Origin of the sequence: Novosphingobium naphthalenivorans NBRC 102051 (assembly GCF_001590985.1) — a bacterium.
Lineage (GTDB): Bacteria > Pseudomonadota > Alphaproteobacteria > Sphingomonadales > Sphingomonadaceae > Novosphingobium > Novosphingobium naphthalenivorans.
This window is the reverse complement of record NZ_BCTX01000045.1, coordinates 1-40,560: the sequence shown is the minus strand read 5'-3', so window position 1 is coordinate 40,560 and position 40,560 is coordinate 1. Positions and strand designations below refer to the sequence as shown.

General features: G+C 65.5%; 49 protein-coding genes and 1 tRNA gene. 37 read left to right on the top strand and 13 right to left on the bottom strand.

Annotated elements, in window-relative coordinates; translation table 11 throughout:
• On the bottom strand, window positions 1-748 hold a 748-nt coding region (locus NN5_RS15260), incomplete at its 3' end, for an FUSC family protein (protein ID WP_169800997.1).
• Window positions 749-949: 201 nt separating this feature from the next.
• Between NN5_RS15260 and NN5_RS15255 the strand changes: the two genes are divergently transcribed.
• Window positions 950-1,837 carry a LysR family transcriptional regulator gene (locus NN5_RS15255; protein WP_067734969.1) on the top strand — a complete coding sequence of 296 codons (888 nt, stop codon included), beginning with the start codon at window positions 950-952 and terminating at the stop codon, window positions 1,835-1,837.
• Window positions 1,838-2,071: 234 nt separating this feature from the next.
• A tRNA-Thr gene (locus NN5_RS15250) sits at window positions 2,072-2,147 on the top strand.
• 166 nt (window positions 2,148-2,313) lie between these two features.
• On the opposite strand, the gene NN5_RS15245 is transcribed toward NN5_RS15250, so the two are convergent.
• Complete coding sequence (locus NN5_RS15245; protein ID WP_067734978.1) at window positions 2,314-2,904, bottom strand: TlpA family protein disulfide reductase; 591 nt, start codon at window positions 2,902-2,904, stop codon at window positions 2,314-2,316.
• Between the two features lie 19 nt (window positions 2,905-2,923).
• Here NN5_RS15245 and argH point away from each other — a divergent pair, with 19 nt between their 5' ends.
• From argH to NN5_RS15210, 7 genes are all read left to right on the top strand, one after another.
• Window positions 2,924-4,297: an argininosuccinate lyase gene (gene argH, locus NN5_RS15240; protein WP_067734963.1), complete on the top strand. Its 1,374-nt coding sequence runs from the start codon at window positions 2,924-2,926 to the stop codon at window positions 4,295-4,297.
• A 5-nt stretch (window positions 4,298-4,302) separates the two neighbouring features.
• Window positions 4,303-4,575 carry a hypothetical protein gene (locus NN5_RS15235; RefSeq protein ID WP_067734961.1) on the top strand — a complete coding sequence of 91 codons (273 nt, stop codon included), beginning with the start codon at window positions 4,303-4,305 and terminating at the stop codon, window positions 4,573-4,575.
• Window positions 4,576-4,649: 74 nt separating this feature from the next.
• On the top strand, window positions 4,650-5,909 hold the full coding sequence (lysA, locus tag NN5_RS15230; RefSeq protein WP_067734958.1) for a diaminopimelate decarboxylase: 1,260 nt from the start codon (window positions 4,650-4,652) through the stop codon (window positions 5,907-5,909).
• Window positions 5,910-5,932: 23 nt separating this feature from the next.
• Window positions 5,933-6,745 carry a precorrin-2 dehydrogenase/sirohydrochlorin ferrochelatase family protein gene (locus NN5_RS15225; RefSeq protein WP_067734956.1) on the top strand — a complete coding sequence of 271 codons (813 nt, stop codon included), beginning with the start codon at window positions 5,933-5,935 and terminating at the stop codon, window positions 6,743-6,745.
• Window positions 6,746-6,851: 106 nt separating this feature from the next.
• Complete coding sequence (locus NN5_RS15220; protein ID WP_157081159.1) at window positions 6,852-7,031, top strand: hypothetical protein; 180 nt, start codon at window positions 6,852-6,854, stop codon at window positions 7,029-7,031.
• A gap of 10 nt (window positions 7,032-7,041) precedes the next feature.
• Window positions 7,042-8,025, top strand: a complete 984-nt coding sequence (locus NN5_RS15215) for a hypothetical protein (RefSeq protein ID WP_067734952.1) — start codon at window positions 7,042-7,044, stop codon at window positions 8,023-8,025.
• Window positions 8,025-8,939, top strand: a complete 915-nt coding sequence (locus NN5_RS15210) for a transposase (RefSeq protein WP_067734950.1) — start codon at window positions 8,025-8,027, stop codon at window positions 8,937-8,939. Before NN5_RS15215 ends, NN5_RS15210 begins: the two co-directional genes overlap by 1 nt.
• A gap of 238 nt (window positions 8,940-9,177) precedes the next feature.
• Here the strand turns inward: NN5_RS15210 and ruvX are convergent, their stop codons facing one another.
• The 6 genes from ruvX to pyrE all read right to left on the bottom strand — a co-directional run bounded on the left by ruvX (window position 9,178) and on the right by pyrE (window position 13,809).
• Complete coding sequence (ruvX, locus tag NN5_RS15205) at window positions 9,178-9,654, bottom strand: Holliday junction resolvase RuvX (RefSeq protein ID WP_067734947.1); 477 nt, start codon at window positions 9,652-9,654, stop codon at window positions 9,178-9,180.
• Window positions 9,654-10,820 (bottom strand): DUF3089 domain-containing protein, encoded by a 1,167-nt coding sequence (locus NN5_RS15200; protein WP_067734945.1) that lies wholly within the window; start codon window positions 10,818-10,820, stop codon window positions 9,654-9,656. The genes ruvX and NN5_RS15200 overlap by 1 nt, the downstream gene beginning before the upstream one ends.
• Before the next feature lie 60 nt (window positions 10,821-10,880).
• Entirely contained in the window at window positions 10,881-11,807 is a 927-nt protein-coding gene (gene lepB / locus NN5_RS15195) for a signal peptidase I (protein WP_067734944.1), read from the bottom strand.
• Between the two features lie 14 nt (window positions 11,808-11,821).
• Window positions 11,822-12,238 (bottom strand): holo-ACP synthase, encoded by a 417-nt coding sequence (acpS, locus tag NN5_RS15190; RefSeq protein ID WP_067734942.1) that lies wholly within the window; start codon window positions 12,236-12,238, stop codon window positions 11,822-11,824.
• A gap of 151 nt (window positions 12,239-12,389) precedes the next feature.
• Entirely contained in the window at window positions 12,390-13,148 is a 759-nt protein-coding gene (locus tag NN5_RS15185; protein ID WP_245656519.1) for a pyridoxine 5'-phosphate synthase, read from the bottom strand.
• A gap of 76 nt (window positions 13,149-13,224) precedes the next feature.
• Window positions 13,225-13,809: an orotate phosphoribosyltransferase gene (gene pyrE, locus NN5_RS15180; RefSeq protein ID WP_067734939.1), complete on the bottom strand. Its 585-nt coding sequence runs from the start codon at window positions 13,807-13,809 to the stop codon at window positions 13,225-13,227.
• Between the two features lie 211 nt (window positions 13,810-14,020).
• Here pyrE and coxB point away from each other — a divergent pair, with 211 nt between their 5' ends.
• From coxB to NN5_RS15130, 11 genes are all read left to right on the top strand, one after another.
• On the top strand, window positions 14,021-15,037 hold the full coding sequence (gene coxB / locus NN5_RS15175; protein ID WP_067734938.1) for a cytochrome c oxidase subunit II: 1,017 nt from the start codon (window positions 14,021-14,023) through the stop codon (window positions 15,035-15,037).
• A 30-nt stretch (window positions 15,038-15,067) separates the two neighbouring features.
• Entirely contained in the window at window positions 15,068-16,744 is a 1,677-nt protein-coding gene (ctaD, locus tag NN5_RS15170; protein ID WP_067734937.1) for a cytochrome c oxidase subunit I, read from the top strand.
• 164 nt (window positions 16,745-16,908) lie between these two features.
• Window positions 16,909-17,835: a heme o synthase gene (locus tag NN5_RS15165; protein ID WP_067734936.1), complete on the top strand. Its 927-nt coding sequence runs from the start codon at window positions 16,909-16,911 to the stop codon at window positions 17,833-17,835.
• Window positions 17,832-17,975 carry a cytochrome c oxidase system small membrane protein gene (locus NN5_RS25885; protein WP_157081158.1) on the top strand — a complete coding sequence of 48 codons (144 nt, stop codon included), beginning with the start codon at window positions 17,832-17,834 and terminating at the stop codon, window positions 17,973-17,975. The genes NN5_RS15165 and NN5_RS25885 overlap by 4 nt, the downstream gene beginning before the upstream one ends.
• 5 nt (window positions 17,976-17,980) lie before the next feature.
• Window positions 17,981-18,583 carry a cytochrome c oxidase assembly protein gene (locus tag NN5_RS15160; RefSeq protein WP_174523904.1) on the top strand — a complete coding sequence of 201 codons (603 nt, stop codon included), beginning with the start codon at window positions 17,981-17,983 and terminating at the stop codon, window positions 18,581-18,583.
• A gap of 79 nt (window positions 18,584-18,662) precedes the next feature.
• On the top strand, window positions 18,663-19,484 hold the full coding sequence (locus NN5_RS15155; protein ID WP_067734935.1) for a cytochrome c oxidase subunit 3: 822 nt from the start codon (window positions 18,663-18,665) through the stop codon (window positions 19,482-19,484).
• A gap of 33 nt (window positions 19,485-19,517) precedes the next feature.
• Entirely contained in the window at window positions 19,518-20,024 is a 507-nt protein-coding gene (locus NN5_RS15150) for a DUF3291 domain-containing protein (RefSeq protein ID WP_067734934.1), read from the top strand.
• Entirely contained in the window at window positions 20,017-20,394 is a 378-nt protein-coding gene (locus NN5_RS15145; protein ID WP_067734933.1) for a DUF983 domain-containing protein, read from the top strand. The genes NN5_RS15150 and NN5_RS15145 overlap by 8 nt, the downstream gene beginning before the upstream one ends.
• Before the next feature lie 2 nt (window positions 20,395-20,396).
• On the top strand, window positions 20,397-20,963 hold the full coding sequence (locus tag NN5_RS15140; RefSeq protein WP_067734932.1) for an SURF1 family protein: 567 nt from the start codon (window positions 20,397-20,399) through the stop codon (window positions 20,961-20,963).
• Window positions 20,964-21,044: 81 nt separating this feature from the next.
• The gene (gene thrC / locus NN5_RS15135) at window positions 21,045-22,445 is read left to right on the top strand and encodes a threonine synthase (RefSeq protein ID WP_067734931.1); all 1,401 of its coding nucleotides are present in this window, start codon (window positions 21,045-21,047) and stop codon (window positions 22,443-22,445) included.
• Complete coding sequence (locus tag NN5_RS15130; protein ID WP_067734930.1) at window positions 22,445-23,353, top strand: class I SAM-dependent methyltransferase; 909 nt, start codon at window positions 22,445-22,447, stop codon at window positions 23,351-23,353. The genes thrC and NN5_RS15130 overlap by 1 nt, the downstream gene beginning before the upstream one ends.
• 152 nt (window positions 23,354-23,505) lie before the next feature.
• Here NN5_RS15130 and NN5_RS15125 read toward each other — a convergent pair whose 3' ends face one another.
• Window positions 23,506-24,240, bottom strand: coding sequence for a class I SAM-dependent methyltransferase (locus NN5_RS15125; protein ID WP_084384962.1), 735 nt, complete (start codon window positions 24,238-24,240; stop codon window positions 23,506-23,508).
• Between the two features lie 112 nt (window positions 24,241-24,352).
• Between NN5_RS15125 and NN5_RS15120 the strand changes: the two genes are divergently transcribed.
• From NN5_RS15120 to NN5_RS15095, 6 genes are all read left to right on the top strand, one after another.
• On the top strand, window positions 24,353-24,724 hold the full coding sequence (locus NN5_RS15120; protein WP_067734929.1) for a dihydroneopterin aldolase: 372 nt from the start codon (window positions 24,353-24,355) through the stop codon (window positions 24,722-24,724).
• Window positions 24,724-25,068, top strand: coding sequence for a Rossmann fold domain-containing protein (locus NN5_RS15115; RefSeq protein ID WP_245656517.1), 345 nt, complete (start codon window positions 24,724-24,726; stop codon window positions 25,066-25,068). The genes NN5_RS15120 and NN5_RS15115 overlap by 1 nt, the downstream gene beginning before the upstream one ends.
• Entirely contained in the window at window positions 25,065-26,069 is a 1,005-nt protein-coding gene (gene moaA, locus NN5_RS15110) for a GTP 3',8-cyclase MoaA (protein ID WP_067734927.1), read from the top strand. Before NN5_RS15115 ends, moaA begins: the two co-directional genes overlap by 4 nt.
• A gap of 6 nt (window positions 26,070-26,075) precedes the next feature.
• Entirely contained in the window at window positions 26,076-26,318 is a 243-nt protein-coding gene (locus NN5_RS15105) for a MoaD/ThiS family protein (protein WP_067734926.1), read from the top strand.
• Window position 26,319: 1 nt separating this feature from the next.
• A complete protein-coding gene (locus NN5_RS15100) occupies window positions 26,320-26,763 on the top strand; it encodes a molybdenum cofactor biosynthesis protein MoaE (RefSeq protein ID WP_067734925.1) in 444 nt (147 codons plus the stop codon).
• Window positions 26,764-26,880: 117 nt separating this feature from the next.
• Complete coding sequence (locus NN5_RS15095; RefSeq protein WP_245656515.1) at window positions 26,881-27,195, top strand: hypothetical protein; 315 nt, start codon at window positions 26,881-26,883, stop codon at window positions 27,193-27,195.
• 193 nt (window positions 27,196-27,388) lie between these two features.
• Here NN5_RS15095 and NN5_RS15090 read toward each other — a convergent pair whose 3' ends face one another.
• Window positions 27,389-27,952 (bottom strand): hypothetical protein, encoded by a 564-nt coding sequence (locus tag NN5_RS15090; protein WP_067734924.1) that lies wholly within the window; start codon window positions 27,950-27,952, stop codon window positions 27,389-27,391.
• 258 nt (window positions 27,953-28,210) lie between these two features.
• Between NN5_RS15090 and rplU the strand changes: the two genes are divergently transcribed.
• The 4 genes from rplU (at window position 28,211) to NN5_RS15070 (ending at window position 30,368) form a co-directional block, all read left to right on the top strand.
• Window positions 28,211-28,507, top strand: coding sequence for a 50S ribosomal protein L21 (gene rplU / locus NN5_RS15085; RefSeq protein WP_067734923.1), 297 nt, complete (start codon window positions 28,211-28,213; stop codon window positions 28,505-28,507).
• A gap of 25 nt (window positions 28,508-28,532) precedes the next feature.
• Window positions 28,533-28,802, top strand: coding sequence for a 50S ribosomal protein L27 (gene rpmA, locus NN5_RS15080; RefSeq protein ID WP_067734922.1), 270 nt, complete (start codon window positions 28,533-28,535; stop codon window positions 28,800-28,802).
• A gap of 264 nt (window positions 28,803-29,066) precedes the next feature.
• On the top strand, window positions 29,067-29,654 hold the full coding sequence (locus NN5_RS15075; RefSeq protein WP_067734921.1) for a GNAT family N-acetyltransferase: 588 nt from the start codon (window positions 29,067-29,069) through the stop codon (window positions 29,652-29,654).
• A gap of 153 nt (window positions 29,655-29,807) precedes the next feature.
• Window positions 29,808-30,368, top strand: a complete 561-nt coding sequence (locus tag NN5_RS15070; protein WP_067734920.1) for a GNAT family N-acetyltransferase — start codon at window positions 29,808-29,810, stop codon at window positions 30,366-30,368.
• Between the two features lie 25 nt (window positions 30,369-30,393).
• Here the strand turns inward: NN5_RS15070 and ygfZ are convergent, their stop codons facing one another.
• Both ygfZ and NN5_RS15060 read right to left on the bottom strand, forming a co-directional pair.
• Window positions 30,394-31,143, bottom strand: a complete 750-nt coding sequence (ygfZ, locus tag NN5_RS15065; RefSeq protein WP_067734919.1) for a CAF17-like 4Fe-4S cluster assembly/insertion protein YgfZ — start codon at window positions 31,141-31,143, stop codon at window positions 30,394-30,396.
• A gap of 38 nt (window positions 31,144-31,181) precedes the next feature.
• Complete coding sequence (locus NN5_RS15060) at window positions 31,182-32,087, bottom strand: LysR family transcriptional regulator (protein WP_067734918.1); 906 nt, start codon at window positions 32,085-32,087, stop codon at window positions 31,182-31,184.
• Window positions 32,088-32,207: 120 nt separating this feature from the next.
• On the opposite strand from NN5_RS15060, the gene NN5_RS15055 reads away from it, so the two are divergent.
• The 6 genes from NN5_RS15055 to NN5_RS15030 all read left to right on the top strand — a co-directional run bounded on the left by NN5_RS15055 (window position 32,208) and on the right by NN5_RS15030 (window position 38,346).
• The gene (locus NN5_RS15055) at window positions 32,208-32,906 is read left to right on the top strand and encodes a pirin family protein (protein WP_067734917.1); all 699 of its coding nucleotides are present in this window, start codon (window positions 32,208-32,210) and stop codon (window positions 32,904-32,906) included.
• A gap of 39 nt (window positions 32,907-32,945) precedes the next feature.
• Window positions 32,946-33,527, top strand: coding sequence for a nitroreductase family protein (locus tag NN5_RS15050; protein WP_067734916.1), 582 nt, complete (start codon window positions 32,946-32,948; stop codon window positions 33,525-33,527).
• A 237-nt stretch (window positions 33,528-33,764) separates the two neighbouring features.
• On the top strand, window positions 33,765-35,624 hold the full coding sequence (locus NN5_RS15045) for a methyl-accepting chemotaxis protein (protein WP_217998661.1): 1,860 nt from the start codon (window positions 33,765-33,767) through the stop codon (window positions 35,622-35,624).
• 87 nt (window positions 35,625-35,711) lie between these two features.
• Window positions 35,712-36,053 carry a hypothetical protein gene (locus tag NN5_RS15040; protein ID WP_084384965.1) on the top strand — a complete coding sequence of 114 codons (342 nt, stop codon included), beginning with the start codon at window positions 35,712-35,714 and terminating at the stop codon, window positions 36,051-36,053.
• Between the two features lie 104 nt (window positions 36,054-36,157).
• Window positions 36,158-36,838 carry an HPP family protein gene (locus NN5_RS15035; protein ID WP_306305108.1) on the top strand — a complete coding sequence of 227 codons (681 nt, stop codon included), beginning with the start codon at window positions 36,158-36,160 and terminating at the stop codon, window positions 36,836-36,838.
• Window positions 36,839-37,020: 182 nt separating this feature from the next.
• Window positions 37,021-38,346 carry a dihydroorotase gene (locus tag NN5_RS15030; protein WP_067734913.1) on the top strand — a complete coding sequence of 442 codons (1,326 nt, stop codon included), beginning with the start codon at window positions 37,021-37,023 and terminating at the stop codon, window positions 38,344-38,346.
• Here NN5_RS15030 and rarD read toward each other — a convergent pair.
• Window positions 38,323-39,231: an EamA family transporter RarD gene (gene rarD / locus NN5_RS15025; RefSeq protein ID WP_067734912.1), complete on the bottom strand. Its 909-nt coding sequence runs from the start codon at window positions 39,229-39,231 to the stop codon at window positions 38,323-38,325. The two genes, NN5_RS15030 and rarD, sit on opposite strands and share 24 nt — an antisense overlap.
• Window positions 39,232-39,736: 505 nt before the next feature.
• Here rarD and NN5_RS15020 point away from each other — a divergent pair.
• The gene (locus NN5_RS15020; protein WP_067734911.1) at window positions 39,737-40,462 is read left to right on the top strand and encodes a hypothetical protein; all 726 of its coding nucleotides are present in this window, start codon (window positions 39,737-39,739) and stop codon (window positions 40,460-40,462) included.
• Window positions 40,463-40,560 lie beyond the last annotated feature (98 nt).

Below are 40,560 nucleotides of genomic sequence, written 5' to 3'. Positions count from 1 at the left end.
GCCGGTCCGCCAGGCCCGAAAGCGAAGGCAGCAGCAGCAACATGCGCCGCAACAGAGCCTGCACCGACGTGCTCGCATCGCGCCAATGGGACGTGTCAAAAGGCACATGGGTAGCCAGTACCACGCAGTCCATGGCATCCTGCGCCAGTCTGCTCCGCCCCTCGTCCGCGCCGGTCCTTTGCGCGCCGTCGCCCTCAAGGATCTCGTCGCGCCATGCCCGCGCATCGCGCCGCCATGTATCCAGGCGCGCGCCGAGCGTCGTTGCCACCGATTGCGGCCACAGCAAGCTGTGGGTGAGGGTGGCGCAGGTAATGCCCAGCACAATCTCGGTGACTCGCGCGACGGCAATGTCGAACACGGCCTCGGGCCGGTCCACCGCAGGAAAGCCTATCAGCAGCGCGGTATAGCCTGCCAGCATCATCGTGTAGGATCGCGGCGACCGGTCCAGCAGCGATATGGCCAGCGTCCCGCCTACCCACAGCGCGAGCGAGAGGCACAGCAGCAAGGGCCAGTCCACCAGCGCGGGTACCAGCGCCACGGCCATGGCGGCTCCCGCCAAAGTGCCGATCACCCGGTAGATCGCCTTGGACCGGGTGGCGCCCGAGAGGGGATTGGCGACGATGTAAGTCGTCGTCATGGCCCAGAATGGCATCGGCAGCCCGACCCACAGCGTGATCCACAGGGCCATCAGCGCCGCCAGGGCCGTCTTGGCCGAGAACGCCGCCGCCTGCCAGCGCGGAGATGTCATGCGCGAAGCTCCCGCCGGGCGCCCGTGAGACGGGGCTGCCCGGCAGTTGCACCGCCGCATCGGGGAGTGCCTTGGCCGATCGGCGGGAAAGGATGTGGCGGTGTCATGGCAACAGAGAACCGCCGCGCAAATATGCGTGTTCGCGCCCGCTATCTTATAATGAAACTTTGCTGCTGTAATAATTTACATTATGGATCCGTCATGTCGCTCGTCCATCTGCGCAGCTTTGTGGAGGTCTATCGCCAACGCTCGCTGAGCAGCGCCGCGCGGCGCCTGGGCATGACCCAACCGGCGATTTCGCAGCACATTGCCGCGCTGGAAACGGCGATCGGCCATCCTCTGTTCGACCGCCACGCCAAAGGAGTGGTGCCGACCCCCACTGCGGATGAGCTCGCCGCAGGCCTTGGCGACCGGCTGGAAATGGCCGAGGCGACTCTGGCGCAAGTACGTGCCCGTTCCAGTGACCTTACCGGCATGGTGCGCATCATGGGGCACGGCGATTTCATGGCCGAGCTTGTGATGCCGCGCCTCCTGCCGCTTCTCCGGCAAGGCATGCGTCTGCGCCTGTCGACCGGGGATCACGAAGACATTCGCGAGGCCCTGCTTGAAGGGGATTGCGATCTGGGCGTGTCCGCGTACCCCGTCGCCGACCAGAAGCTGCGCAGCGAAAAGGTGCATGAAGAAAAGGTGCACGCCGTTGCTGCGCCCGAAGTCGCCGAGCGGTTGATGGCAGCGCCCGATCTTGCGGCGGCACTGGCTGTGGAGCCGGTCCTGGCCTTCAATCTGGAGCAGCAGCTGGTCGATGACTGGCTGAATGCCAATGCGCTGGCCCGCCAGCCGATTCGAGCCGCCATGATCGGGCAGGACCTTCGGTGCCTGCGGGGCGTTCTCGTCCAGGGCTTCGGATGGTCCGCGCTGCCCGACTATCTGTGCCGGGCGCAGATCGACAGCGGAGAACTGGCCGAAATCCCGGCGCCGCTGGTGACGCCGGTCAATCGCTATTTCCTGGTCTGGTCGCCCGCGGCCCTCCGCGAGCCCCGCGTCGCTGTCGCACGTGCGGCGATACGCAGCGTGCTGCAGGTGCCGTAATCCCAAGGCGAGGCCGTGCGCATCAAGCTGACAGCGCGCCCTGTTCCGCGTTCGGGTTCTATGCTGAAAACAGCGGAATAGCCGCGGTGTGCGAGCCTAACCACCCGGCTCCGCGCGCCAGGGACGGCACTGCTCCTGCACTCGTGTGCAGCAAACCTCTTGCGCGAGACCCCATGGCCCGGTAAAGGCGCGCCCTGCCCACGGTCCCAACCTCACCGGAAGGACGCCAGGCACGCCGCTTTAGCTCAGTTGGTAGAGCACATCATTCGTAATGATGGGGCCACAGGTTCGAGTCCTGTAAGCGGCACCATTTCCCTAAATTTCAATGTGTTGCAGATGACCTCGAAATCGAGGGCGTCCGTCAGCCTGCCCCTGTTGCGCGATTTTCCTGCATCGCCAGCGCCTGCCGGACTCCAGCCGGCTCTCTTTCCTCGCCGGTTCGAGCGCGCGTCAGGGCTTGCCGCGCGCTGCCGGGTTCACTTCGCCTCGGCAATCAGTTTCAGTGCTTCTGGCGAGGTCCAGTCGTTGCCGCCGGTGTAGCGCCACACTTCCTTGCCCTGGCTGTCAAACAGCACCGTTACCGGCAGGTTGCCGCCGTATTGGAAGCCGAGGTCGCCCTTCTCGTCGATCCACGGTTCGATCTGGTCGAGTTTGCGGCGGTGCAGGATCTCGACGACCTTGTCGTCCTGACCCATGTCCTGCGAGATCGGCAGGACGCGCACGCCCAGTTCGTCCTCGCGGCCGGTCAGCGCGTCGAGCGTGGGCATTTCGGCGATGCACGGCGCGCACCACGTGGCCCAGAGATTGATCAGCAGCGGCTTGCCCTTGAGCGAGCTGAGGTCGAGGCTTTCGCCGGTGGGGTCGACCAGCGTGATGTCGGGCAGCGGCATACCCTTGTGCGAACGGTCGAGCTTATCGACGGCGGCCGGGCTGCTCTCCGGCGCGGCTTGCGAAGCCTGCGGTTGCGTGTCTCCCCCGCTTTGCTTATCGCAGCCGCCGGCCAGCAGGGTTGCTGCCCCGGCAAGCGAACACAGGACAAGCGACTTGAGCGATTTGGAAGACAGCAAGGCGGGAAGCTCCAACCAGATGTGGGGCGGACGGTTTGCGGAAGGACCGTCGGCGATCATGCGCGAGATAAACGCCTCGATTCCCTTCGACAAGGCGCTGTGGCGGCAGGATATCGCGGCCAGCAAGGCGCACGTCGCGATGCTGGGCGCGCAAGGCATCGTTTCGCAGGCCGATGCCGTGACGATCCGCGATGGTCTCGATGCGGTCGCGGCCGAGTACGAGGCGCACGGGGTCCCCGAGAACTGGGACCTTGAAGACATCCACATGACCACCGAATCGCGCCTGGCCGAACTGATCGGCCCGGCTGCCGGACGTCTTCACACCGCGCGTTCGCGCAACGATCAGGTGGCCACCGATTTCCGCCTCTGGGTGCGCGATGCCATGGATCAGGCCGATGCGGGCCTGCTGGCGCTGCAGGTCGCGCTGGTGACGCGGGCAGGCGAACATGCGGACAGCATCATGCCCGGCTTCACGCATCTGCAAACCGCGCAGCCGGTGACGTTGGGCCATCACCTGATGGCCTATTACGAGATGATCGCGCGCGACCGCTCGCGCTTTGCCGATGCCCGGAAGCGCATGAACAAGTCGCCGCTCGGCTCGGCGGCATTGGCGGGCACTGGCTTCCCGATCGACCGCGCGATGACCGCGCAGGCGCTCGGCTTCGACGGGCCGACTGCCAATAGTCTCGATTCGGTGTCGGACCGCGATTTCGCGCTCGACTACCTGATGGCCGCTTCGCAGTGCAGCCTGCACCTCTCGCGCCTGGCCGAGGAATTCATCATCTGGGCGAGCCAGCCCTTCGGCTTCGTCGCGCTGCCCGATGCGCTTTCCACCGGCAGCTCGATCATGCCGCAGAAGAAGAACCCGGACGCGGCCGAGCTGGTGCGCGGCCATTCGGGCCGGATCTCGGGCTGTCTGATGAGCCTGATGATGACGATGAAGGGCCTGCCGCTCGCCTATTCGAAGGACATGCAGGACGACAAGCCGCCGGTCTTCGAAGCCGCCGGCCTGCTGGCGCTGTCGATCGCGGCGATGACGGGCATGGTCGCGGACACCCGGTTCCGCACCGACCGGATGCGCGGCGCGGCCGAACTGGGCTTTGCCACCGCCACCGATCTGGCCGACTGGCTGGTGCGCGAGGGCGACATTCCCTTCCGCGAGGCGCACCACATCACCGGCGCTGCGGTGAAGCTTGCCGAGAGCCGGGGCGTGGCGCTCGACCAGTTGCCGCTGGAAGACCTCAAGGCCATCGACAGCCGTATCGACGAGCGCGTATTCAAGGCGCTCTCGGTCGAGGCATCGGTCGCCGCGCGGGGGAGCCACGGCGGCACCGCGCCCGATCAGGTGCGCCAGCGCGTGGCCGAAGCACGCATGGCGCTTGGGTTGGAGTGAGGCACATGCGCAAGGTTTCCGCTCTTGTCCTGATCGGCCTCCTGGCCGCTTGCGGCCAGCGTTCGGGGCTGGGGCTGAAACCGGGCCAGCAACTGCCGCCGGCCCCTTATGGCCGCCAGCAGGCGCCCGATGCGGCCGAACTGCTCGAACCGCCCACGATCGCCATTCCCGAGCGCAGCGTGGAACTGCGCACCCGCTCGGAAGAGCGCGACGATGATCCCTTCGACCTGCCGCCGCCCGAAGCGCCGCAGCCCGAAGAAACGGCACAGCCCCAGTGAAGTCTTGACCCTTCATCGCCGTTCGACACGAACGGAGTTCGATTGAGGCACGATCAGGTGAGTTTAGGATACCCATGGACCATTTCGACCTTCAGAACGGCGAGCTTCACGCCGAGGACGTGCCGCTGAGCGCGATTGCCCGCGAAGTCGGCACGCCCGTCTATGTCTATTCGCGCGCCACGCTCACCCGCCATGCCCGCGTGTTCCGGGAAGCGCTGTCGGCGCTGCCCAAAGTGCACATCGCCTTTGCCGTGAAGTCCAACCCGAACCTTGCCGTGCTGCGCCTGCTGGCGAAGGAAGGCTATGGCGCCGACGTCGTTTCCGAAGGGGAGATGAACCGCGCGCTGGCCGCCGGGATCAAGGCGGAAGACGTCGTCTTCTCGGGCGTTGGCAAGACCCGTGCGGAACTGACCGCGGCGGTGAAGGCCGGGATCGGCCAGTTCAACCTCGAAAGCGAGGAAGAGGGCGTCGAACTCGCGCAGATCGCAGCAAGCCTGGGCAAGACCGCGACGTGTGCGCTGCGCGTCAATCCCAATGTCGACGCGAAGACGCACGCCAAGATCTCGACCGGCAAGGCCGAGAACAAGTTCGGCGTGCCTTACGATCTGGCGGCGGAGATCTACGCGCGCCTCGCCGCGCTGCCGGGCCTCGATATGCGCGGTCTGGCCGTGCACATCGGCAGCCAGATCAGCGATCTTGAGCCTTCGCGGCAGGCATTCGTGAAGATGGGTGAGCTGATGAAGGCGCTGCGCGGGCAGGGCCTTTCGGTCACGCACATGGACCTCGGCGGCGGTCTGGGCGTGCCTTACAGGATCGGCGAGCAGCTTCCTACGCCTGCCGACTACGGCGCGATGGTGGCCGAGGTCGCCGGGGACTGGGACGCGACGCTGATGTTCGAGCCGGGGCGCGTCATCACCGGCAATGCCGGCGTGCTCGTCACCGAAGTGGTGCGGGTGAAGCAGGGCGCGGGGCATCCCTGGGTGGTGGTCGATGCGGCGATGAACGATCTGGCGCGTCCGGCCATGTACGATGCCTGGCACGATTTCGTCGCGGTGAAGCCCACGGGCGAGACCATGATCGCCAACATCGTCGGCCCGATCTGCGAAAGCTCCGACACTTTTGCCGTGGCGCGGGAGATCGACGTCGTGAAGGCGGGGGACCTTGGCGTGTTCCGCACCGCCGGGGCCTATGGCGCGACGATGGCCAATACCTACAATTCGCGCGCACTGGTGCCCGAAGTCATGGTCGATGGCAGCCAGTGGGCGCTGGTGGCGAGCCGTATCGACCCGGCGGCCATTCTCGCGGCCGAGCAAGTGCCGGAATGGCTGGACTGACGGCAAGATGCTAGTCTGACCTGATGATCGAGACGCTTCCCCTGTTCCACCGTATCGCCGGACAGCCGGTGGTGGTGCTGGGCATGGGCGAGGCGGCCGAGGCCAAGCGGCGGCTGGTCGAGCGGGCGGGCGGGCTCGTCATCGACGATCTGCAGGAAGGGATCGACAAGGGCGCGCGGCTGGCGTTCATCGCCTATGAGGATGATACCGCCGCTGAGGCCGATGCGATCCGCGCGCGCTGTGCGGGGCTTCTCGTCAATGCCACGGACCGGCCGGCGCTGTGCGATTTCACGGTGCCGTCGATTCTCGACCGCTCGCCGGTTCTGGTCGCGATCGGCACTGGCGGCGCTTCGGCGGGGCTCGCCAAGCAGCTGCGGCTGCGGCTCGAACAGATCATGCCGCAATCGCTGGGCGCGTTAGCGCTGGCGCTGGGGCAGGCGCGCGATGCCTTGCGGGCCCGGTTCCCCGACGCGGGGGAACGCAGACGGGCGCTGGACGCGGCATTGGGGGCGGGAGGCCCGCTCGACGTCGTGGCGGAAGCCAGCGCCGGGCGCGTGACACCATGGCTCTCGGACGCCTCCCCCAAGCAAGCTCAATCCGAACAGGGCAGCGTGGTCGAGATCGCCCTGCGAAGCGACGATCCGGAAGACCTGACGCTCCGGGAGGCGCGGCTGCTCGGCTCGGCCGATGTCATCGGTTTCGAGGCGGGGGTTGCGGCGCAGGTTCTTGATCGCGCCCGGGCTGACGCGCGGCGCGTCCTTGTCGGGCAGGGCGGGGATCTGCCGGTCGAAACCGGATTGGCCATTGTCCTGCGCGCACCGTCCGGCCCCCGCTGAGCTGCGCGTAGAACTTATATGATTGCAAGATTTTAATTAAGTTCCAGGCGTCAGGTGCTGCACATTTACCATTGCGGAAAGCCCGCTTCGGGCTTCAGGGATGGAAGTGAGCATGGGCGAATTGGAGCAGGCTGGACGGCACGGGATTGATCCCGACGCGTTGCCTGACCTCAACGTCCTGACCGGCGTTTTCGGCAGCCGCGCCGATGCTCCGCGCTTCGATGCGGAGGATGACAATCACGCGGTGCTGATGCCGTGTCTCTACCCGTTTGCCGTGCTCGACTGATGGCGATCTGATGCCGATGCGGACTATGCTGGCGACGGCTCGCCGGGATGCTTGGGAATGGGAACAGGGGCAGGCCGGTCTTGCGCAGCGGCTTGCGGACTGGCGTGCCGGCGATGCAGCCGCGCCGGTCCTTGCTGCCATGGAGCGCTTCGGGCGGGGAGAGCCGCTCGAAAAATGCAGCGGCCTGGCCGATCTGTTCGCGGACGAAAGCGGGGCGGCGATGGATTTCGTTCGCAGCTTTGCCGCTGTCGGGCTGGCCGGGCTTCGCGATCATCCGCTCGGGCAACTGCCGCTTCGACACGGTATGCGCACGGCTGCTCCTGCACTGGTGCTGGCCAGCTCGGGCCGTGCCAGTCTTGCTCTTGCCGGCTACGATGGCAGCGTCCTCGATACGCTGCCCGCGCCGAAGACGGCGAAGTTCGCGCCGCGAGAGACATGGATTCATGTGCTGGACGGTACGGGCACGGCCGATCTGGTGCTGCTGCGCGATGAGGAGGCGGAAGGGGAGCGGCGCGTGCTGCATTCCGGCTCGCTCGCGCTTCGGCCCGGCACGGTGGCCTACCGGTATGGACCGCGGCAGGCGCTGCAGGTGCGCTCCGCGAAGGGACATCTCGTGCTGCTGCGCCTTCAGCGCCGGTTTGCCGGCCATGAACCGGCGCGGGAATACAGCGTGCCCGATGGCGCGCTGGTCCACCAGACTGCGGGGCGCGTCGAAGACACCCTGCTCGAACTGGCCGTAAACCTGCTTGGCCGGATGCGCCGCCGGGACGCGGTATGGCCGATGATCCGGCTTGCCTCGGGCGTGAAAGACCCCGAGGCTGGAGAAAGCTTGCGCTGGCAGGCCATGCGGGAAGCGCTGGCGATGGATTCCGCCGCAGGTCTCGATCTGCTGGCCATGCTGGCGACCAGCCCCGGCGATCCGCTGGCGGCCCCGGCCGCCGCGCTTCGCGCTTCGCTGCTGGAAACACGGCCAGAGCTGGGAAGGAGCGGCTAGTGGCCAGGACAATCGAGGTCCGCGATCCGACGCCGGCCTCTCTGGAGGAATGCCTTGCCGAACTGACTGCATGGGGTTTCGATCCGGCCGAGGAAACCAGTCTCTCGCACGCGGCGAACTGGTTGAAGCGGCTCGGAAACAATCCGGGCTTTCTGGGCGATGTGCTGATCGCGATGCTGGCGGGGCAGGGGCAGGTTGCGCTGGACACGCCGCTGCCGCAGGGCATCGGACCGAACCGCGTGGTGCTGGGGCGGCCACGGCGGGGCAATTTCCTTCTGACCGCCGACCTCTGGCCCTCGGCGGCGGACCATGCGCTGCGCGCCAGCACGCCGCAGATGCTGGGCTATGATCTCGTCCACAATCACAACGCCGATTTTCTGACGCTCGGTTATTTCGGCCCCGGCTATGGTGTGGACGACTATGCCTGCGATCCGGAAACCCTGTCGGGATGGATCGGGGAGCCGGTGCTGCTGCATCCGCTCGGCCGTTCGCGGCTGGAGCCGGGGCGGCTTGTCCATTACCGGCCCCAGTGCGATGTCCATTGCCTGTATCCGCCAGCATCGCTTTCCGTGTCCCTGACCCTGACGTACGTTCAGGGTGCACAGAGCTGGGATAGCTGTTACGTTTTCGAGCCGGTGGCCGGGAGCGCCGGAAGCTTTCGCGTGGCAAAAGTGCTGGGTCACGGTTCGAGCGAGGCGTTTTTGCGTCTGGCACTGGCGCTCGGGGGAGAGGAGGCCACGGATCTGGCGCTCCGCTTCGGCACGCAGCATCCCAGCGACCGTATGCGCCTGACCGCGTGGCACGCGCTTGCGGGGGCGGCACCGGACGCGGATTCGCGCGATGCGATCTGGCGTGAGGCCGAAAACTCGGGCAGCCGTGTGGTCGCCGAAGTGGCGAAACGGCAGCGCGCCTAGCGCATAATGCAAGAAACCTGAATCAAGACCGGCTCGCCCTGAGCTTGTCGAAGGGTGTTGGACCTCGCGCAGCGCCAGCGTTCTTCGACAAGCTCAGGACGAGGGGAAGGGGGGGCGGATTTCCCGCACGATGCTCTAGAGTGATTTCGAGGTAGGTGGAATCACCTGCTGGCTCGGAAATCACGGCAAACAAAGAATTTCCCAGAGCCGGTCTGGTTCAATCTGAACCGGAGAGGCTCTAGAACATGCCTCCGGCCAGTGCGTCGATGGCGCCTTGCAGGATCACGGCGGCAGCGGCCGAATCGATGCGCGTGGCGCGTTTGGCGCGGCTCATGTCCTGTTCGATCAACCCGCGCTCGGCGCCGCTGGTGGACCAGCGCTCGTCCCACAGCAGGATCGGCAGGCCCAGCGCGGCGAGGTTGCGGGCATAGGCGCGGCTCGATTGCGAGCGCGGGCCTTCGGACCCGTCCATGTTGAGCGGCAGGCCGATGACCACGCCTTTCACCGACCGTTCGCGGATCAGCGCTTCCAGCAGGGCCTTGTCGGCGCCGAACTTGCCGCGCTTCAGCGTCTTGCCCGGCGAGGCAAAGCGCCAGCCGGCATCGCAGAAGGCCGTGCCGATCGTCTGGGTGCCGAGATCGAGGCCGAGCAGCGCTCCGGCTTCGGGCAGGGCGTCACGGAAGGCGAGCGCGCCGGTGGTGATCAGGGAATCCATCAGTTCCGTGCTTTCTGCTTTGTTGCCGCCTGCTTCACCGCCGACCGTTTCGCTACCCATGCGGCGCTGCGCCGGGCGACGTCCGCGCGGAGATTGGACCAGAACAGCGTCATGTCAAAGACGTGGTAGTTGTTGCCCGGCAGCACGAAGGCATCGAGCGGCAGTTTGGGCGGCGGGCCGATGTGGAGGAAATGGTCCGGCCCGCAAGCCGCGGGCACGACCTGCCGCTTGAGTTCCCCGCTCGCGGTCTTGAAGTCGGGAACGAGTGTTCCGCTGTTCTGCGAGGCGTCACCGGCCCCGTCGCGAGTGCCGGTCAACGGGTTGGTGCACAGGAAGGCGCTTTGACCCACCGGCTGTCCATCGAGGCCCTTGCGGCGGGCATAGGCGGCCATCATCATCGCGGTGTCGGCCGGATCGGCCACGCTCAGCCAGCTGAGCACGCAGCCCGAATCGTCCGCCTTTTCGCAGGCCGGAAGGCCCATCTTCGGCAGGTCATGGTCGATCGAGACCGGCCAGCCCGTGGCATAGGCCGCGATCACGCGCCCGGCGAGCGGCGTTCCGGCGATCCGGTCGCGCAGCAGGCGGCGCAGCAGGAAGGCGCCCTGGCTGTGCCCGGCCAGCACGATGGGGCGGTCTTCGGGCACTTGCGCCAGGAAGGCATCGAAAGCGGCCAGAATATCCCGGTAGGCAAGATCGAGGGCGGCGTTGGCTTGCGGCTTGCCGGTCAGGAACGCGCCGATCGCCGCCTGACGGTAGCGGGGCGCGAACACGGCTTCTGCCGCGTTGAACGGGCTGGCCATCGTCTGGACGAAGAGCCTGGCGTATTTGCGCGAGGTCTTGTCGTCCAGATCCGCGTTCCAGTCGCCCTTTTCGATGTAGCTGGTGGGGTGGATGAAGAAGACGTAGGGCCGGGCCGGATCGATGGTGCGCTGCGCACCGGCGGGGAGCCACTCGGCCGGATCCGCATCCTGCGCCATGCCCGGCCGCGCGATCCACATGTCCGGCTTGTCGTAAGCATTGCCTGCCAGCGCCGGCCTCTCGTGAAACGGGCCGTTCGGCACGAAGGCCATTTCGGTCAGATCTTCGGCGTAGAACGTCAGGATCAGGCGGATCAGGATGTAGAGCACCACGCAGACGGCGATGCCATAAAGGAACTTGCGGGCCATGGCCGCTGCGTCTTGCGCGGCCCGGCGCCGGGGTCAAGCCTCGCTATCGCCCGGCCCTCGCTATCGCTCGGCGGCGTCCTTGTCCGCGTAGGCCGGATCGATCTGCGGCCGCAGGCTCTTGAAGGCGCGGCCGTCGCGCAGGGCGCCCCACCAGGTCAGCGGGTTCCAGGTCTGGGTGCCGTCGAGCGAGAAGGTGATGAACTCGGCCCGTCCGCCGATGTTCGAGAGCGGCACGGGACCGCCGAGGCCGCCGCCCGGATTGCCCATGAAGTCGGTATCGAACGGCGCGCGGCTGTCGGCCGAGCGGTCGCGGTCGTCACCCATCAGGAACACATGGCCTTCGGGCACGGTGATCTCGGGATAGTTGTCGAGGCTCTGGTTCATGTAGTCGATGATGTCATAGGTCGCGCCGTTGGGCAGCGTTTCGCGGTAAGTCGGCAGTTCGTAGACGTCGTGCCCGTTGGGCAGGCGTGTGCGGTACTGCTCGAAGCCATCGTAGCAATGGCCCGGCTGCTGCCCGTCGCACTGGAGCGAATCGTCGGCCGGGATCTGCGTGGCCGGTTCGACCACGCGCTTGATGAATTGGCCGTTGAGCCGGATGCGCCCGTCGACCACGGCGATGCGGTCACCCGGCAGAGCGACTACGCGCTTGATGAGGTCTTCCTTGCGGTTGCCCGGCACGACGATGACGATGTCGCCATATTGCGGGGTCTTGCCGAGAATGCGCCAGGTGTCGCGCGGGAGCAGATGAAAGCTCAGCGAGGACCAGTTCCAGCCATAGGGATATTTCGAAACGACGAGGCGGTCCCCCACCAAGAGGTTCGGCATCATCGAGATCGAGGGGATGTAGAACGGCTTGGCGATGAACGAGTGGAACGCCAGCACGCCCAGCAGCATCAGCGAAAGGCCGCGCAGCTCGTGCCACCAGTTGATTTTCTCGGCCTTTCCCTGCGTCTCGGGCACGGACGGGGTGGCGGTATCGGTCATGACGGGGGGCAACTCTAGTCCTGTTCGGCGGGAAGGGGACGGGCTTCGATGACGACGAAGGCCTGAGCCCATGGATGATCGTCTGTGAGCGTAAGGTGAACCACTACTTCATGACCGGCCGGTGTCAGTGCATCGAGCCGCTCGCGCGCGCCGCCGGTCAGCGCCAGCGTGGGGGCGCCCGATCTGGCGTTCACCACGCCGATGTCCTTCATGAACACGCCGGCCTTGAAGCCGGTGCCCACGGCCTTGGAGAAGGCCTCCTTGGCGGCGAAGCGCTTGGCCAGCGTGCCGGCCTTGGTGAACGGGCGCCGGTTGGCCTTGGCTTGTTCGATCTCGGTAAAGACGCGGGCTTCGAAGCGTTCGCCGAAGCGGTCGAGCGAATTCTGGATGCGCTCGATATTGCACAAGTCTGAGCCCATGCCGATGATCACAGAATTCCTCCCCGAGCTTGCTCGGGGAGGGGGACCGCGATGCCGCAGGCATCGTGATGGAGGGGCAGTGCGGGCCGTTTCCCCTCCGTCAGCCGCGTTGCGGCTGCCACCTCCCCGAGCAAGCTCGGGGAGGGATTGAGAGGCACGGTTTTCACCGCACTTCGTCCATCAGCGCGCGCATCTTTTTCACGCTGGCTTCCAGACCGCAGAAGATAGCCTCGCCGATCAGGTAGTGGCCGATGTTGAGTTCGGCGAGCTGGGGAATCGCGGCGATCGGCTGCACGTTCTCGTAAGTAAGGCCATGCCCGGCATGAGGCTCGATGCCGTTCTTGGCGGCAAGCGCGGACATGTCGGCGATTCGTTTCAGCTCCACCGCGACTTGCTCGCCGCTGGCATGGGCATATTCGCCGGTGTGCAGTTCGACGACCGGCGCGCCCAGCTTCATTGCCGCTTCGATCTGGCGCGGTTCGGGGGCGATGAACAGGCTGACGCGAATGCCGGCATCGGTCAGGCGGCCGACGATCGGCGCGAGCTGGTTGTGCAGCCCGGCGGCATCGAGGCCGCCCTCGGTGGTGCGTTCCTCGCGCTTTTCCGGGACGATGCAGGCCGCGTGCGGTTTGTGCCGCAGCGCGATCGCGAGCATCTCGTCGGTCGCGGCCATTTCGAGGTTGATCGGCAGCCCGGTCGCATCGGCGACGCGCTGGAGGTCGGCGTCAACGATATGGCGCCGGTCCTCGCGCAAGTGCAGCGTGATCCCGTCGCCGCCGGCCTGCGCCACGATCTCGGCCGCCCGTGCAGGGTCCGGATGGCCGCCGCCGCGCGCGTTGCGGATAGTGGCGACGTGATCGATGTTGACGCCCAGTCTCAGCTTTTTGGGGCGCAGGCGGGCGGGATTGAGCACGTTGGTCACGATGGTCCTGTCAGGTTTCCGGGGGGATACGCCGGTTCAGGGGGCGGTTCAGGGCTGGCGGTTCAGGGCTGGCGGTTCAGGGTTGGGCGCGGCTGCCGGGCTTGATGGCAGGCGTGCCGGCCAGTTCGGGGGGCAGCTCGTCGGGCGCGTACGTGGGGAAATTGATCGCCACCAGCGGGAAATAGGGCACGCCGAGATCGACGGCGCCGGCCGAGCGGTCCACCAGCGAGGCTGCGGCGATCACTTCGCCGCCGGCGTCCTCGATCGCCTTGATCGCTTCGCGCGAGGACTTGCCGGTGGTCACGACGTCCTCGACCATCAGCACTTTGTCGCCGGGCTCCAGCTCGAAGCCGCGGCGCAGTTCGAACGTGCCTTCGGGACGCTCGACGAACATGGCGTCGACTTGCAGCGCACGGCCCATTTCCTGGCCGATGATGACCCCGCCCATCGCCGGCGAGACGACTTTCTGGATCTGCTTGCGGATATCGTGCGGCAGAGTCGCGGCCAGGGCCACGGCCAGCCGGGCGGCGCGGTCCGGATTCATCAGCACGCGTGCGCATTGCAGGTAATGCGCACTGTGCCTGCCTGATGAAAGCAGGAAGTGCCCCTCAAGCAAAGCCTTGCTGGCCCGGAACTCGGCGAGGACCTCTTGATCGGTCATGACTGACATTTACCCCTGGTGCGATTTGCATTGATCGAGCGCACGTCCGCACGCCCTATGGTCAAAAATTCCCCTAGAGGCGCTTGAGACACGCGGCAAGCACGCGTATACCTGTTAGAGGAAGGGGGGCAATTGCCTCCGCATTTGGGGTGCGCGTGACCGGGGGGCTACTCGCTTGCGCGTCGATAAAAAGAACGGAAGCGTGACAACGATGACATCCGGCAAACACGCCAGAGCCTTGGGTAATTCCCTGAAGGCGCTAGGCCTTTCTCTCGCAAGTTTCCTCACCATTGCAGCCGTTCCGGCTATCGCGCAGGACGCTGCCGCTGGCAGCTACACGCCGATGAAGCCGACCGAGGGCGTGGGTATGCCCGTTCCCGAAGGCATCGGCCTGCAGGACCAGTATTCGAAGATCGGCGAATATGGCGCGTGGATTCATAACGACGTGCTGCTGCCGATCATCACGATCATTACCCTGCTGGTGCTGGTGCTCCTGATCGTTGTCATGGTGCGCTTCAACCGCCGGGCTAATCCGGTCGCTTCGAAGACCAGCCACAACACGGTGATCGAAGTGATCTGGACGCTGGTTCCGGTGCTGATCCTGATCGGCATCGCGGTCCCCTCGATCGACCTTATCGCCAAGCAGTACAAGCCGGCCCCCAAGGGCGCTCTGACCATCAAGGTTACGGGCAACCAGTGGTTCTGGACTTACGGCTATCCGGACAACGGCGATTTCGAAGTTGTCTCGAACATGCTGAACGTCCCCGGCCAGCCCACCATCAACAACGGTGTGCGCGAAGTCGGTTCCGAGCCCTGGGACGGCCCTTCGCACCTCGAAGTCGACAATCGCATGGTCGTTCCCGCAGGCGAGCCGATTCGCCTGCAGGTCACGGCTGCCGACGTCATCCACTCGTTCGCCGTGCCTTCGCTGTGGTTCAAGCTCGACGCCGTGCCGGGCCGCATCAACGAGAAGGTGCTGATGATCGAGAAGCCGGGCGTCTACTACGGCCAGTGCTCCGAACTGTGCGGCGCCAAGCATGGTTACATGCCGATCGCCGTCGAGGCTCTGCCGCGCGACAAGTATGACGCGTGGGTCCTGACTCATGCGGGCGGCGTGATCGACGGCCAGAAGGCTGCCGGCACCGATACCGATTACCTGCCGGGCGAGCAGCCTGCCGGTGCGGCTCCTGCCGCCGACGCATCCGCTGCGGCCGCTGAAGCCGAATAAGCGCGAACAGAAGGGACAGGGTTTCCGAACATGGCAACGACTGCTGAACACTTCCAGGCTCACGCGGAAGAGCACCATCACGACCACAAGCCGGGCTTCTTCGCCCGCTGGTTCATGTCGACCAACCACAAGGACATCGGCACGATGTACCTGATCTTCGCGATCTTCGCGGGGATCATCGGCGGCGCCGTCTCGGGCGTCATGCGTGCCGAGCTGGCTGCTCCGGGCATCCAGTACCTGCAGTACATCTCGCCGTGGGTGGGTGACGATCCGTCGAACTTCAACGCCACGCTGCACCTGTGGAACGTGCTGATCACGGCTCACGGCCTGATCATGGTGTTCTTCATGGTCATGCCGGCGATCATCGGCGGTTTCGGCAACTGGTTCGTGCCGATCATGATCGGCGCGCCGGACATGGCCTTCCCGCGCATGAACAACATCTCGTTCTGGCTGACTGTCGCCGGCTTCTGCTCGCTGATGTTCTCGGCCTTCGTGCCGGGCGGCACGGGCATGGGCGCGGGCACCGGCTGGACCGTCTATGCGCCGCTCTCGACCACCGGCTCGCCCGGTCCCGCGGTCGACTTCGGCATTTTCGCGCTGCACCTTTCGGGTGCGGGCTCGATCATGGGCGCGATCAACTTCATCACCACCATCTTCAACATGCGCGCGCCTGGCATGACCATGCACAAGATGCCGCTGTTCGTGTGGTCGGTGCTGGTCACCGCGTTCCTGCTGCTGCTGTCGCTGCCGGTTCTCGCCGCCGCGATCACCATGCTGCTGACCGACCGCAACTTCGGCACCACCTTCTTCGATCCCTCGGGCGGCGGTGATCCGATCCTGTACCAGCACTTGTTCTGGTTCTTCGGCCACCCCGAAGTCTACATCATGATCCTGCCGGGCTTCGGCATCATCTCGCAGATCATCTCGACCTTCTCGAAGAAGCCGGTGTTCGGCTACCTTGGCATGGCTTACGCGATGGTCGCCATCGGCGTCGTCGGCTTCATCGTGTGGGCGCACCACATGTATGCGACCGGCCTGTCGGTGAACACCAAGATGTACTTCACGGCCGCGACCATGGTCATCGCGGTGCCGACCGGCATCAAGATCTTCTCGTGGATCGCGACGATGTGGGGCGGCTCGATCGAGTTCAAGTCGCCGATGGTCTGGGCGATCGGCTTCATCTTCCTGTTCACCGTGGGCGGCGTCACCGGCGTCGTGCTGGCGAACGGCGGCGTCGACGACGTGCTGCACGACACTTACTACGTCGTGGCGCACTTCCACTACGTGCTGTCGCTGGGTGCGGTGACGGCGCTCTTCGCGGGCTTCTACTACTGGTTCCCGAAGATGAGCGGCAAGATGCACTCGGAGTTCCTGGCGAACCTGCACTTCGCGGTGTTCTTCGTCGGCGTGAACATGATCTTCTTCCCGATGCACTTCCTCGGGCTGCAGGGTATGCCGCGCCGCTATCCGGACTACGCCGAGGCCTACACGTACTGGAACCACATCGCCACGATCGGCTACATGATCATGGCGAGCAGCCTGGTGATCTGGTTCGTGAACATCATCTATGCCTTCACGGCCGGAAAGCAGGCGGAAGACAACTACTGGGGCGAAGGCGCCACCACGCTTGAGTGGACGCTTTCGAGCCCGCCGCCGTTCCACCAGTTCGAGACGCTCCCCGTGATCGAGGAAGCGGCTCACCACTGATCCGGTGGCGCTCGCGATGACGAGCCGTGCGAAGCAATCCGGAGCCTCCCTGAGAGTGGCTTCGGATTGCCCTTCGTCTGTCTGCCTGCAGCAAACGCTCAGGACAGGCCTGCCGCATCGGCGGCTCGCATCGATGGCCCATTCCGGTGTATGATCGGCCAGCCATGAACCCGACGATTCCCGCTCCTGCCACCACGCCGCTGCCTGCTGACTGGCGTGACCTGTTCGCGCTGACCAAGCCGCGCGTGATGAGTCTGGTGATTTTCACCGGCCTGTGCGGCCTGATCGCCGCGCCGGACCGCATCCACCCGGTGCTCGCTTTCACCGCGATCCTGTGCATTGCCATGGGTGCGGGCGGTGCTGCCGCGCTCAATCAGTGGTGGGAAGCCGATCTCGACGCGGGGATGAAGCGCACGGCCAAGCGCCCGCTGCCGCAAGGCCGGCTGGACCGTACCACCGCGCGCGATTTCGCCGGTGTGCTCTGCGCCGCCTCGGTGTTCCTCATGGGCTTTGCCGTGGGCTGGCTCGCGGCCGCGATCCTCGCGGTCTCGATCGTCTATTATGCCGTCATCTACACGATCTGGCTCAAGCCGCGCACGCCGCAGAACATCGTCATCGGCGGCGGCGCGGGCGCGTTTCCGCCGCTGATCGGCTGGGTCGCCGCCACCGGGCACGTCACTCTCATGCCCATCGTGCTGTTCGCGATCATCTTCTTCTGGACGCCGCCGCATTTCTGGGCGCTCGCGCTCTTCGTGAAGAGCGATTACGCCAAAGTCGGCATCCCGATGATGCCGGTCGTTGCCGGTGAGAAGTCCACCCGCCGCCAGATCCTCCTCTATGCGGTGCTGCTGCTGCCGCTCAGCGCGCTGCCCTGGTGGCTGCCGGGCAAGGAGCATACTGGCGCGATCTACGGTATTTCGGCGCTTGTGCTGTCGAGCCTGTTCCTGGCCCTCTCGGTGCGGGTGGCGTTCCGCGAGCGGCAGGGGCCGGACGACACGATGAAGCCGGAAAAGCAGCTTTTCGCCTATTCGGTGATCTACCTTTTCGCGCTGTTCGCGGCGCTGGTGGTCGATCGCTTCATCGTGATGTGAGCAGGGACGGTATGGAAGACCACGAACAGGACCGCCGGACCGTCGAACAGATCCGCAAGAGCCGCAACCTCGTGCTGGGCCTCAGCCTGGCGGGTTTCGTCATTCTCGTCTTCTTCATTTCGATCGCCAAGATGAGCTGAACGTCATGACGGGGCAGATCAGCGCGGTCGAAAGGGCAAGGCAAAGCAACCGCAAGGTCGCGACTGTCGCCCTGTCGATTGCGCTGGGGATGCTGGGGCTCGGTTATGCCTCGGTGCCGCTCTACCGGATCTTCTGCCAGGTGACGGGCTATGGCGGCACCACGCGCAGGGTGGACATTGCGCAGGCCGCCACCGTCAAGGACAGCGGGCGCGAGATGCGGGTGCGTTTCGACGCCAATGTCGCGCGGGACATGCCCTGGGAATTCAAGCCACTGCAGCGCACCGATACCGTATCGATCGGCGCGCGTGACATGGCGCTGTTCTGGGCGAAGAACGATTCGAACCAGACGGTTACGGGCACGGCCAGCTTCAATGTAGAACCGGAGCAGGCCGCCAAGTATTTCAACAAGATCCAGTGCTTCTGTTTCACCGAGCAGACTCTCAAGCCCGGTGAGGAAGTGCGTATGCCGGTGCTCTATTACATTGATCCGGCGATCCTTGACGATCCGGACAACAAGGACGTGGCGGAGATTACGCTCAGCTATACGTTCCACGTAACGTCGATCGGCGATGCAAAGACACTGGACCAGAACAAGCCGGGCGGTTAAGGCCTGAAGAAATCTGTGCGCGGGGCCTATGGGGGGAACCGCGGAAAAATAGACAGTTGGAAACGGGGAAGTAGGCACCATGGCCGGTACGAAGAACCACGATTACCACATCCTTCCACCGGATATCGCGCCGCTTGCCACGACCATCGGCGCCTTGACGTTCACTTCGGGCATGGTGCTGTTCATGCACGGCATGCCGGGCGGTCACTTCGTGCCCTGGCTGGGGCTGGCGGTTCTGCTGGCATCCATGTTCATGTGGTTCTCGAAGATCATCAACGAGGCGCACGCGGGCGATCACACCCCGGTGGTGCAGCTGCACCAGCGCTACGGCATGATCCTGTTCATCGCTTCGGAAGTGATGTTCTTCGTCGGCTGGTTCTGGGCGTTCTTCGACTTCTCGCTGTTCCCTTCGACGATTGCCGAAGTGGTCGGTGGCCAGTGGCCGCCCAAGGCGATCGAAGCGGTCATGGATCCCTTCGCGCTGCCGCTGCTGAACACGCTGATCCTGCTGTGCTCGGGCACTACCGTCACCTGGGCGCACCACTCGCTGATCCACGGGGATCGCGAGGGTCTGAAGAAGGGCCTGCTGGCGACCGTGCTGCTCGGAATGCTGTTCACCTCGATCCAGGCTTACGAATACATCCACGCCCCGTTCGCCTTCGGCGGCAACACTTATGGTTCGGCCTTCTACATGGCGACCGGCTTCCACGGCTTCCATGTGATCGTCGGCACCATCATGCTGATCGTCTGCCTCGTGCGCGCCTTCAAGGGGGACTTTACCCCGCGCCAGCACTTCGGTTTCGAAGCGGCCGCGTGGTACTGGCATTTCGTCGACGTGGTGTGGCTGTTCCTCTTCGTGTGCATCTACATCTGGGGCAACGCCGGCGCGGTCATCGAGTAATCGCCGCCATCGAGTAATCAGGGGCATCGAAGAATGACGGAAGGCTGGCATCTCGCGCAGATCAACATCGGGCGCCTTGTCGCACCCCATGGAGATCCGCGCGTGCAGCCGTTCTTCGACGCGCTCGACCGGGTCAATGCCCTGGCCGACGCGTCCGAGGGGTTCGTCTGGCGGCTGCAGGATGAAAGCGGCAATGCCATGGGGATCAGCTATTCGCCCGATCCCCTCCTGGCGGTGAACATGTCGGTCTGGCGCGATGCCGATTCGCTGTTCAACTTTGTCTATCGCAGCGCCCATACCCCGGTCATGGCCAAGCGCCGTGACTATTTCGAACGTTTCGAAGGTGCCTATCAGGCGCTCTGGTGGATCCCGGCGGGAACGGTCCCGGCCGTGAGCGACGGGCTGTCGCGCCTGTGGCTGCTCGATCGTTTCGGGCCTTGCCCTCAGGCCTTCACGTTCAAGGCCCGCTTCCCCGCGCCAGACGAAGCCGGACTGCCGGTCGATCACAAGCCCGATCCCTGGTGCGTCGGGAATGCCTGAGCCGGAGACCGGGCCTGAACAGGAAATCGGCAAGGCGGTGTTGCTGGGGCTGTGTCCCAAGTGCGGCGGCAAGACCCTGTTCGATGGCCTGCTGAAGTTCGCGCCGCGCTGCCGGTCCTGCGGACTGGATTACACCCAGTTCAATGTCGGCGACGGGCCTGCCGCGTTTCTCACCCTGATCGTCGGAGCCATTATCGCCGTGCTGGCGATCTGGCTTCAGCTCTCGTTCGAGCCGCCGTTCTGGGTCCATGCCGTGCTGTGGGTGCCGCTCACGACCGTGCTGGTGATCGGGGGCCTGCGCATGGCCAAGGCCTGGCTGCTGGGTGCCGAGTACCGCCGCCGCGCGGGCGAGGGCCGGCTCAGGGACTGACCGTGCGGCGCGTTCCCGTCCTGTCCACGCTTGTCGTGCTGGCCGCCGTGGCGCTGATGGTCTCGCTGGGAGTGTGGCAGTTGCACCGGCTCCAGTGGAAGGAAGCCCTGCTGGCGGACTATGCGGCCGCGCAGCACTCGGGCGCGGAGATTGCCTGGCCGTCGAAGGGCGTGGACGAGGCGCTGTTCTATCACCGCGCGTACTTGACCTGTGCGGGCGTCACGAATCACAGCAGCATGGCGGGACGCAATACTGCGGGCGAATCGGGCATGGCGCAGACCGCGCAGTGCGTGCTGCCCGGCGGCGGCACGGCGCTGGTGGTGCTGGGCTGGTCGCAGCAGCCCAATGATGCCCTGGAGTGGCAGGGCGGAGAGGTTCACGGAACCATCGCGCCGGGGCCGCGGCTGGTCGCCGATCCGCCGCTGGCCGGGCTTCAGGCCAATGCCAGGCCCGATCCCTCGGAAATTCCGAACAATCACTTTGCCTATGCCATCCAGTGGTTCTTCTTCGCCGCCACGGCACTGGCGGTCTATGCGATCGCGCTGTGGAAGCGGCTGCGGGCGGGCTGAGCGGCACGTACTGGTTTCCCTTTCCGGGGCTTTCCTTTCCGGCCTCATCCCGCTAACCGCGCCGAAACAACAGGATTGGCCATGGAATACATCAGCACTCGCGGCAGCGCTCCGGCGCTCGATTTCGAAGGCGCTACGCTTGCCGGCCTCGCATCGGACGGCGGCCTTTACGTGCCGCGCGAGTGGCCGCGCTTTTCCAGCGAAGAGATCGCCGCGATGGCAGGCCTGCCTTACGCCGAGCTGGCCGCCAAAGTCATGGCGCCGTTCGTCGGCGACAGCCTGACTTATGAGCGCCTGCTGGAGCTGACCACGCAGGCCTATGGCCGCTTCGCGCACAAGGCGGTGACGCCGCTCAAGCAGCTCGACGAGCAGCAGTGGGTGCTGGAGCTGTTCCATGGCCCGACGCTGGCGTTCAAGGACGTGGCATTGCAGCTGCTCGGCCTGCTCTTCGAGGAATTCCTCAGCCGGTCCGATCGCAACCTGACGATCGTCGGCGCGACGTCGGGCGATACCGGCTCGGCGGCGATCGACGCGGTGGCGGGCCGTGAGAAAGTGGACATCTTCATGCTCCACCCGCACGGCCGCGTATCGGACGTGCAGCGCCGCCAGATGACCACGGTGCTGGCGCCCAACGTTTACAACATCGCCATCGAGGGCTCGTTCGACGACGCCCAGGCGATGGTGAAGCGCATGTTCAACGATACCGACATGACCGGCCGTTTCGCCATCGGTGCGGTGAACTCGATCAACTGGGCGCGCCTGATGGCGCAGGTCGTCTATTACTTCGCCGCCGCCCTGCAGCTTGGCGCGCCGCATCGTGCGGTGGCGTTCTCGGTGCCGACGGGCAACTTCGGCGACGTCTTCGCGGGCTATGTCGCGGCGCAGATGGGCCTGCCGGTGGCGAAGCTGATCGTGGCGACCAACGTCAACGACATCCTCCACCGCGCGCTCTCCACCGGCGATTACTCGCAGGGCACCGTCACGCCGACGGCAGCGCCTTCGATGGATATCCAGGTCTCCTCGAACTTCGAGCGCCTGCTGTTCGATCTCGGCGGCCGCAACGGCCAGGCCATGGCTGAGCAGATGGCAGGTTTCGAAGCCAGCAAGGCGATGCAGCTCACCAATGCGCAGCGCGAAGGCGCTGCCGCGCTGTTCCAGTCGGCGCGCGCCGATGCCGACGATATGGCCTCGACCATTCGCTGGGCTTGGGAAAGCTGCGGCGAACTGATCGATCCGCACACCGCTTGCGGCCTCTTTGCCGCGCGCACGGCGGGAATCGAGGCCATGACCCCGGTCGTCACGCTGGCGACCGCGCATCCGGCGAAATTCCCCGAAGCGGTCGAGCGTTCGACGGGCCACCGGCCGGGCCTGCCCGCGCGCGTGGGCGACTTGTTCGACCGTGAGGAAAAGTGCGTCGGGCTGCCGGGGACTTACGAGGCGGTGGCGGAGTTCGTCGCCAGCCACGCCACGCCGAAGGCCTGATGGCAGACCTCGTCACCCAGCCTCTGGTCCTCGCCGGCGAGGGCTGGGACGACTACGGCCTTGTCGATTCCGGCCACGGCCGCAAGCTGGAACGCTACGGCGCCTACCGCTTCGTCCGGCCCGAGCCGCAGGCGATGTGGACGCCGCGCCTTGCGGACTGGGATGCGCATGGCGAATTCGTTCCCGGTTCGGACGAGGACGGCGGCGGGCGCTGGCACTTCGACAGGCAAGTCCCGCGCGAAGGCTGGCCGCTGGCCTGGAACGAAGTGGCCTTTACCGCGCAGTGCACGCCGTTCCGCCATCTCGGCTTTTTCCCCGACATGGCGCCGGTCTGGGACTGGATGCGCGCGCAACTGGCCGGGCGCGACGATGCGTCGACGCTGAACCTGTTCGGCTATACCGGCGTCGGCACGCTGGCGCTTTCCGCCCATGGGCCGGTGACGCATGTCGATGCCTCGAAGAAGTCGGTCGGGCAGGCGCGGGAGAACGCGGCGCTCGCCGGTCTGGAAGACCGCCCGGTGCGCTGGCTGGTCGACGATGCCGCCAAGTTCGCCGCACGCGAAGTGCGCCGGAGCAAGCGCTACGACGGGATCATCCTCGATCCCCCCAAGTTCGGACGCGGCCCCAATGGCGAGACCTGGCGTCTGGAAGAGAACCTGCCCGGCTTGCTCGGCGATTGCCGCCAGCTGCTCGACGAGAACAGCCGGTTCCTGTTCCTGACCGTCTATGCCGTGCGCATGTCCTCGCTGGCGCTGGCCGGGCTGATGGAGGAGCTGTTCGCCGGTCTGCCCGGCGTTATCGAGCATGGCGATCTGGCCGTGCGCGAGGATGCCCTTCGACAAGCTCAGGATGAGCGGCAGAGCCGGCTGCTGCCTACCGCGATCTTCGCGCGCTGGCGGCGGGATTAACGATCAATGCCCAAATCCTCCCTGTCGCGAAGCGATGGGGAGGGGGACCGCCCGCGTAGCGGGTGGTGGAGGGGGCCAAAACCCCTCCGTCATTCGCTCCGCGAATGCCACCTCCCCATCCCCTGTGGGGACAGGGAGGATTGAACGCCTTTTTAGGGTTTCACGAACTTCAGCACGAACTGATCGGTCTTGCCCCGGATGGCCGGATCGAAGACCTTGAGGGAGTGATCGTCGGCCGGGTTGGCAAGCGCATCGCTCTTGCCTGCCAGTTGGAAACCGGCGGCCTCGACTTCCTTGATGACGGTTGCCTCGTCGATGCGGTGCAGGGTCGAAGTGACGTCGGCGGGCGCCCCCGGCGCGGCGGCGTGATCGTTGATGAGATAGACTCCGCCGGGCTTGAGCGCGCGGAACGCTGCCTGATTGTAGAGTGCGGCGGCATCGGTGTCGCTGATCTTCGCGTTCTTGAAGTCGTGATAGTTCTGGGTGGTCCAGACGATGTCGACCGGCTCGGAAGCGAGGTCGTCTCCGGCCTTGATGATCGAGACGCTCACTTGCGGGTGATCGGTGGCCCAGGCTTCGGCAGCGGGCGCCGGGCGGCCCGAATCGGCGAAGATGTGGCCTTCGGGGCCGACCGCGAGGCTCAGCAGCCGGGTGTAGTAGCCGCCGCCGGGAGCGAGTTCGGCGATCTTGGCGCCTTTATGGACGCCGGCGAAGGCCATCAGTTCGGCAGGCTTGCGCTCTGCATCGTGCGCCACGTCCTCGGCAGGGCGGGCGCTGTCGGTCACGGCGTCGGTCACGGCGGGGTTGACCGCATCGCCGGCCACTACGGCGGCGGTGCTGGCGAGCAGGAGGGCGGCGATCGTCAGGGAAGGCATCATCTTGGACATTGGGGGCTCTCCACGGTTCGTTCCGGGCGCAGGTCTAACACCCGATGATGCCCGGCTCCACCGCGCTTTGTGGGCGATGGACTTTTGCCCGCCGCGATGGCATCGGCGGCGCATGGCAGACAGCCTTATCCTTGAAGTTGCCGATTTCGAACAGGATGTCCTCACCGGCATCTATTCGGAAGAGACCGGCAAGCCGCAGCCCTTGCGTTTCACGATCTCCGTGCGCCTGAAGCCGATCGCGCATTACGCGCCGGATACGCCGCTCGGGGCGAGCAAGAATTACATGGACCTCAAGTTCGCGGCCTCCGATGCGCTGCCGCCGGGCGTCCATTTCAAGCTGATCGAGGCGGTGGCCGATCACGTCTGCGAAACCCTGTTCCTGCAGGACGAGCGGGTCGAGGCCGTGACCGTCAAGATCGTGAAGCTGGCGATTGCCGAGAACGGCGAGAAGATCGGGATGACGCTGACGCGGGAACGGCGTTGATGGAATTGCTCCACGCCGGGCCTTTGGCGGACGATCCGCTCGACGCCGCGGCGGATTTTCACGCCCGCCTGCTGCCGGGCGTGGAAGCGACGTTGAGTGCGGGCGCCGATCCGCTGACGCTGGTGTTCCTTCCCGCCTCGCATGGGCACCGGGCTTGGCGGCTTGCCGTGGTGCAGGGGCTGGCCCGCCGTTTCGCCCCGTCGCGGGTCAATGCGCTGGAATGCGAGAGCGAGGCCGCGGCCGATGCGGCAGCGCGCTGGCTGGCCGGTGCGCCGGGCGTGACCGGGCAACTTCTGCCGCTTGATGGAAATGGCGCCGGTCCAGTGGTATACCCGGCCGGATGAGCTCAAGCGCCCCACTCGTGGACCAGTTCCAGCGCCGCATTACCTATCTGCGGCTTTCGGTTACGGACCGCTGCGATCTGCGGTGCGCCTACTGTATGCCCGAGCGCATGACGTTCCTGCCGCGCAAGGAAGTGCTGAGCCTTGAGGAACTGCACGATCTGGCACTGGGCTTCATCGCGCGCGGCATCACCAAGATCCGCCTGACCGGCGGCGAGCCGCTGGTGCGGCGCGATATGATCGAACTGGTGCACGCGCTGGGACGCAAGCTGGGTAACGGGCTGGAGGAACTGACCCTCACCACCAACGGCACGCGCCTTGCCGAATTTGCCGAGGACCTGTTCGCCGCCGGCGTGCGCCGGGTGAATGTCTCGCTCGACACGCTCGACCGGGAGAAGTTCGCGCGCCTGTCCCGCCGCGATTCGCTGCCGCAAGTGCTCGAAGGGCTGGCGGCGGCCAAGGCGGCGGGCCTGAAAGTGAAGCTCAATACCGTCGCGCTCAAGGGCGTGAACGAGGACGAGATCGCGGATCTGGTGGCCTGGGCGCACGGACAGCATTTTGATGCCACCCTGATCGAGGTCATGCCGCTTGGCGAGATCGAGGAAGACCGCTTCGATCACTACCTGCCGCTGGCAGTAGTGCAGGAGCGGCTTTCCGGGCAATGGACGATGACACCCAGTGCGCACCGCACAGGCGGCCCTGCCCGTTATTGGGACGTTGTCGAGACCGGCGGGCGGCTCGGCCTGATCACGCCGCTCACCAACAATTTCTGCGAGGGCTGCAACCGCATCCGCGTCACGGCGACCGGCCAGCTCTATGCCTGCCTTGGCGGCAATGAGCGGGTGGACTTGCGCGCCGCCTTGCGCAGCGGCGATCCGGAAGGGGAACTGTCGCGCGCGCTCGACGTGGCGATGCGGATCAAGCCCGCGCGGCATAACTTCGCGATCGAGAAGCCCGGTGCAGCCCCCGCGCTTTCGCGTCATATGTCGACGACGGGGGGCTGACCCGCGATGGCCCTCACTCTGGTGTTTCTGGGGCGTCTGGAAGATGTCGCGGGTGGCGGCAGCCGCGCGATCCCGCTGGCATCCTCGATCGATGCCGTGCTTGGCGCGCTGGAGCCTGAACTGGCGAGCGCCCTGCGCGGCGCGCGCGTGAAGCTCGCGGTCAATGGCATCCTGTTGCAGGATACCGACGCCCCTGTGCTCAAGGACGGCGACGAGATCGCGTTCCTGCCCCCGGTCTCGGGCGGCTGAGATGAGCCAGGTCCGCCTGCTGACCGCTCCGTTCGATCCGGCCCGCGAACTTGCGGCCTTCACGGCCGCGCATCCCGAAGCGGGCGGTGTGGTCAGCTTCCTCGGGCAGGTTCGCGTCGGAGACGGCGTGGAGGCGCTTGAACTGAAGCACTACGAACCGCTCACGCTGCCGGCGATGAAGGATCTGGCTTCGCGCGTGCGCGGGCGCTGGGATCTGGACGGGCTGCTGCTGGTTCACCGCAGCGGGGTGATGGCGCCGGGGGAGCCGATCGTGCTGGTCGCGGCGGCCGCGCGGCATCGCCGCGATGCCTTTGCTGCCGCCGATTACGCGATGGACCACCTCAAGAGCGAATCGTGGTTCTGGAAGCGGGAGAAGGCTGGCGGCGAATGGCGCTGGATCGAGCCGCGCGATCAGGATTTCGAGGATATCGCCCGCTGGGGATGATTCTAAAAGGCCGGTGAGGAAAAGGCCAACGCGGAAAAGAAGGGCGCGTTTGACGGCGGTCAATTTGTGAATCGCGGACCTGAGACATGGTGGCATGACTGTACGGAGGTCATCACGATGTCGAAGCGCTTCAGCCAGGAACAACTTCAGGGCCTTGCCAGCGTCAGCGATTCGCCTTTGCGCCTCGGCGCGGACCGGAAACCGGAATTGCCGCGCGGGCTCTATGCCTTGGCGGCGGTGGTCTATCTGGCTGTCATCGGCACGACGGCGTTGCTGTTCCTTGATGCGGGTCTAGCGCTTTCGATGATGATTCTCGCAAACCTTGTTGTCTTGACCTTCGCTCTGGCGGGCCGCTGGGCGAAGGTGAAGCCGGTCCATGATACCGCCCTGGTGACTGGGGGCAGTCCGCGGCGCGCGGTATCGATGCTCTGAACGGGCGGCGGCTGGCCGGTGATGCCGCCACCAAGGTTCTTTCCCGCCTGTGCTGATCCTGGGCGGGGGACCGGCGGTGCCACTTTCAGCCGCTACTGACTGACCGTTCTGTCCGGCCGGGGGGCTCTAGGACAGAAAGGCGGTCGTTCAGAGGGCCCCTTCCCCATCAGGGGAAGGGGCTTTTTTTTGTGTGTCAGCCGGGCAGCCGGGCCGAGAGCGCTGCGATGATGGCATTCTGGGCCGCCACCCAGCCATCGACCTCATCGCGCGCAGCGGCGATGGCCTTGGCGCTCGGGGTTTCCTCAAGCGCACCTGCCGTGCGGGCTTCGACATAGAGCGTGTCGAGATCGCCGAGCGCGACCATCGCGCTGGACCGGCTCGATTCGAGGCGGGCGAGGGCCACGCTGGCGGTGCTCCACGAATCGCTGCCGGTATCGCCGGCCGCGGCTACGGCGCGTTCGGCGGCCGGGCGGTTGCTCTGGAACTGCTGGTTCGCCTCGCGGGCCGCTGCGACGAGGCCATCGAGCCGGGTGGTGAGATCGGCGCTGGCCGGAGGCAGGGGGGCGGCTGGCGCTGCTGGTTCGCCCGAGACGGGCTTGGCACTGCCGCTGGCGCGTTCAACATCGCGCAGGGCCAGCGACGGATAGCTGCCGGGAGAGGAACAGGCCGAGGCCAGCATCGCCAAAGGAAGGGCGAGCGGAAGGACGGCCGGAAAGGTCAGGGGGCCAAGCGGCAAACGGGCTTTCGCGCGGATCATGAGGCTGCCATAGCATGGCGCGAGAAGGAGGGGAGAGGATTTCGTCTCCGGAATCTCGGCAAGTGGCAGGCAAAGCCCAGTCCTTGGTTGACACGAATCGGGCGTTGCACTAACGGCACGCACTCTTTCCGGCCCTCCGCACCAGGCGGGGTGTCCGGCGCGTCGCCCGCAAGGCTCTTCCTTCACCGGTGGAGAACAGCGGCCGGGGCAAGGTTGTTTCGGCTCGTTTCGGGCACATTGATATTAGGTAAGGGCACCATGTTCGCAGTTGTGCGCACGGGCGGCAAGCAGTACCGGGTTGCCGCCGGAGACAAGATCGCGGTTGAAAAGCTGGCTGGTGAAGCCGGTGAGACCATCACTCTGGACGACGTCCTGCTGGCCGGCAACGACGGCGAGATCGCTGACGCTTCGGCTGTCAAGGTTTCGGCCGAGATCATTGCGCAGGCCAAGAGCGAGAAGGTGTTGGTGTTCAAGAAGCGCCGCCGCCACAACTATCGCCGCAAGAACGGCCACCGCCAGCAGATGACCCTGCTGCGCATCCTGTCGGTCGGCTGAAGCCCTGCATTCGGAGTAACGGGAAATGGCACATAAGAAAGCAGGCGGTTCTTCGCGCAACGGTCGCGACTCAGCGGGCCGCCGCCTCGGTGTGAAGAAGTTCGGCGGCCAGGAAGTCGTCGGCGGCAACATCATCATTCGTCAGCGCGGCACCCGCGTGTACCCGGGCGTGAACGTCGGCATGGGCAAGGATCACACCCTGTTCGCGCTGGCCGAAGGCCGCGTACGCTTCCACGATGGCAAACTCGGCCGCAAGTACGTGTCGGTCGATGCCATGGCAGAAGCCGCCGAATAACCGGATGGTCGGTAAAAGGGCCATCCTGACGGGATGGCCCCGCCGGTTTCTTCGGAAGACCGGCTGAACGAGGGAGAGGGCCAAGGCCTGTCTCCCTCTTTGCTTTTCTCCCTCACTTCGCCGCACACGCGTGTCGCCGTGGCTTGCCGCTGTCGCATTTGACCAATGCCAGAGGCGCCGCTTCCGCTTCACGCGCGCGTGCGTAATCGCAATGTCACGCGTTCCCGATAAGCGGTGCGCGGGGCGAATGAGTGGAGATTCAAGATGTTCATTCGCAGCGAACGGCTGTTCCTGCGGCCCGGCTGGCCCGAGGACTGGGAAGAGGTGCTGGGCCTGATGGACGACGAGACGGTCGTCCGTAACCTTGCCAATGTGCCCTGGCCCTATACCGGCGAAGATGCCCGTTCTTTCCTGAACCTGCGGCACACACCGCGCCTGCCCCGCTTCCTGATTACGGTGCCGGGTACTGCGGGCGCGGACATCGTCGGCGGTGTCGGCCTGAAGGGCGCGGAAAACGGCGGGGACAACGGCGCAGACGGGGCGCCCGAGCTCGGGTACTGGATTGCCCGCGATCACTGGGGGCAGGGCTACGCCAGCGAGGCGGCGAAGGCCGTGCTGGACCTCGCCCGCACTCTGGGGCACGAGCGCGTCACGGCAAAGCACTTCATCGACAATCCCGCGTCCGGGCGCGTCCTTGAAAAGGCGGGTTTCCGGCGGACCGGGCGCGTGTCCGAACGGTTCAGCAAGGGGCGGGGCAAGGCCTGTCCCGCGCGCGAGTATGAACGCGTCTTCGGCGCGCCGGTCGATTGCGGTGACGGGGATGATCTCATGCGATGCAAGCGGGCCGCCTGAGCTGGCCCCTTGAAGGCCGCGGAAACCTTTTGTTAACCCGATTGGCCCAGCTTTCAGTCGCGCGCGATGTCCATTACGCCGAAAGCTTCGTGCAATTTGCCATAATTGGGTGCATCATGCGCTTGCGGGATCAAGACAACGGAGAACCGTCGCATGTTTGTCCGCACGGAGAGGTTATTTCTCAGGCCCGGTTGGCCGGAGGATCTGGACGATCTCGTTGAAGCGTTCAACGGGGACTCGACTCAGCGCACGGCAGTAGCGCCGGTGATGCCGCGCACGCGTGAAGCGATGCGTGAATATCTCGATCGTCCGCGTGATCCGCGCCTGCCGCGGTTCTTCATATACTTGCGCGGTGCCCATGGCGCCAAGCTGGTAGGCAGTATCGGTTTCGGCCAATACGGCAAGGATGCCGAGGTCGATTACTGGATTTCCGCGGGTTATCAGGGCCGGGGCTATGCGCTGGAAGCGCTGCGAGAGCTTGTGGATCAGGCCCGCGCACTCGGCCATCACCGGCTGATCGCGAAGCACTTTGCGGATAGCAGTACCTCGGTCCAGGTGCTCGAAGAGGCCGGGTTCCACGACACCGGCAGGGAGCAGGTGTGCTACAGCGCGCGGCGCGGAGAAGAAGTGCTGGCCCGCCTTTACTCTGTCGATCTGGACCACCGCAGGGACCGGTATGGTGTCGAAAGTTCCGGAGAAGTCCTCAGCGTCTGAACGGGCCGGTTCGGTTGAGGGCGAATCAGTCGGCGAGGTGCAGCCAGGCCGGCATGATGTCCGGCGTGATGTCCTCGATCCGCAAGTGATCGACTGCGAGCCCGAGGTCCGGATAGACCGCACGCTGGCGCTTTTCGTCCGAGCGGTCCAGCGGAACGACGATCAGGCGGCGGTTCACTTTCTGCCGCCAGTTCATCCGCGCGGTGTTCTCCTGCCCGACGAAGCAGCCTTTGGTAAAGCAGGCGCCGTTCAGTTCGGCAGCATTGCATTCCAGCCATAGCGTTTCGCCATCGCCGAGCTCGGCCTGTCCCTCGGGCACGCCGAGCGCAAGCCGGTGCGCGCGCCAGACGGCGTCGGCGCCGTGTTCGTTTTCCCCGGGATCGGCCGGGTCGATGGCGGAGATCCAGCGTTCGCCCAGCGCGGACAGACGCGGATCGGTGGCAGCGGCATCCCCCACATGGGGCCGCCAGTGGACGGCCAGACTATCGTCGCGGGCAATGTCGATGGCCTTGCGCAGGCGGTACATGGTGAGCCGCTTGATCAGCGCCTCGGCCGCGGCCGCCTCGCAATCGAGCAGCAGGTCATCGCCCGCAGGCCAGATTATGAAATCGAACAGGACCTTCCCTTGCGGCGTCAGCAGCCCGGCCCAGACCGGGAGCTGTTTCTTCACGTCGGAGGTGACGAGGCCCTGGAGAAATTCGGCGACGTTTTCACCGGAGCCTTCGCGCGGCGAAAGGCGGATCACGGCGCGGTCGAACAGGCGGGTTACAGTCATGTCTGCCAGATGGGAAGCGCGAGGCCGGGTGCAACCCCTCAAGGACACTTTGCCAGTCGCTCGCGCATTTCATCGAGCACCCAGACGGCTGCGGGCCCCGGCGGGTTGTCCTTGCGCCACAAGGCGACGAGCGCATAGCGAAGCGTCGATTGCTCGGGCAGGTGCAGTTCGACGAGGGCGCCACTGTCGAGATCGTCCTGCACCCGGTGCAATGGCATCGAGCCCCAACCGATCCCTTCCTTGAGCAGCGCATGCTTCGCGCCGAGATCGCCGAGTCGCCAGGAACGCGGGCTGAATACCGAAAAGTCGCGGCCTTCGGTCAGCGGCGAGCGGTCGGTGAGGACCAGTTGCAGGTGCTTGCGCGTATCGCCGGGTTCGATGCGCCCGGCTTGCGCCAGCGGGTGGCTCGGGGCCGCGACGGCGACCATTTCCACCGTGCCGATCGTTTCGCGCTCGATCTCGGGAAGGTCGAGGATGTCGGGCCCGGCAATCGCCAGAGTTGCCCGGCCATCCTGCACCAGCGCGGCGACCGCGCCCAGGGCTTCGACATGGAGCCGCAGCGGCACCGAGGGAAACCGTTCCTGAAAATCGCGCAGGAGACGGGCGAGCACGTGGCCGGGAATCATGACGTCCACAGCAAACGACAATTCCGCTTCCAGCCCCTGCCGCAGGCTGCGCACTTTGGCGAGCAGGGCATCGACATCGTCGGCAATCGCATGGGCTTCGGACACGAGCGCGCGGCCGGCCTCGGTCAATTGCGGCTTGCGCGAGCCTTCGCGGTCGAACAGGCGCATGTCGAGCTGGGCTTCGAGCTGGGCAATGGCGTAGCTGACAACCGAAATCGCGCGGCCCAGCTTGCGCGCGGCGGCGTTGAAGCTGCCTTCCTCGACGACGGCGAGAAATGTGCGCAGATGATCAAGACTGGGGGCGGTGAGATCGGGCATTCAACTTATCCGAACATTTGAGTCGAATTTATCCCAATTTCCCGATCGAATGCCAAGGCCTATCTGGAGCGCATCGAGCCGCATGGCTCACTGGTTCAACATTTATCGAAGGAGTGCTCCATGATCGAACTCCGTCCCTTCGACAGTCTGGGCGCGGCCAATCACGGTTGGCTCGACGCGCATCATCACTTTTCCTTTGCCGACTACCACGATCCAGCGCGCACCAACTGGGGGCGCCTGCGGGTGTGGAACGACGATACGATCGCGCCGAAGACGGGCTTTCCCCCGCATCCGCACCGCGACATGGAAATCGTCACATATGTCCGCAAGGGTGCGATCACCCATCAGGACAGCCTGGGCAATACCGGCCGTACCGAAGCGGGCGACGTGCAGGTGATGAGTGCGGGAACCGGCATCCGCCATTCCGAGTACAACCTTGAGGATGAGACCACGACGCTGTTCCAGATCTGGATCATGCCTGACCGGCGCGGCGAGAAGCCGGGCTGGGGCGCGCGTCCGTTTCCCAAGGGTGACCGTGCCGGTCGTTTCGTTACGCTCGCCAGCGGCCACGAGGGCGACGGCGATGCGCTGCCGATCAATGCCGATGCGCGCGTGCTGGGCGCCACTGTCAAGGCGGGCGATACCGTGACTTATGCGACGGATCCCGCTCGCCATGCCTATCTCGTCCCGGCCACCGGCCGGGTGCAGGTCGGTGAAGTCGAGGCCAGGGCCCGCGACGGTCTTGCCATCACCGGCCTTGAAACCATTACCGTAACTGCGCTTGAGGACGCCGAACTTGTCCTCGTCGACGTAGCCTGATCCCGCCCTCTTTTCTTCCAAGTGAAAGGATTGCCCCCAATGACCGGACGTACCGCCAACCCCAAGATCGAAAAGCTCATTGTCGAGCGCTGGAGCCCGCGCGCCTTCGCGGCGGCCGATATCCCGCAGGAAGACCTTGATGTAATCTTCGAAGCCGCCGGCTGGGCGCCTTCGGCCTACAACGTCCAGCCCTGGACGTTCCTCTATGCGAAAAAGGGCGATGCCAACTGGGATCTGTTGCTGTCGCAGCTCATCGATTTCAACCAGGGCTGGGCGCAGCATGCCTCTGCGCTGGTCTATGTCGTTTCGGCGAACAATTCGACCGGACCGGACGGAACGACGAACCCGAACCACAGCCACAGCTTCGATGCCGGCGCGGCATGGGCGCTGGCGGCGATCCAGGCCCAGGCCATGGGCTATCACACGCACGGCATGACCGGCATCAAGTTCGGCGAAGCGGAAAAGGCACTCGGCATTCCCGACGACCATCGCCTCGAAGCCGCTTTCGTGATCGGCAAGATCGGCGCGAAGGAATCGCTGCCGGAGTTCCTGCAGGAGCGCGAAGCTCCTGCCGACCGCAAGCCGGTGTCCGAAATCGCCAAGGCCGGCAAGTTCGCCTGAGCCGCAGCTTACCGGCGTATGCCCTGTTAGACATTCGCATAGCCCCCAGTTGACGCGAATGTCTGTCCAGCCAGCCTGTCCTTTCGAGGGCAGGCTGGCTTTTTTGGAGGCATGGAGGCAGCCTTACGCGATTACGCGTATTTTTGTGCAATCGATTGTTTTTCCTGTTTGGCTAGGGTCTCTCAAGCGGCCCGAACTAGGTGGCCGTAATGCCAGTGCCCCCCGACTGGCCGTATCTTGAACGGATTCTCGGAGTCGATGGGCATGGAGTTGAAGGCCAAAGGCCGCCTCGGTGGTATTGTCGCGGTAGTATCGCTCGTTGTTGCGATCGTGATCGCGACGGCGGGCTTGTGGATGATCAGTGTGGGCGGCCCTCTCCACAAATCGGAGCAGAGGATGAGCGATCTGACGGCCGACATCCTGCCGCCTCCAGTTTACGTGATCGAGCCTTTCCTCGAAGCGACGTTGCTGACCGAACATCCGCAAACGGTGGCAGAACGCAAGGCGCGTCTGGTCGTGCTGGAAGGCGAATACCGGGACCGGCTTGCATATTGGGCTTCATCCGAATTGCAGGATGACTTGAAGTCCCAGTTGAAGGAACAAGTGGGCGCACGGGCTGACCTGTTCTGGCGCGAACTGGACGAAAGCCTGATTCCCGCCGCCGAGGCTGGCGATCAGGCGGCCCTTCGGGCCAGTTATGGGCGGCTGGAAAAGCTCTACGCCGGCCACCGCAAGGCCGTGGACGGACTGGTGGCAGCAACAGCCAAGGCCCGGCAATCGGTAGCGGACCACGCCATGGAAGTCGTGTGGGTTACCAACCTTCTGCTCGGCGCCGTGGCGGTTGCGCTGATTGTGCTGGTCGTGTTCGGCGTGCGCTATCTCATGACCCGCGCCCTCGTTCCCCTGGCGGAAACGGCTGACGTCATGACGGCGATGGCGCAGGGCGATCTTGAGGCTGGCCGCTGCAGCGATCATCGCAATGACGAGATCGGGGCGATGACTCGCGCCATCGAAGTGTTCCGTAAGGTATCGCTCGATCAGCGCGAGGCGCAGCGGTTGCAGCATCAGGTGGTCAAACGTCTTTCCGCCTCGCTGGAAGACCTCGCACGAGGCGACCTTTCCCAGCGGATCGACGAGCCTTTCGCTTCGGAATACGAGGCGCTGCGAGGGACCTACAACCGGTCTCTGAACCTTCTGGCCGATCTCATCGGGACGGTAGCCGGCGCGGCAGAAGGTGTTTCCAACGGCAGCGGAGAAATTCGTGCGGCGTCGGATGATCTTGCGATCCGCAACGAACGCCAGGCCAATTTTGTCGAGGACATTGCTGCCGGGCTGGAACAGCTGGTACGAAACGTACGCGACACCACTGATGGGACGATCGAGGTGCGCGGCACGATTTCGGATGCGCATGGAGTTGCGGAGGAGAGCCGGCAAGTGGTCGGTGAAGCGATCGAAGCCATGGCGGCGATCGAGGCCAGCGCCAGCCAGATCACCCAGATCATCTCCGTGATCGAGGGGATTTCCTTCCAGACCAACCTGCTGGCACTTAACGCCGGTGTGGAAGCGGCCCGCGCCGGAGAAGCGGGCAAGGGGTTTGCCGTGGTGGCGACCGAAGTGCGAGCTCTGGCCCAGCGTTCGTCCGACGCCGCGAACGATATTAAGCGCCTGATTTCGACCAGCGCCGCCCATGTCGAGCATGGTGTCGGCCTGGTGGGGCAGACCGGCGACCGCTTGCGTGCCATTATCGACCGGGTTTCGGGAGCCAACGAGCGGATCGCCACGATTGCCGGAGCCGCCGAGGTGCAGCGGGCCGCCATCGAGAAGATCCATGGGCTGATCGATGAACTGGACAAGATGACGCAGCAGAACGCCGCCATGGTCGAGGAATCGACGGCCGCCGCGCGCAGCCTGTCTCATCAGTCCGGCGAGCTGGCCGGGATGTGCAATCGCTTCAGGACACGGGATTCCGGGGCTTCAAGCTTGGTGTCCATGCCGGCCAGCCGCGCGAAATCCCTGCCGGCGCGGGCTCCGGCGCCGGTGATTTCGGGCAACCTCGCGCTCAAGACCACCGGTTCCGGAGGCTGGGACGAATTCTGAGCAGGCGAGGACCGGCCGGTGCCGCCGGGTCATGAAATTGCCCTGATTGCATGGTCCAAGAACGGGCCGACAATCGAGAGGGCCGTCATGCCGCTTCCCGACGTTCCACCCGATCCGCCCGTGGCCGCTCAGCAGTTGCAGGATGGCAGTTTCGACCTCAGCGATCTCGGGTCGCGCGGGAACGGACTGTCGGTCGTCAAACCACGCTGCCAGCCTGCCGCCGGCAACGAAATCGTGGTTTGCGCGCCCGATCCGGAAAAGAACCGCGTGCGCCCGCTGTCCGGCGCTTATGACGGCGAGCAGGGGTTGCCTCGGGCCCGGATGGATATCGGAGAAGGCGTTTCTCTCGATCTGCATCTGGATTCGGCAGCGATGCCCGACGGAACCGTGAGCAATCGTGTCATGGTCGGGGTCAAGATCGCGTTCTGAGCACCGGCAAAGCTGACCTTTGCGCCGCTATGGAACGATTGTCTCGCAACTCGCGCCGGTACGCGCCATAGGGGCATCCGGAAAGAGGCATATGAGGTGCATGTTTGCTGCGGGAGCTGGAAGTTTCGTCCTGGACCGGCTGGCGCGTGCGGGCTGCCGGTCATCTGGGCTGGCTGCGCGGCGCGGTGGGCGCGGGCATGGGGATTGCCGTTGCCGGGGCCGTGACCATCCTGCTGGTGGGCGGGAAGGCCGCGGCGCTGCCGTTCCTTGTCGCGCCGCTCGGGGCCTCGGCGGTTCTGGTCTTCTGCGTGCCTGCGAGCCCGCTGGCACAGCCCTGGTCCGTGACCGGTGGCAATCTGCTGTCATCGCTGATCGGGCTCACTGCCGGGCATGTGCTGCGTGACCCCTGGCTTGCGGGGAGTCTGGCGGTCGGCGTGGCGATCGCGGTCATGTCGCTGGCGCGCTGCCTGCACCCGCCGGGCGGCGCCTGCGCCTTGCTCTGCGCGCTGGGGGCGAGCGGCAGGATTCCGTGGGACGGGGCCTATATGCTGCCGATTGCCGCGAACGTCCTGCTGCTCTGCGGCTTCGGCTGGCTGTTCAACAACCTGACCGGACATCCCTGGCCGCATCGCCCGCCCCGCCTGCCGGTGCCGATGCAGGCGGCCTATTCGCGCGATGACATCGTGGCCGTGCTGGCCGATTGGAACGAGGTGCTCGACGTCGAGATCGATGACCTGGACGCCTTCGTGCAGGCCGTGCTGCGCCGGGGCGCGCGAAACGGCTAAGCGCTGTCCTACAGACAGTTCTTTGTGGCAGAAGGGGCAATCATGACTCGTGCCGCCGCATCCTTGCATGATCCCTTCCGGACGCCTAGGTCCGCCTGCGAAGCCGGGCCCGGCGGTTCACTTCAGGACCGTGTCACCGGTGTCAACCAGAGTGTCACCTTAGCCAGCAGAGAGGCCGCGCGATGACCGCCAATGCACCCGAACTCGTCCTTGCAGGGGGTATGGTCCACACGCCCAATGGGTCGGAGATCGCCGATGTGGCGGTACGCGGCGGGAAGATCCTGGGCATCGGCAGCTATCCGGATGCGGCGCGGCGGATCGACTGCACCGGGCTCGACGTGCTGCCGGGCGTGATCGACAGCCAGGTCCACTTCCGTGAGCCGGGGCTGGAGCACAAGGAAGACCTTGAGACCGGCAGCCGTGCGGCAGTGATGGGCGGGGTGACGGCGGTGTTCGAAATGCCCAACACCAGCCCCAACACCGACACCATGATGCGCGTGCACGACAAGCTCGAACGCGCGCATCACCGCATGTACTGCGATCATGCCTTCTATGTCGGCGCCACGGCCGAGAACGCCGGAGAGCTGGGCGAGCTGGAGCGGGTCCCCGGCACGGCGGGCGTGAAGATCTTCATGGGCGCGTCGACCGGCAATCTGCTGGTGGCCGAGGACGAGCAGCTGGCCCGCGTGCTGGCGCATGGCCGCCGCCGCGTGGCGATCCATGCCGAGGACGAGGCGCGGATGAATGCGCGCAAGGGCGAGCGGATCGAGGGCGATCCTTCCAGCCATCCGGTCTGGCGCGACGACGAGAGCGCGATGCTGGCGACTCGCCGGATCCTCAAGCTGGCGCGCGAAGCCCGGCGTCCGATCCACATCCTGCACGTCACGACGCCCGCCGAACTCGAACTGATCGCGCAGCATCGCGACATCGCGACTTGCGAAGTGACCCCGCAGCACCTCACTCTGGAGGCGGAGGACGCCTATCCGCGCCTGGGCACTTATGCGCAGATGAACCCGCCGATCCGCTCGGCCGCGCATGTCGCCGGGCTGTGGCACTGGCTGCGTCAGGGCGTGCCCGATGTGATCGGCTCCGACCATGCGCCGCATACCAAGGAAGAGAAGGCGAAGACCTATCCTGCCAGCCCGTCGGGAATGCCCGGCGTGCAGACGCTGCTGCCGCTGATGCTGGACCATGTGGCACAGGGCCACATGACGCTGGAACGGCTGATCGACATGACCTCCGCCGGGGTGCAGCGCGTGTTCGGTCTGGTCGGCAAGGGCCGCATCGCGGCGGGTTATGACGCCGATTTCACCATCGTCGACCGCAAGGGCCGCTTCACCATTACCGAGGACTGGGTGGAAAGCCGCTGCGGCTGGTCGCCCTTCACCGGGATGGAGCTGCAGGGCCGCGTGGTCGGCACGATCGTGCGCGGCCACAGCGCCATGTGGGAAGGCCAGCTTGCCAATCAGGCGCTGGGCGAACCGCTACGCTTCGCCGGAGCGCTCTGACCGTTTCCTCTTGGACAGCAGATCCCAGCAGAACACGGCGATCGCGGTCCAGATGAACAGGAAGCAGACCATCTGAACGGGCCGGAACGGCTCGCCGAAGACGAACAGGCTCTGCAGGAACAGCCCGGTCGGCGTCACGAACTGGATGAAGCCCAGCACCGAGAAGTCGAGCTGCCGGGCCGCGAGGGCGAACAGCAGCAGCGGAATGCCGGTCAGCACGCCGGCGCAGGCAAGCAGGGCGCTGAGGCCGGGCGCGGTGCCCATCATCAGCCCCTGCGGGGTCGTGGCCTGCCAGGCCAGCAGGCCGAGCGCCGGGACGAACAGCACCAGCGTCTCGATCGTGAGCCCCGGCAGGGCATTGACCGGGGCCAGCTTGCGGGTCAGCCCGTAGCCGGCGAACGACAGCGCCAACGTCATGCTGATCCACAATGTCGGCAGCGCATCGCGGGCAAGGATGGCGACGCCGATGGCCGCGAGCCCGACGGCGAACCACTGCAGGCGCGAAAGCTTCTCGCGCAGGATCACGGCGCCGGTGAAGATGTTGACCAGCGGATTGATGTAGTAGCCCAGGCTCGTCGCCAGCACGTGCCCGTGCATCACCGCGACGACATAGACCAGCCAGTTGGTCCCGATCAGCACCCCGCTGAGTGCCAGCGCGGCGAGGATGCGCGGATTGGCGAGGGCCTGGCGCAATTCGCGCCCCTGGCGCATCACCGCCACCATCACCAGGCAGAACGGCAGCGTCCACAGCATACGCCATGCGACCACTTCGAACGGTGAGACCGCGCGGAGCAAGGCGAAATAGAGCGGGAACAGAGTCCAGATCAGATAGGCGCTCAAGGCCGAAGCCAGACCGCCCAGGCGGGTGGGGTTGCTAGAAGTCATCACGATACTCGGGGAAACAGGGGGCAGGCCCTTCCTCTCCGCTTACGAGGCCGGGCCCTATCCCGCAAGCCTCTCGCTTTACCGCAGGCGCACACTCTTTTTCGGCGGCCATCCGATTGCTTACGGCTTCGTTGCAGAGTGTTCATGTGAACATCGATAAATATGAACATGCGTCACGGATCGAGTCGCCTGACCGGTCCGCTCTGCCGCCCCAGTATTCTGATCCCTTTCTTCGCGCGGACGGCGACGCGCGGGGGGACCGTCCGGCCGCAGCCCTGCGTGTCCGGGCGGGAGGGCGCCTGCGTCCAACGCAGGCGCCCTCGTATCTTGCGGCGCATCGTGCGGCGCAATCTTTGCGCCGGGGGCCTTCCCGAAATGGGACGCCGGACGGTTATGGCTGGCACTCTGGCGGAATTTCGCGTTTCATCGAATGGAGTTGACGGCCCCTTATCCTTTTCGGGGCAGAACCGCGTGCAGGCCGCGCGGGGAAAAAAGGAACGCGACGATGAACACTTCTGCCCGTTTCATGACACGCCTGACGATGGCCGGTCTGGCCGGAACGCTGATGCTGGCCGGCTGCGGTTCGAACGACAAGGCGCCTGCCGGGACCGAGACCGACCCGGCCATGAGCGGCGCCCTGGGCGACCGGATCATGGTCGATCCGGAAATGGCCGGGCAGGAAGGCGCTGCCGTGGCGGCCAACAGCGGGCAGATCACGCTGCCGCCGGAAGACCGTTCGCCGGAGGCCATTGCCGACGCGAAGCAGAAGGCGGCCGCCTTGGCGGGCGGCAAGCTGCAACCCGCGCCGCAACCGGCGCAGGGCGGGGCCGCCTCGCTGGCGGAAAGTGCCGCCACCGCCGCGCAAGTGGCCAAGGCTTCGAAGACCGCGCACACCGATTGCGCGGCCAAGGTCCAGTATTCGAACACCTGGGCCGCCAAGCTGCCGGCGGAGATCCCGGTCTATCCGCGCGGCGCCGTGCAGGAAGCGGCAGGCGTCGACAGCGAGGCCTGCGTGCTGCGCGTCGTCAACTTCGCGACGCCGGTTTCGCCGGACGACGTGATCAGCTTCTACTACACCAAGGCCAGCAAGGCGGGGTACGGCGCTGAATACAAGATGGACGGCAAGGATCACGTGCTGGGCGGCCGCAAGGGCGGCAAGGCCTATGCCGTCTATGCCCGCAAACTCGACAACGGCCTTACCGAAGTCGATCTGGTGACCAGCGGGAAGTAAGCGCTCTTACTTCAGGCCCCGCCTACTTCAGGCCCCGCCTACTTCAGGCCCCGCCTACTTCAGGCCCCGCCTACTTCAGGCCCCGCCTACTTCAGGCC

Bases quoted from the DNA above. Each gene is read 5' to 3' on its own strand.
- NN5_RS15255 (WP_067734969.1), top strand. From the start codon at position 950: ATGTCGCTCGTCCATCTGCGCAGCTTTGTGGAGGTCTATCGCCAACGC.
- argH (WP_067734963.1), top strand. From the start codon at position 2,924: ATGTGGGGCGGACGGTTTGCGGAAGGACCGTCGGCGATCATGCGCGAG.
- NN5_RS15235 (WP_067734961.1), top strand. From the start codon at position 4,303: ATGCGCAAGGTTTCCGCTCTTGTCCTGATCGGCCTCCTGGCCGCTTGC.
- lysA (WP_067734958.1), top strand. From the start codon at position 4,650: ATGGACCATTTCGACCTTCAGAACGGCGAGCTTCACGCCGAGGACGTG.
- NN5_RS15225 (WP_067734956.1), top strand. From the start codon at position 5,933: ATGATCGAGACGCTTCCCCTGTTCCACCGTATCGCCGGACAGCCGGTG.
- NN5_RS15215 (WP_067734952.1), top strand. From the start codon at position 7,042: ATGCCGATGCGGACTATGCTGGCGACGGCTCGCCGGGATGCTTGGGAA.
- ruvX (WP_067734947.1), bottom strand. From the start codon at position 9,654: ATGGATTCCCTGATCACCACCGGCGCGCTCGCCTTCCGTGACGCCCTG.
- NN5_RS15200 (WP_067734945.1), bottom strand. From the start codon at position 10,820: ATGGCCCGCAAGTTCCTTTATGGCATCGCCGTCTGCGTGGTGCTCTAC.
- lepB (WP_067734944.1), bottom strand. From the start codon at position 11,807: ATGACCGATACCGCCACCCCGTCCGTGCCCGAGACGCAGGGAAAGGCC.
- pyrE (WP_067734939.1), bottom strand. From the start codon at position 13,809: ATGACCGATCAAGAGGTCCTCGCCGAGTTCCGGGCCAGCAAGGCTTTG.
- coxB (WP_067734938.1), top strand. From the start codon at position 14,021: ATGACATCCGGCAAACACGCCAGAGCCTTGGGTAATTCCCTGAAGGCG.
- ctaD (WP_067734937.1), top strand. From the start codon at position 15,068: ATGGCAACGACTGCTGAACACTTCCAGGCTCACGCGGAAGAGCACCAT.
- NN5_RS15165 (WP_067734936.1), top strand. From the start codon at position 16,909: ATGAACCCGACGATTCCCGCTCCTGCCACCACGCCGCTGCCTGCTGAC.
- NN5_RS15160 (WP_174523904.1), top strand. From the start codon at position 17,981: ATGACGGGGCAGATCAGCGCGGTCGAAAGGGCAAGGCAAAGCAACCGC.
- NN5_RS15155 (WP_067734935.1), top strand. From the start codon at position 18,663: ATGGCCGGTACGAAGAACCACGATTACCACATCCTTCCACCGGATATC.
- NN5_RS15150 (WP_067734934.1), top strand. From the start codon at position 19,518: ATGACGGAAGGCTGGCATCTCGCGCAGATCAACATCGGGCGCCTTGTC.
- NN5_RS15145 (WP_067734933.1), top strand. From the start codon at position 20,017: ATGCCTGAGCCGGAGACCGGGCCTGAACAGGAAATCGGCAAGGCGGTG.
- thrC (WP_067734931.1), top strand. From the start codon at position 21,045: ATGGAATACATCAGCACTCGCGGCAGCGCTCCGGCGCTCGATTTCGAA.
- NN5_RS15130 (WP_067734930.1), top strand. From the start codon at position 22,445: ATGGCAGACCTCGTCACCCAGCCTCTGGTCCTCGCCGGCGAGGGCTGG.
- NN5_RS15125 (WP_084384962.1), bottom strand. From the start codon at position 24,240: ATGTCCAAGATGATGCCTTCCCTGACGATCGCCGCCCTCCTGCTCGCC.
- NN5_RS15120 (WP_067734929.1), top strand. From the start codon at position 24,353: ATGGCAGACAGCCTTATCCTTGAAGTTGCCGATTTCGAACAGGATGTC.
- NN5_RS15115 (WP_245656517.1), top strand. From the start codon at position 24,724: ATGGAATTGCTCCACGCCGGGCCTTTGGCGGACGATCCGCTCGACGCC.
- moaA (WP_067734927.1), top strand. From the start codon at position 25,065: ATGAGCTCAAGCGCCCCACTCGTGGACCAGTTCCAGCGCCGCATTACC.
- NN5_RS15105 (WP_067734926.1), top strand. From the start codon at position 26,076: ATGGCCCTCACTCTGGTGTTTCTGGGGCGTCTGGAAGATGTCGCGGGT.
- NN5_RS15100 (WP_067734925.1), top strand. From the start codon at position 26,320: ATGAGCCAGGTCCGCCTGCTGACCGCTCCGTTCGATCCGGCCCGCGAA.
- NN5_RS15095 (WP_245656515.1), top strand. From the start codon at position 26,881: ATGTCGAAGCGCTTCAGCCAGGAACAACTTCAGGGCCTTGCCAGCGTC.
- NN5_RS15090 (WP_067734924.1), bottom strand. From the start codon at position 27,952: ATGATCCGCGCGAAAGCCCGTTTGCCGCTTGGCCCCCTGACCTTTCCG.
- rplU (WP_067734923.1), top strand. From the start codon at position 28,211: ATGTTCGCAGTTGTGCGCACGGGCGGCAAGCAGTACCGGGTTGCCGCC.
- rpmA (WP_067734922.1), top strand. From the start codon at position 28,533: ATGGCACATAAGAAAGCAGGCGGTTCTTCGCGCAACGGTCGCGACTCA.
- NN5_RS15075 (WP_067734921.1), top strand. From the start codon at position 29,067: ATGTTCATTCGCAGCGAACGGCTGTTCCTGCGGCCCGGCTGGCCCGAG.
- NN5_RS15070 (WP_067734920.1), top strand. From the start codon at position 29,808: ATGTTTGTCCGCACGGAGAGGTTATTTCTCAGGCCCGGTTGGCCGGAG.
- ygfZ (WP_067734919.1), bottom strand. From the start codon at position 31,143: ATGACTGTAACCCGCCTGTTCGACCGCGCCGTGATCCGCCTTTCGCCG.
- NN5_RS15060 (WP_067734918.1), bottom strand. From the start codon at position 32,087: ATGCCCGATCTCACCGCCCCCAGTCTTGATCATCTGCGCACATTTCTC.
- NN5_RS15055 (WP_067734917.1), top strand. From the start codon at position 32,208: ATGATCGAACTCCGTCCCTTCGACAGTCTGGGCGCGGCCAATCACGGT.
- NN5_RS15050 (WP_067734916.1), top strand. From the start codon at position 32,946: ATGACCGGACGTACCGCCAACCCCAAGATCGAAAAGCTCATTGTCGAG.
- NN5_RS15040 (WP_084384965.1), top strand. From the start codon at position 35,712: ATGCCGCTTCCCGACGTTCCACCCGATCCGCCCGTGGCCGCTCAGCAG.
- NN5_RS15030 (WP_067734913.1), top strand. From the start codon at position 37,021: ATGACCGCCAATGCACCCGAACTCGTCCTTGCAGGGGGTATGGTCCAC.
- rarD (WP_067734912.1), bottom strand. From the start codon at position 39,231: ATGACTTCTAGCAACCCCACCCGCCTGGGCGGTCTGGCTTCGGCCTTG.
- NN5_RS15020 (WP_067734911.1), top strand. From the start codon at position 39,737: ATGAACACTTCTGCCCGTTTCATGACACGCCTGACGATGGCCGGTCTG.